Source organism: Methylobacterium sp. WL6 (assembly GCF_008040095.1).
Taxonomy (GTDB): domain Bacteria; phylum Pseudomonadota; class Alphaproteobacteria; order Rhizobiales; family Beijerinckiaceae; genus Methylobacterium.
The window spans coordinates 1-57,408 of record NZ_VRVH01000001.1 but is presented as its reverse complement, the minus strand read 5'-3'; the positions used below and the strand labels follow the sequence as shown (position 1 = coordinate 57,408).

At 65.4% G+C, this 57,408-nt stretch carries 48 protein-coding genes and 5 pseudogenes (1 of these 53 only partly in view); 30 read left to right on the top strand and 23 right to left on the bottom strand.

Going from position 1 to position 57,408, the window contains the following annotated elements; all coding sequences use genetic code 11:
* A protein-coding gene (locus tag FV230_RS00275; RefSeq protein ID WP_147840740.1) for an MgtC/SapB family protein crosses the window boundary here: on the bottom strand, window positions 1-394 show its 5' portion. 290 nt of this gene lie to the left of the window's left edge; the window shows 394 of its 684 coding nt (coding positions 1-394); it begins with the start codon at window positions 392-394; its stop codon lies beyond the left edge, outside the window.
* A gap of 821 nt (window positions 395-1,215) precedes the next feature.
* On the opposite strand from FV230_RS00275, the gene FV230_RS29280 reads away from it, so the two are divergent.
* On the top strand, window positions 1,216-1,359 hold the full coding sequence (locus FV230_RS29280) for a hypothetical protein (protein WP_187275316.1): 144 nt from the start codon (window positions 1,216-1,218) through the stop codon (window positions 1,357-1,359).
* Window positions 1,360-1,704: 345 nt separating this feature from the next.
* Here the strand turns inward: FV230_RS29280 and FV230_RS00265 are convergent, their stop codons facing one another.
* Window positions 1,705-2,109 carry a MucR family transcriptional regulator gene (locus FV230_RS00265; protein ID WP_147840760.1) on the bottom strand — a complete coding sequence of 135 codons (405 nt, stop codon included), beginning with the start codon at window positions 2,107-2,109 and terminating at the stop codon, window positions 1,705-1,707.
* A gap of 551 nt (window positions 2,110-2,660) precedes the next feature.
* Here FV230_RS00265 and FV230_RS00260 point away from each other — a divergent pair.
* Both FV230_RS00260 and FV230_RS00250 read left to right on the top strand, forming a co-directional pair.
* Window positions 2,661-3,236, top strand: a complete 576-nt coding sequence (locus FV230_RS00260; protein WP_147840738.1) for a MucR family transcriptional regulator — start codon at window positions 2,661-2,663, stop codon at window positions 3,234-3,236.
* 1,636 nt (window positions 3,237-4,872) lie between these two features.
* Entirely contained in the window at window positions 4,873-5,838 is a 966-nt protein-coding gene (locus FV230_RS00250) for an IS481 family transposase (protein ID WP_147840737.1), read from the top strand.
* Window positions 5,839-5,928: 90 nt separating this feature from the next.
* On the opposite strand, the gene FV230_RS00245 is transcribed toward FV230_RS00250, so the two are convergent.
* From FV230_RS00245 to FV230_RS00235, 3 genes are all read right to left on the bottom strand, one after another.
* Entirely contained in the window at window positions 5,929-8,082 is a 2,154-nt protein-coding gene (locus FV230_RS00245) for a M48 family metallopeptidase (RefSeq protein ID WP_147840736.1), read from the bottom strand.
* 56 nt (window positions 8,083-8,138) lie between these two features.
* Window positions 8,139-9,257, bottom strand: coding sequence for a DUF3829 domain-containing protein (locus tag FV230_RS00240; protein ID WP_246694671.1), 1,119 nt, complete (start codon window positions 9,255-9,257; stop codon window positions 8,139-8,141).
* Window positions 9,258-9,469: 212 nt separating this feature from the next.
* The gene (locus FV230_RS00235) at window positions 9,470-9,811 is read right to left on the bottom strand and encodes a hypothetical protein (RefSeq protein ID WP_147840734.1); all 342 of its coding nucleotides are present in this window, start codon (window positions 9,809-9,811) and stop codon (window positions 9,470-9,472) included.
* Window positions 9,812-10,730: 919 nt separating this feature from the next.
* Here FV230_RS00235 and FV230_RS30440 point away from each other — a divergent pair.
* The 3 genes from FV230_RS30440 (at window position 10,731) to FV230_RS00215 (ending at window position 12,569) form a co-directional block, all read left to right on the top strand.
* Complete coding sequence (locus FV230_RS30440) at window positions 10,731-11,489, top strand: hypothetical protein (protein WP_246694670.1); 759 nt, start codon at window positions 10,731-10,733, stop codon at window positions 11,487-11,489.
* Window positions 11,490-11,602: 113 nt separating this feature from the next.
* Window positions 11,603-11,893 carry a DUF3768 domain-containing protein gene (locus tag FV230_RS00220; protein WP_147840733.1) on the top strand — a complete coding sequence of 97 codons (291 nt, stop codon included), beginning with the start codon at window positions 11,603-11,605 and terminating at the stop codon, window positions 11,891-11,893.
* 118 nt (window positions 11,894-12,011) lie between these two features.
* Complete coding sequence (locus FV230_RS00215; protein ID WP_246694669.1) at window positions 12,012-12,569, top strand: hypothetical protein; 558 nt, start codon at window positions 12,012-12,014, stop codon at window positions 12,567-12,569.
* Window positions 12,570-12,577: 8 nt separating this feature from the next.
* Here the strand turns inward: FV230_RS00215 and FV230_RS00210 are convergent, their stop codons facing one another.
* Window positions 12,578-12,841, bottom strand: coding sequence for a helix-turn-helix transcriptional regulator (locus FV230_RS00210; protein ID WP_147840732.1), 264 nt, complete (start codon window positions 12,839-12,841; stop codon window positions 12,578-12,580).
* A gap of 140 nt (window positions 12,842-12,981) precedes the next feature.
* Here FV230_RS00210 and FV230_RS00205 point away from each other — a divergent pair, with 140 nt between their 5' ends.
* Window positions 12,982-14,442, top strand: coding sequence for a hypothetical protein (locus FV230_RS00205; protein WP_147840731.1), 1,461 nt, complete (start codon window positions 12,982-12,984; stop codon window positions 14,440-14,442).
* Between the two features lie 23 nt (window positions 14,443-14,465).
* Entirely contained in the window at window positions 14,466-14,906 is a 441-nt protein-coding gene (locus tag FV230_RS00200; RefSeq protein WP_147840730.1) for a DUF6508 domain-containing protein, read from the top strand.
* A gap of 121 nt (window positions 14,907-15,027) precedes the next feature.
* Here the strand turns inward: FV230_RS00200 and FV230_RS00195 are convergent, their stop codons facing one another.
* From FV230_RS00195 to FV230_RS00175, 5 genes are all read right to left on the bottom strand, one after another.
* A complete protein-coding gene (locus FV230_RS00195) occupies window positions 15,028-16,743 on the bottom strand; it encodes a DUF927 domain-containing protein (RefSeq protein ID WP_147840729.1) in 1,716 nt (571 codons plus the stop codon).
* Between the two features lie 430 nt (window positions 16,744-17,173).
* Window positions 17,174-18,076 carry a hypothetical protein gene (locus FV230_RS00190; protein ID WP_147840728.1) on the bottom strand — a complete coding sequence of 301 codons (903 nt, stop codon included), beginning with the start codon at window positions 18,074-18,076 and terminating at the stop codon, window positions 17,174-17,176.
* Between the two features lie 25 nt (window positions 18,077-18,101).
* Window positions 18,102-18,980 (bottom strand): hypothetical protein, encoded by an 879-nt coding sequence (locus tag FV230_RS00185; protein ID WP_147840727.1) that lies wholly within the window; start codon window positions 18,978-18,980, stop codon window positions 18,102-18,104.
* 28 nt (window positions 18,981-19,008) lie between these two features.
* Window positions 19,009-19,917, bottom strand: coding sequence for a hypothetical protein (locus tag FV230_RS00180; RefSeq protein WP_147840726.1), 909 nt, complete (start codon window positions 19,915-19,917; stop codon window positions 19,009-19,011).
* Between the two features lie 506 nt (window positions 19,918-20,423).
* Complete coding sequence (locus FV230_RS00175) at window positions 20,424-21,461, bottom strand: HEPN domain-containing protein (RefSeq protein ID WP_187275315.1); 1,038 nt, start codon at window positions 21,459-21,461, stop codon at window positions 20,424-20,426.
* A gap of 260 nt (window positions 21,462-21,721) precedes the next feature.
* Between FV230_RS00175 and FV230_RS00165 the strand changes: the two genes are divergently transcribed.
* Window positions 21,722-22,578 (top strand): IS5 family transposase gene (locus FV230_RS00165; protein ID WP_147840723.1). Its coding sequence is split into 2 segments (ribosomal slippage): window positions 21,722-22,106 and window positions 22,106-22,578, totalling 858 coding nucleotides; the frame shifts between segments, so codons are not numbered across the junction.
* 276 nt (window positions 22,579-22,854) lie between these two features.
* On the opposite strand, the pseudogene FV230_RS31320 reads toward FV230_RS00165, so the two are convergent.
* The 4 genes and pseudogenes from FV230_RS31320 to FV230_RS29275 all read right to left on the bottom strand — a co-directional run.
* Window positions 22,855-23,259, bottom strand: a pseudogene (locus FV230_RS31320) (DUF262 domain-containing protein); the annotation flags it as partial.
* A gap of 263 nt (window positions 23,260-23,522) precedes the next feature.
* Window positions 23,523-23,674: pseudogene (locus FV230_RS00155) on the bottom strand (IS5/IS1182 family transposase); the annotation flags it as partial.
* A 679-nt stretch (window positions 23,675-24,353) separates the two neighbouring features.
* Window positions 24,354-25,289 (bottom strand): LysR substrate-binding domain-containing protein, encoded by a 936-nt coding sequence (locus tag FV230_RS00150; RefSeq protein ID WP_147840721.1) that lies wholly within the window; start codon window positions 25,287-25,289, stop codon window positions 24,354-24,356.
* A 196-nt stretch (window positions 25,290-25,485) separates the two neighbouring features.
* Window positions 25,486-25,767: a hypothetical protein gene (locus tag FV230_RS29275; protein ID WP_187275314.1), complete on the bottom strand. Its 282-nt coding sequence runs from the start codon at window positions 25,765-25,767 to the stop codon at window positions 25,486-25,488.
* A 29-nt stretch (window positions 25,768-25,796) separates the two neighbouring features.
* Between FV230_RS29275 and FV230_RS00145 the strand changes: the two genes are divergently transcribed.
* The 3 genes from FV230_RS00145 to FV230_RS00135 are packed head-to-tail and all read left to right on the top strand — an operon-like array spanning window position 25,797 to window position 28,959.
* A complete protein-coding gene (locus FV230_RS00145) occupies window positions 25,797-26,960 on the top strand; it encodes an acyl-CoA dehydrogenase family protein (protein WP_147840720.1) in 1,164 nt (387 codons plus the stop codon).
* A 14-nt stretch (window positions 26,961-26,974) separates the two neighbouring features.
* Window positions 26,975-28,090: a CaiB/BaiF CoA-transferase family protein gene (locus FV230_RS00140; RefSeq protein ID WP_147840719.1), complete on the top strand. Its 1,116-nt coding sequence runs from the start codon at window positions 26,975-26,977 to the stop codon at window positions 28,088-28,090.
* Window positions 28,087-28,959 carry a MaoC family dehydratase N-terminal domain-containing protein gene (locus tag FV230_RS00135; protein WP_147840718.1) on the top strand — a complete coding sequence of 291 codons (873 nt, stop codon included), beginning with the start codon at window positions 28,087-28,089 and terminating at the stop codon, window positions 28,957-28,959. Before FV230_RS00140 ends, FV230_RS00135 begins: the two co-directional genes overlap by 4 nt.
* 7 nt (window positions 28,960-28,966) lie before the next feature.
* On the opposite strand, the gene FV230_RS00130 is transcribed toward FV230_RS00135, so the two are convergent.
* Window positions 28,967-29,872, bottom strand: coding sequence for an NAD(P)-dependent oxidoreductase (locus tag FV230_RS00130; RefSeq protein WP_147840717.1), 906 nt, complete (start codon window positions 29,870-29,872; stop codon window positions 28,967-28,969).
* A gap of 193 nt (window positions 29,873-30,065) precedes the next feature.
* On the opposite strand from FV230_RS00130, the gene FV230_RS00125 reads away from it, so the two are divergent.
* From FV230_RS00125 to FV230_RS00090, 8 genes are all read left to right on the top strand, one after another.
* Complete coding sequence (locus FV230_RS00125) at window positions 30,066-30,476, top strand: carboxymuconolactone decarboxylase family protein (RefSeq protein ID WP_147840716.1); 411 nt, start codon at window positions 30,066-30,068, stop codon at window positions 30,474-30,476.
* A gap of 5 nt (window positions 30,477-30,481) precedes the next feature.
* Window positions 30,482-31,201, top strand: coding sequence for a GntR family transcriptional regulator (locus tag FV230_RS00120; protein ID WP_147840715.1), 720 nt, complete (start codon window positions 30,482-30,484; stop codon window positions 31,199-31,201).
* 130 nt (window positions 31,202-31,331) lie between these two features.
* Window positions 31,332-32,342, top strand: a complete 1,011-nt coding sequence (locus tag FV230_RS00115) for a TRAP transporter substrate-binding protein (protein WP_147840714.1) — start codon at window positions 31,332-31,334, stop codon at window positions 32,340-32,342.
* 37 nt (window positions 32,343-32,379) lie between these two features.
* Window positions 32,380-32,967 carry a TRAP transporter small permease gene (locus tag FV230_RS00110; protein WP_147724752.1) on the top strand — a complete coding sequence of 196 codons (588 nt, stop codon included), beginning with the start codon at window positions 32,380-32,382 and terminating at the stop codon, window positions 32,965-32,967.
* Window positions 32,964-34,247, top strand: coding sequence for a TRAP transporter large permease subunit (locus FV230_RS00105; protein ID WP_147724754.1), 1,284 nt, complete (start codon window positions 32,964-32,966; stop codon window positions 34,245-34,247). Before FV230_RS00110 ends, FV230_RS00105 begins: the two co-directional genes overlap by 4 nt.
* An 8-nt stretch (window positions 34,248-34,255) precedes the next feature.
* Window positions 34,256-35,137, top strand: coding sequence for an aldolase/citrate lyase family protein (locus FV230_RS00100; RefSeq protein ID WP_147840713.1), 882 nt, complete (start codon window positions 34,256-34,258; stop codon window positions 35,135-35,137).
* Window positions 35,134-36,669, top strand: a complete 1,536-nt coding sequence (gene citF / locus FV230_RS00095; protein ID WP_147840712.1) for a citrate lyase subunit alpha — start codon at window positions 35,134-35,136, stop codon at window positions 36,667-36,669. Before FV230_RS00100 ends, citF begins: the two co-directional genes overlap by 4 nt.
* 513 nt (window positions 36,670-37,182) lie before the next feature.
* On the top strand, window positions 37,183-38,979 hold the full coding sequence (locus FV230_RS00090; RefSeq protein ID WP_187275313.1) for a DUF6538 domain-containing protein: 1,797 nt from the start codon (window positions 37,183-37,185) through the stop codon (window positions 38,977-38,979).
* Between the two features lie 254 nt (window positions 38,980-39,233).
* Here FV230_RS00090 and FV230_RS00085 read toward each other — a convergent pair whose 3' ends face one another.
* Entirely contained in the window at window positions 39,234-39,713 is a 480-nt protein-coding gene (locus FV230_RS00085) for a PAS domain-containing protein (RefSeq protein WP_246694668.1), read from the bottom strand.
* Between the two features lie 1,288 nt (window positions 39,714-41,001).
* Here FV230_RS00085 and FV230_RS00080 point away from each other — a divergent pair.
* Both FV230_RS00080 and FV230_RS00075 read left to right on the top strand, forming a co-directional pair.
* Window positions 41,002-42,060, top strand: a complete 1,059-nt coding sequence (locus FV230_RS00080; protein ID WP_147840710.1) for a molybdopterin-dependent oxidoreductase — start codon at window positions 41,002-41,004, stop codon at window positions 42,058-42,060.
* Window positions 42,061-42,075: 15 nt separating this feature from the next.
* A complete protein-coding gene (locus FV230_RS00075) occupies window positions 42,076-42,423 on the top strand; it encodes a cytochrome c (RefSeq protein ID WP_147840709.1) in 348 nt (115 codons plus the stop codon).
* On the opposite strand, the gene FV230_RS00070 is transcribed toward FV230_RS00075, so the two are convergent.
* The 3 genes from FV230_RS00070 to FV230_RS00060 form a co-directional block, all read right to left on the bottom strand.
* The gene (locus tag FV230_RS00070; protein ID WP_147840708.1) at window positions 42,407-43,789 is read right to left on the bottom strand and encodes an ATP-binding protein; all 1,383 of its coding nucleotides are present in this window, start codon (window positions 43,787-43,789) and stop codon (window positions 42,407-42,409) included. The genes FV230_RS00075 and FV230_RS00070 overlap by 17 nt on opposite strands.
* Window positions 43,786-44,451: a winged helix-turn-helix domain-containing protein gene (locus FV230_RS00065; RefSeq protein WP_147840707.1), complete on the bottom strand. Its 666-nt coding sequence runs from the start codon at window positions 44,449-44,451 to the stop codon at window positions 43,786-43,788. The genes FV230_RS00070 and FV230_RS00065 overlap by 4 nt, the downstream gene beginning before the upstream one ends.
* Before the next feature lie 472 nt (window positions 44,452-44,923).
* Window positions 44,924-46,195, bottom strand: coding sequence for a D-serine ammonia-lyase (locus FV230_RS00060; RefSeq protein ID WP_147840706.1), 1,272 nt, complete (start codon window positions 46,193-46,195; stop codon window positions 44,924-44,926).
* A 342-nt stretch (window positions 46,196-46,537) separates the two neighbouring features.
* On the opposite strand from FV230_RS00060, the gene FV230_RS00055 reads away from it, so the two are divergent.
* Window positions 46,538-47,548, top strand: a complete 1,011-nt coding sequence (locus tag FV230_RS00055) for a 1-aminocyclopropane-1-carboxylate deaminase (protein WP_147840705.1) — start codon at window positions 46,538-46,540, stop codon at window positions 47,546-47,548.
* 30 nt (window positions 47,549-47,578) lie between these two features.
* Here FV230_RS00055 and FV230_RS00050 read toward each other — a convergent pair whose 3' ends face one another.
* Window positions 47,579-48,487 (bottom strand): LysR family transcriptional regulator, encoded by a 909-nt coding sequence (locus FV230_RS00050; RefSeq protein WP_147840704.1) that lies wholly within the window; start codon window positions 48,485-48,487, stop codon window positions 47,579-47,581.
* A 156-nt stretch (window positions 48,488-48,643) separates the two neighbouring features.
* Between FV230_RS00050 and FV230_RS00045 the strand changes: the two genes are divergently transcribed.
* The 6 genes from FV230_RS00045 to FV230_RS00020 all read left to right on the top strand — a co-directional run bounded on the left by FV230_RS00045 (window position 48,644) and on the right by FV230_RS00020 (window position 56,122).
* Window positions 48,644-50,185 carry an ABC transporter substrate-binding protein gene (locus FV230_RS00045; RefSeq protein WP_147840703.1) on the top strand — a complete coding sequence of 514 codons (1,542 nt, stop codon included), beginning with the start codon at window positions 48,644-48,646 and terminating at the stop codon, window positions 50,183-50,185.
* Between the two features lie 51 nt (window positions 50,186-50,236).
* Entirely contained in the window at window positions 50,237-51,151 is a 915-nt protein-coding gene (locus FV230_RS00040) for an ABC transporter permease (RefSeq protein ID WP_147840702.1), read from the top strand.
* Window positions 51,148-52,101 carry an ABC transporter permease gene (locus FV230_RS00035; RefSeq protein WP_147840701.1) on the top strand — a complete coding sequence of 318 codons (954 nt, stop codon included), beginning with the start codon at window positions 51,148-51,150 and terminating at the stop codon, window positions 52,099-52,101. Before FV230_RS00040 ends, FV230_RS00035 begins: the two co-directional genes overlap by 4 nt.
* A 50-nt stretch (window positions 52,102-52,151) precedes the next feature.
* Complete coding sequence (locus FV230_RS00030) at window positions 52,152-53,573, top strand: M20 family metallopeptidase (RefSeq protein ID WP_147840700.1); 1,422 nt, start codon at window positions 52,152-52,154, stop codon at window positions 53,571-53,573.
* A 2-nt stretch (window positions 53,574-53,575) separates the two neighbouring features.
* Window positions 53,576-55,186 carry an ABC transporter ATP-binding protein gene (locus FV230_RS00025; protein ID WP_147840699.1) on the top strand — a complete coding sequence of 537 codons (1,611 nt, stop codon included), beginning with the start codon at window positions 53,576-53,578 and terminating at the stop codon, window positions 55,184-55,186.
* A 249-nt stretch (window positions 55,187-55,435) separates the two neighbouring features.
* Entirely contained in the window at window positions 55,436-56,122 is a 687-nt protein-coding gene (locus tag FV230_RS00020) for a zinc metallopeptidase (RefSeq protein ID WP_147840698.1), read from the top strand.
* Between the two features lie 149 nt (window positions 56,123-56,271).
* Here the strand turns inward: FV230_RS00020 and FV230_RS00015 are convergent.
* A pseudogene (locus FV230_RS00015) lies at window positions 56,272-56,891 on the bottom strand (tyrosine-type recombinase/integrase).
* 160 nt (window positions 56,892-57,051) lie between these two features.
* Here FV230_RS00015 and FV230_RS00010 point away from each other — a divergent pair.
* Window positions 57,052-57,273 (top strand): annotated as a pseudogene (locus tag FV230_RS00010) (DUF938 domain-containing protein); the annotation flags it as partial.
* Between the two features lie 3 nt (window positions 57,274-57,276).
* On the opposite strand, the pseudogene FV230_RS00005 reads toward FV230_RS00010, so the two are convergent.
* A pseudogene (locus FV230_RS00005) lies at window positions 57,277-57,408 on the bottom strand (IS481 family transposase); the annotation flags it as partial.

Genomic DNA, 57,408 nt, shown 5'->3' with positions numbered 1-57,408 from the left:
GGATCGCCAGGAGGATGACGGTCGTCGCGATGCCGGCGACGTACAGGCCGCTGCCGACCGCGAGGCCGATGGCCGCGACCGCCCAGAGGCTCGCTGCCGTTGTGAGCCCTTTGACCACCTCGCCGCGAAGCAGGATCGTCCCAGCTCCAAGAAACCCCACGCCTGAGACGACCTGCGCTGCGATACGTGAAGGATCGAGGACGACATTGTGCGTGCTGAGCGCATCGCTGAAACCGAAGGCCGAAACGATGACGATGAGGCAGGCGCCGACCCCGACGAGCATGTGCGTTCGCAGGCCTGCGGCCCAGAGCAATCGCTCGCGCTCAATCCCTATCAGGCCGCTGAGGATGGCGGCGAGCATCAAGCGGCTCAGAATTTCCAGATGGCCGATCATGTTTCCCGCCGCACACGCCGAATGTCCTTGGGACGATCCTGTGCCGGGATCACACGGTCAAGCATGCGACGGCCACGGTTTCAGATAAGCGCGGCAGCTATTCGGAAAGCACCCGTCAAAGCTGACAACCGAAAATCTAACCCGGCGCGGACTTGGGTCATACTCTGCCAGCATGTCGTGAAGCGGACCTTCCCAAGGTCCGCGATGGGTCGCAACCGGGCACTGCGACGATGTCCTCTTCCCTGCATCGCTGCCCAAAGCGGATCAGCTGAATTCCACCCTTAGCCGCCCTTCACTGTCGAGCGGAGTGCCGGAAACTGCGGCGAGGGCGTCAGGCTCGATCCGTTCGCTGCGCTTGACATCCTGACGCACGGTGCGGGGAGCGCCCGGTGGCCTGCGCCGTGGCGTAGGCAAAAGAGGAGTGGCAAACTTCGCCACTCCTAAGTGTGCTGTTTTTTTCCGTGCGCCGTCTCTAGGCGCATTCGGTGCGGTGCAATGCTTAACGCCGGCCTTGCACTTTAATAGATTGTTAAGCACCGCCTGTGTGTAGCCCTATAAAACTTCTAACGATGTATGAACAGGGCTATCTTCGATGATCGATGTAGGAGATCGTTAAGCATCAGAGACGGAGACGAGTGATGCGTTAAGCAGCTGAAGACATTGGCTTTATCCTCAAGCTTGCTCTCATGGTCTTCATAGGCCAGGGCCTGATGATGCTGGTCCACTGACCGGCCCACAACTTCGCCACCTTCGGGGCGCTGCCTTAACGGCAGAACCGGCGCCGCTTCATTGCAGGCGCTGCATGCACCGGAGCCCTACCCATGCTGAAGATCGTCGGCGCCATCCTCACCGTCGCAGCCGTTGTCGCGATCGGAGGTCTGGTGCAGCTGCCGGTGCGGGCCGTTAGAGTCGTTCGTGGCCTTGTTGGGCGCACCCCCGCGGTCGCACAGATCACGGCCCGCTGACAGAGCGGGCGCCCCGTAGGGGGGACCTCCGTCGATGAGATGCCTTCGCCTGATAGAGCATTGGCGAGGACCCCAGGAGCGACGACGAAGCAACGATGACAGAAGCAGCCGGTACCCAACCGCCAGGCCATCCGCTCGATCCTGCGAAGGCGCCTGTGCCTCCGGCCGAGAGCGCCGGACCGACTTCCCCCGGTCTTCCCGATCCGCAGCCGGACCATCCTTCTGAAAGCGGCGGCTACGACGAGAAGCCGCCGTCGACCGGCTCTGGGAACGCCAAGGGCAGGTATGGAGCTGGTTGAGGCCCCCAAGCCCGCCGCTGGATCGCGGCGGGCTTCTGTAGGTCGCTCAGGCGGCTATACGGCCTGGCCGGCCGAGGCCGATGTTCTTCGCGAGGGCGGAGCGGGCCTCGGAGTAAGCGGCAGCCGTCATGGGATAGTCGACCGGCAGGCCGAACTTCGCTCGATAGCTGTTTGGGTCTAGGCCGTGCTTCGTCAGATGGCGCTTGAGCGTCTTATAGGCCTTGCCGTCGATGAAGCTGACCAAGCCGTCAGGCCGGACCGACTTCTTAATCTGCGCTGCGGTCGGCTGCTCGACCTCTTCGGCCGGGGCGTTAGCACGATCGGCGGCTGTCCCGTTCGCGATGTCGTTGAGCGCCGCATGAACGGTGCGGATCAGAGCGGGAAGCTCGGTTGCTGGTACGCGGTTGTTCGAAACGTAAGCAGCTACCAGTTCGGCTGCCATTGTGAGCATATCGGGGTTCAACCCCAGGTTTTCTTCCGTCACTTCAATTGTCCTGTGTGTACGCTACCGGCGTGAAATTTACCGATCTCTCATCCGGATCAAGGCATGACTCGCACAAGATCGCGCGAGCCTGCTGTGATCTGTACGCATGGTCGAGGGACATGGTTTCGCGGAAGAGTGGGCCGGTGCGTCCCCATGGGCGGCCCCGGCTACTTGTGGATAACGACGGCGCCTATTTCCACGACAGGCTATCGAGGCCCACGGTGGCTCGAACGACTCCGAAGCTCAGCGCCAAGCCGGCTTGGAGGCTCAACACCAAGCGGTCCTCGTATTGAGCGCCGTCGGCTGCGGCAGGAACAGTCAACAGGTCTTCTACAGCAGCCTGCAGCGGGGATAGAAGCCTTGGACGCTCGAGCGGTCCGGGGTTTCTATTCCCCGCTAAACCTCATGTTGAAGCATAGCAACAAACTTTTTCATCCGCTTTTTTCATCCAGTAGTGTGTTTTTCCCTGGATATGCCTTGACGATCAACCTTGTTCGGCAGAGCAATAGATCCACTCAATGAAAGGGATCGCCGTGGCCGACCAAGCCGAAGCCCAACCGAACAATTTCATCGAACTCGCTGCCGACCTCGTCGCGGCTTATGTCTCGAACAACAACGTGCCGGTGTCGGAGCTACCCAAGGTTATCGTCGGCGTGCACGCGGCCTTGGCGGGTCTTGCCAACGGGGCGCCCGCCGAGCCCGCGGGCCCCGAGAAGCCGACGCCGGCACAGATCCGCAAGTCGGTCACGCCCGACGCGCTGATCTCCTTCCTCGACGGCAAGCCCTACAAAACGCTGAAGCGCCACCTGACCGTGGCCGGCCTAACGTTGGGGGAGTACCGCGCACGCTACGGCTTGCCTTCGGACTACCCGTCGACCGCCGCAAGCTACTCCGCTCAGCGGTCCGAGCTTGCTCGATCCCTCGGCCTCGGTCAGCAACGGAAAAAGGCGGCTCCCAAGGCTGCCGCAGCCGACGAAACAGTCTCCGAGGCGCCCAAGACCCGCGGTAGGAAGCCCCAGGCCGCTAAGGCCCCTGAGGCGGCTCCGAAGGCCCGCGGGCGGAAAAAGGTTGAGAAGGTCGCCGAGACGGCCTGAGGCCACTTAGCGCCCCGTTCCAGCACACTACGGCATCCGGTGCGGTGACACGTTCCTAATGCTGCCTCGCCATCCTGCACCCGGGCCAAGTTGCGTATCGGCCTACCGCCGGTGAGATAGTCGACCTCCCCCGCCAGCCCGTGATCGGATCGGGCGGCGGGGTCGAGCCGGTCAATGCGTGGTCAGGCAGCCCTACTCCGCTGCTGTCGAGATAAGCCTCGTCCGCCGCGGATGCCTTCCCTCTGCATTTAAGCGGGCCAGGGTCCGCCGCGTGGCGGAGATGGCCTCGGCGAAATCCTCTGAAAGCTCACCTCGGTGTGCCAACGCTTCAAGGCGACGAATAGCGGCCATGTCGGACGCGTTGACCCTGCCGGGCTGAGCCTGGATCGATCGCATCAGCGTACGCGCCAGCTCTTGGGTCAGCTCAAGCGCTCTACCAAAATCGGTCGTATTGTCGTTCATAGCTGACCTGCGATCATCAAGGCTCTTTTCTTCATATATATTGCTGCAATCTGAAACGAATAGATAGGTTTACGAGGCTTTTGGTATAGTGATTTCACGAAGTTTTGTTATTAACATTTACGTCAACATGGAGTTGCACGAATGCCCTAAATTTCACGGATGGTGAGTGCGCGAATGCTAACCCTTGCTGGAAGATATTGAATATCTGGGCAGAAATAAGTATTGTTCCGCCTATCATTCCGTGTCATAAGGCCGTTAGTTCGAGAGCGGGCGTACCTTTGCCGCTCAGGATTGATGCCATGCAGACCCTGGGATTGTCCGACTCGCACGAGCGCGGACCGGTGACTGATCGTCGTGCCGTAGCTCTCGCCAATGCCCTGTGGTTTCGCGCTTTGGCCTAGCGCGCGCTCCGCGATGGCGCCCCAAGGCTGAACTGCGCGCGGCCAATGCCCGAGCGACGGCCCGCATCGTGCTGCGTCACGCAAGGCGGGAGGCTTTAGTTCGTCAGCTCGTGCTCGACGCCGGAGCGGTCGAAGCATAGGCGTCCGACCTGTGGTTCAGTGCTGACACCCGAGCTTCTCACCGGATCGAGCGCCAAAGCCGCTCAGGACGTTTGAAGCTTTTTGCCTGTCTGATCATCGCCAGATACACCACGCGGCGTGAACGCAACCACGTTCCCACCGGACTGCCTCGCGGAAGGCGCGCTCGAAGTTGCGGGCATCTCAGCAGCCTTTTTCCGCCGTTCGATCGATTGGCCGATCGCGCTTTTTACCGACGACGCGTATCCCCGCCGAGACAGCCATTTTAGGTGAGCGACACCGTTCATCATTCAAAGCCTGATCTGTTCATTAGCGGCGTGAGTAACGCACCAACGTCAGGAACAGACCAGAACCTTATTGTCTGAGCGTCCTAATCTTTTGTCTCTACGTCTCATTTTTAAGAACATCCGTGAACGGCTTCGATATCACGTGCCGCCCGGATGCGTTGTAGACCTCAACCGTCCAAGTCGACCAATTGCGCCGAGGGCTGCCAAGCATCAGGTCCAGCGCCACCCGCTCAGCACGCACCCGCATCATCTCCCCGTCGCCAGCCAGTGACGGCTCTCCGCTAGCTGTGCAGTCCCGAGGTGTGGTGGCATCAGTTTCGCTGAGGTCGCTGCATTCCGGGAGGCGTTATGGGACAGGTTCTTCACGGCTGCGCCACGACCACGCACGCGGTCAGAGCAGCGCTACAGCGATCGAAAGCTCCGCTCAAAGATCTTGCCGCCCAGCACGGACTGAACCCCAAGACAGTCGCGAAGTGGCATAAGCGAGCCTTCGTTCATGACGCGGCGATGGGACCGAAGACGCCGCACTCTACCGTGCTCACGACCGAGGAAGAGGCGGTGATCGTCGCCTTCCGCCGGCACACCCTCTTGCCGCTCGACGACTGCCTCTACACGCTGCAGGCCACCATCCCGCACCTGACCCGCTCGTCGCTGCATCGCTGCCTGCAACGCCATGGAATCAGCCGGTTACCCGAGGTCGGCGGCGATAAGCCCGGCAAGCAAGCGTTCAAGGGCTACCCGATCGGCTTCTTCCACATCGACATCGCGGAGGTTCGCACCGGCGAAGGCAAGCTGTACCTCTGGGTGGCCATCGACAGGACGTCCAAATACGCCTTTGCCCAGCGGCACGAACGCGCTGATCGACCCGTGGCCTGCGCTTTCCTGGAGGCACTCATCGAGGCCTGTCCTTACCGCCTGCACATCATCCTGACCGACAACGGCGTCCAGTTCGCCGAGCTGCCCAAGAACCGTCGCGGCCCGACCGCCCTGTACCGCGTCAACCGCTTCGACCAGATCTGCCGGGCACACGACATCGAGCATCGGCTCACCAAGCCAAACCACCCATGGACCAATGGTCAGGTCGAGCGCATGAACCGGACCCTCAAGGAGGCGACGGTCAAGCGCTACCATTACGACACCCACGATCAGATGCGGGAACACCTCGCCGCCTTCCTGGATGCCTACAACTTCGCTCGGCGGCTCAAGACCCTACGCGGCCTTACTCCGTATGAAACGATCTGCCGGGCCTGGGCAGACAATCCAGACCGCTTCAGAGACGATCCAATCCATCTCACCTCGGGACTGCACAGCTAGCCCGATCAGGAATGCCGCGAAGAATAGGGCGACGGGCCACAAGCGGCGTTGAACCAGCGCTTGGAAAGACGTTTGCCGGTGGCCAAGCGATCAGAGCCCTGTATGTGCCGCTGACAGGTGCACGCGGGCGCGAGAGGCCGCGAGATAGCGTCCGACCAGCACGGCGAAGGCGTCGGGCTTCAGGCCGCGCGCGCCCAGAGACTGCACGCTGACGTGACGTCGCCGTCGGCTAACACGGGCCTGCGAAAACAGGCGCTTGGCCCTCGGCAGCGCGGCGTCCGGCGCGAGTGCCAGCGTCAAGGTGAGCCGCTTGCCGTGCGTGACCTGGAAGTCCGCCACATCCTGCCACGCGACCGCGCCGTCGAGCAGCGGCGACCGCAGCACGTCCGGCGTCAGCACCAGCAGCGGCGTCCGGCCGCGTCGATGCACGTGTGCGGCGACGATGCCTGCCAAAGCGACACCCGCCGCGGCGACGGCGGCGAGGATCTGCTGGGCCAACGCATCGTGCGCGATGCCGAGTGCGCGGGGGTACAGCAGCAGGCCGGCGCCGGCCCCGGCGGAGAGGAGCGCTAGGATGCCCATCGTCCAGACCATCGGCGCACCATTCTCGTGCACCAGCGTCTCCTCGACTGGCACTGCCGCCGCGGTCTCCTCCAGGTATAGCCGCTCGGCAGCCCGGTGCTCCCGTGCCCCGGTGAGGAAGTCCGCGCTGAGCCAGCGGCACAGGCCAGCCCAGTCCGCGACCAGGGCGGCCGGCCAGTCACGGTCCCCTACGGTCAGCGGCCGGGCGGCGCGAGCGAACAGCTCGGCGTCGAGCGGAACGCCGAGCGCCGCGATCCGCTGCCGATCGGGCGGGTGGGTGTCGGTGGGATGCGCCTGACGGTCGTCGAGGTGCGCCCCCGGGTCGGGGAAGCCGGCAGCGGGGATTGCGTCGAGTACGCCCGCGACAAGATCGTCGGGCGCCGCGTCTGGCTCGCCGTAGGCGGATGCGAGCATCTCGCCCACCACCGGGCCGAGGACGCCAACGCGCAGCAGAGCGGAGGCTGCGGTTGGTGCCCCAGAGACCTGGGCACCGCGCCGGTCGGCCTCGGACTCACGCGCCCGGCTCCAACGCGCCACCGCCGCGTCGAAGGTGCCGAGGCTGCGATGGCCGACATAGGCGGCTGGGCGAGCGAGTAGGTTTCCGGGGCCGACATTGCCCAGCGCGGTCAGCGCGCGATGTAGGCCGGCATAGATCGGGGTGAAGCGCCGGCTATAGGCGGTGTCTTCGCCCGCGAAGTGTGCGAGTTCGTGCCCGATCACCGCGGAAAGCTCGCGCCCGTCAAGCACGCCGAGATAGGGGACCGGTAGGTACAGCGTGCGCCCAGTCAGCGTTCGCGCGTCTGGACCCAGGCGCACGGCGGACTCTGTGACGAAGAAGCCACCGGTCAAGCCGACGACCACCGCGTCGGGGACCAGCGCGTCCCCGCGCCCGGCGAGCTCGCGCACAAGGCGCCACAGGCCCGGTGCATCGGCCTCATCGAGGACGCGGCCGCGTACGTCGATGGGCTCGGGGGTGAACAGCGCGAACACCCCGCGCAGGCCGCGGACCGCCGCGACCGCGGCCCAGGCCGCCAAGGCGGCGATGACCAGCGCGCCGAGCAGCAGCTTGGCTTCGCCGGCCGAGAACCGCTGCGTGAACCACAGCCCGGTGGCCTCGAACAGAGCGGCCGCGAGCACCGCGAGGCTCAAGCCCACGATCTGCAGTCCAAGCAGCACCGGCAGCACGCGGCGCACGAGGTCAAAACTGGCGAGCAAGGCGTCGCGCGAGCGCCGCGCCCACAGGCCCGCGGCTCCGCCGCCGGCCAGCGCGACGAGACCGGTCAGCAGTGCGAGCAGCGCGCCGCCGAGCGTCGCGTACGGCACCCACGCGCGAGCCCGGGCCAGCGGCAGGTCGCGTGTGGCCGCGGCCAGCGCCTCCTGAGCTTTGTCGGCGGCCAGTGCCGCCCCGTAGGCGGTGCGCCCGCCTTCGAAACGGACTGAGGCGTAGGGATCTGTCGCCGCCAGCAGCCGCAGTTGGACGACGGAGACCGGCAGCTCAACCAGTCGCCGCGTATAGCTCTCGGCGCTCGCCAGCCCGCGCTCGACCTCCCAAGCCCCGAGCCCGCCGAGCAATGCCGGAACGCCGACGACCCAGGCGACGAGCCAGACGACGGGAGGAAGCCGGCGATTGCCGCGGCGGTCCTGATGAAGCGGCATGATCATCTGCCCCTCGGCGTTCGATTGTCGGTGGCCGCCAGCCTGCGTTGTGCCAGCGTCGGTCAGCTCGGCCGCACCCTATTCTCGTATCGCTGGCAGGATTCGAGATCGCGCACCGAGCGGTTGTAAGCCTCGTTGAACAGCCGCGCCGGCTGGCTCGGGTCACCTTTCGCCTTGATGTCTCGCGCGACGTCGCGGCCGTGGCCGATCACGCTCGCCACCGTGTCCGCGTATCCGGTGCACGACGAATTCGCTTTGGGGTTCATGCCGTCGAACGCTGCCCCGAGCTGTCGATTCGCGGTCGACACGTCGCTGAGAGCGGCCAGGAACGGGGCGGTATCGGACCTTGGCGCCAGGGCCTCGAAGCGCTGCACTGCCCGGCGTAGCGCCAAGCTGGTGGCGAGCAGTCGGCGTGCTGGGGCGTCCTCCGCCAGCGACGCCATCCGCCGCTCGTCCCGGGTGAGCTCGCGCTCGAACAGGGCGGTGCCGTAGACGTCCATCGCCTTGGCGGCGGCTTCGACCTTGGGCACGAGGATCGGATGCTGTTCGCGGGCGAACTTGTAGCCGTCCTCCTTGAACTCTCGCGTGGTCTGATAGCGGGTCAGCGCCTTCAGTACCGGGTTGAGCTCGCGCAAGGCTGCGAGCAGCCGGGTGGCCTGGGAGTCGACCTCGGGAATGGTCCCCGGCAGGGCGGTCGCTTTGTCCAGTTCGTCGATTACCCCGTCAAAGTCGACGATGCCGAAATGGTACCAGGCGTTGGCACCCAGCTTCGTGCCGAGCTTGAGCACGCGCTCGTTGTCGCGTCGGTAGTCGGCGAGCTGTCGTTCCAGGGGATGGGAACGCACGAGGTGGTTCTGCACCTCGGTGTAGGCGTTCACCTTCGCCACCTCCTGCATCTCGGGGCTTGGCGGGGGTAGGGTGGCGCGCACGGCCCCCCGGGCCGGCGCTTGTGCCGAGGCCGCGGGTGGCGCGGCCTGCAGCAGAGCCTGGGAGGCCGGCGGCGGAGCGGGGAAGTCGCACCTGAAGGCGTCGACCATGCTCTTACGCACGGCCTCATGGGCCTGCGCGCACTGGTAGGCGACCGTCGGGCGGGCGGCCGTGTTGCGGCTGATGGCGTCGCGGAAGCTCTCGCGCAGCGTGCCGATGCCTTGCCGAATGTTGGGGCGGGCGGCCTCCGGCACGCCAGGGCTTGCTGCGCACTGAGCGTAGGCATCTAGAAAGGCGTCGCAGCTCTCAACATCCACAGGCGTCACCGGTGTCACGGCCGTGGCGGGCGTAGCCATCACTACGGTGAGACAGGCCACGAGGAACCGACTGGGTCTCTCCGCACGCTCACAGCTGCCACGCGGCATGCTCATCTCCTCAACTGTATGGCTGGTTGGGGGCGTCAGATTCAGAGATTGCGCAGAGCAAGCAATGGGACGAGCGCGGCAAGCGCGACTGGCACGGACCAGTACTGCACCGGTACCCAGAACAGCGCGTGTCGACGGCGGAGAAGAACGCGTTCGCTCGTGGCCGGATCAATGAGTTCGCGCGGCGCCCTGCCGTTCAGGCGCCGACCGACGATCCAATTGGCGGCTGCGGCCGCGAACAACCCGAGGCTAATGGCGAGAAAGGTGAGTTCGGGGTGACCGAGGGCCCGAAGCGCCAACCCGCCCACCGCCCCGACCGCGACCGCCGTGCCGACCATGACGGGGATGACCACGATCCCCCAACCTGACCAGATGAACAGCATCAACACCGCCTAAGTTCTACCCGAAGCCTCCAGCCGAGGGGGCGAAGAGACATGCATCGCACGGGACGGCGATTCGGCAGCGCCTTGTGGGGGCGCTCGGCTTCCTCTTGGGCGTGGGAATGAGGCGCCGCTGTGTTCACGGCGTCGTGAACTGATCAGAATAAGCGTTGAGCGTGATTTCTGGTCTGCAGGATTAGGCTGTGCTGTTTTTCCATCACGGCGTGCGGGTACGGTGGCCACGGCGGCGTGGCTCATCTGCGTCGGCTTCGCGCCGCTCATCGCCATGCTGGTGGCGAGCACCTTAGGGTTGATTGCAGTGGGTGCTTCCCTCCTCCCCCGGTGCAGTCTGCACGCTTGTAGCGCAGGCGCTTAACCGTTGGGGCTGTGCATCGTAGTGGCTCGAAGCTCCTGCTACGTGACAGTACCATCTTGGCGTGGCAGCACGTGATGCACAGGCCATCTACTCTGTCTGCTTCACACCACCGACCGCCAGAAACCAGACGGACAGCTTTCGGCCAACTCCAGCCGCACGAAGCTGGCCCGCTCAATGTCCGCTTCCGGACATCCCCTCGGGGACCCGAAATGACTGGGTTGGGTCGAGAGCAGCATGTCTGCTTCCGTGGCGACGGCCAACTCTTGTTCATGGCGCAGAACAGTCGGTGTTTCAATGACCACCATAAATTTATAGGATTTAAATCTTGACAACGCTGTAGTTTGTACTACGCTGATGCTGTCGACTGGCGAACCGTTGCATCGCTTCGGTGCCAGCCGATACGCATCGAGGAAGCGCGCCTTGCATCGGCGATCACGAGCACCGCGGTACCGACCGCCATCGTGCGCCAGCCGGCGCCCGCCCCTCACCAGCACCTCCACGGAAGGCCCCCATCACGGGGGCCTTCGTCGTTTCAGGAGCCCAAAAATGGCGATCCATTTCATTCCAGCCCCAGCCCCCGACTCCATGCCTGTCGCCGAGAGCCCACTGACCCCTCAACCACCGGTCCTGGTGCTGTTTGGTCGCAATCGCAGCGGCAAGCCCTGTGCCGCTTGGTTCGATGGCAATCAGGCCGAGGCAGCCACCGCTCTAGCGGTCACAATGAAGCTGCGCGTGTTGCCGGTCGCTGACGACGATCAGCGTGCCCTCGCGCTGCAGCTTGCCCACGGCCGCATCCTGCCGAGTGGCAAGGCTCACGTGCCGGGCGCTCGCCGGGATCTCTACGGTCGCCTCGTCGCGCTGGCCGGCGACCAGGCAGGCCTCAGCATCACCGAGCGCCCCGAAGAGAGGCGTGAACCGGTCGGCGAGCTGGATGCCTCCTTCGCCGAGCCACTTCCGCCAGCCAAAGGTGGTGAAGCCGAACAGCCGGCTGTTCCCACCGAAGCAGCACCGCCCATAGCGGACGTGGCAAGCATGGTGCCGACGGTCGCAACGGCAGACGCTCCTCCGAAGCCTCGGCCCGGGGATGGTCTTTTCATCGGGGAGGTCCGGCCAACCGAGCGCGAGCAGATCGGGCTCGGCAGCATCGTGCTGGCCCAGGAGGGACCTGACGAGGGCTGGTGGGAGGCCGAGGTCATCGGCTGCAACGGCCGGGTCTTCTCGATGCGCTGGCGGGACTACCCGCTCGAACCTTCGATTTCGCGGCCGGTCAGCCAGCTCGCATTGCTCCCGCCCGGCGAGGGCTGACTGCGGCGGCCGTCGCGCCCGGGTCAGGCATCGCCCGCCCGGGCGCCCAAGCGCGACGCTTACGCGTCCACCGCGACAGACCAACCCTCCCTTCTCATTCCCTGAGGCTTTCCATGACCGACATCCTCGATGTGGGGCGCGTTGCTGCGCTCAATGACATCCTGCGCCGCTCGCTCGCCGGCGGTACCCTCGTCCTCACCGCCGGCGTCGTCGCGCTCGGCCGCGAGCGGCAGCAGGTCATCCTCGACGCGATCGCCGCCTTCGACCGCTTCGAGCCCGACAACGACCCGTATGGCGAGCACGACTTCGGCGCGGTGGAAGCCGCTGGCGAACGCATCTTCTGGAAGATCGACCGCTTCGACGGCGATCGGGTCCTCACCATCCTGCTCGCGCAGGAGTACTGAGGTGGACTGGCCCGAAGATGCCTTGCCCAACGCGGCTCAGCCACTGGCCCGGGGATCACCGGCCCGCCGGCGCTTACTCGCCCTTCTCAGCGGCCTGCCGGCACTGGTGAGAGAGGGGATGGGTGCCGAGCAGCCCTCATCGAAGGCAGCTTCCCTCGACCCCGTCGCCGATCCGATACCGCGGCTTTTCGCGGAGTTTCACGCGCTACTAGACCGGCACGAGGCCGCGCTGGCGCGCTGCGACCGGATCGAGGCGACACTCCTCGACCAGATGGACTACCCGCGGGTGCCGTTGCCCCCTGATTGGGAAGGAACGCGTCGTCATGCTGCCGACGCGCTGACCATCGCTCAAGCCGTTCTTCCAGGCCGCCATCAGCGTCGCCTGCAGCGGGTTCTGGAGCGCCGGCAGAGGCGCTGGGACGGGGCGGCCCAAAGAACCGGTCTGATCGCCGCCCAGGGGCAGCAGGCGGCCCTCGATGCAGCCGTCCTCGACCGGGCTGACGGGCTGCTCGCGACCCCCGCCAGAACCCTCGACGCGGTGGCGCTGAAGCTCGGCGTCCTGCTCTGCACGCAGGAGCCCAGCCCGTCCGCGTGCGGCCTCTCGCCATGGCGCGAACTGCGACTGATCCTCGTGGATCTCCGGGGCCTAGCGGCCCATGCGGCGGCCGACCGGTGACAGGGCAGCTACGGCTTTCGCTTACGCCCGGCCCGCAGCGGCAGCGGCTTCGGTGCGTCGGCGGCAGGCTCCGTCAGCAACGTCGCAACCGGGACGGACAAGGCGGCCGCCATCGCTTCCAGCGTGGTGATGGTCACGTTCTCCGAGCCGCGCTCGACGCGGCCGACATAGGCTCGGTCGATGCCGGCAGCCAACGCCAACCGCTCCTGCGACAGCCCGCATTCCACCCGCAGCCGCCGCAGGTTCCAGCCAATGATCGTCCGCGCGTCCATCGCGCGAGACAGCCCGATCCACGGCTTGACAATCGACGGACCATTAGTCCCTCATTTTGTCAACGTAAGGATGTCGCGAGCGACCTCGCCGGACGCATCCCCACCACGCGACAAGCAAAATATCGAACCGGGAGAACAGCGTGATCCACACAGCCAAGGTAGTGATTTTGCCGATGCTCGGCGCCGCGGTGGTCGCAACCATCGGCAGCTACAGCTCGGTTAAGGCCCAGTCGGGTTCGGTCAGTATGACGCTACCCACCTGCGAAGCGTATCAGCGGGAGCGCCCGCGCGGCGGACCATGGGAGCAGCTGTCAGGCTTGTTCGGCCTGTCGATCTATCGCTGGACAGAAACGGATTACGGCCGCTACCGCACTTTCCTCCTCGACTGCAAACGGAGCCTGCCGGGCTTCCGCGAGGACACAACGGCGCGGGATTGGGAAGGGACGACGGAGAAGAGCGTCGCCGGTCTGAAGAGCTACACCGGCTTCCTGAACCAGCTGCGCGAGCCGATGGCGAACCGGTACGGGCCGGGGCCGCGAACGGATGAGCCCGACCACACGCTCGTGCTTCAAACGCTGTCCTGCGACCGGTTCAACCGGCAGACTGTCAATGCCTGGCCGCGTGGCGGAGCACCGGACTACGGACCGGACGCCCCCTTCTCGGTGCCGCTCGCCGGCTGGACGTACGAGGTCTGGCGCGCCTTCGAGAACCGGGTCAAGAACTGCGTGCAGTTGCCCGCCCCGGAGGCAGAGACAGAGCGGGACTGGCTGCACACGCTGGTGTTCGGGCAGGAGGTCCAAAACGAGGCTGGCATCCGGCAGGCGCAGCAGGACGCCATCGGCGCCAAAGCCAAGCTGGCGGGAATTCTCGCACGCGCGACGGAAGCGGATGGCTTGACCGCGGCCGACGACATCACGCTCAAACTGAAGGCGGTCGAGGCCTTGGAAGCGAGCGGGCCGAAGCTCGGGCGAGCCGAAGCCGAACAGGTCACGGCCGCGAAGGACCGCATCCTGGCCAAGCTGCGGGCGGCACGGGCAGGGGAAGCCGAAGCCTGGGAGCGTGATCGGCCGGCACGAGAAGCTCGGGCGCGCACGCAGGAACAGGATGCCGCCGATCTTCAACGCCGGAACCGGAACCGTGAAGTCGAAGCTGCCGGCGAGCGCGAGCGGACGGCACGGATCGAAGCGGATCGGCAGGCGGAGGTCCGGGCACAGGCCGAACGGCAGGCCGCCGAGGCGGACAAGCAGCGGCAACGCGATGACGCCAAGCGCGTCGCGGAGCAGCAGGTAAAGGAAAAGGCAGACGCCGAATTCTTGGCTCGGAACCAGCGCGAGGAGGAAGCGGCATTGGCAGTCGACCCCTGCAACAAGGTCGCCGTGCGTCGCCAGATGATGGATGCCGCCAACGCGATAGACCTTTCGCAGTTCAGGGGCCAGAAACTGCTCGATCTGACGCGCGGGCGCACGCTCCCGGCCGAGCCGAACGTGACGCGATCGTGTCTGTTCATCGCGGATTGGTCGTCGGGCCAGCGCGGGCTCGTGACGATCACGGTGCGTAAGAACTCGTTCGGGGACAATTTGATCGAGGTTCGGCCGTTTTAAGCGCATCGGTTGAGGAGAGGGTCATGAAGGAGACCCTGGAGCGCCGGAGAGCACGGCTCGTGGCGCTCGCCCAGCACATCCCTGCGTTCGCAGATCCCGCCGCCCCGGCGGGCGAATGGTACCATCCGGACGCCGAGCCCGGCACCTTCTCGGCGCCATCGTTTTTGCCAAATGCCGAAGCCGAACGGTTCGTGGCGGACTGCTACGCCTATGACTGGGTGTTGAGCGGCTTCGACTGGGCGGCCTGGGCGCAGACCGCCGAGGCGCAGCGCCTACGCAACGACCCATCCCAACTCGCCGGCGCCAACGAACACCAGCTCGCCCAGCTGCTTACGGTGTTCATCCGCCAAGATCGCTTCGTCGAGGGTGCACTCGCGACGGCCTTCGAGAGCGGACTGATCTTGGGTATTCTTCAACGTACGAAACAGCTCACCAAGCGGAAAGATAAGCCCGCTGCACGCTAGAGCTTGAGCAGTTCGCAGAGGGACGTTGTAAGTCAGCGTAACGTTGAGCGAATTAGATCCGCTAAGCCTAACCCCGGTGGCCGGAAGGACTTTCCCGGCCACCGAAATCTTATCCCGCAACCTACGCGACGTGCTCACGCTTTTTGCGATTGATATTGAGATCGTCGACGATCGTGATGCAGTAGACCCGCGGTGCCGTGCGGCAGATCCGACCGGGCAGCTTGATCGTGTTCTTGGGCTGCTTGCCGCCTTCCGTCTGCGCCCGTCCCTCGTCCCGCAGCTGCTTCAACATGTCGATGTGGTCGGGAAACTCCCGACGAAACCGTTGCGCCGGGATCAGCAGCTGAAGTTGCTTACCTTTCAGGCGCAAGACACCGGGCTTCTCTAGGAACTCGGCGTCATTGTAGGGCCATCTGCCGTCCCGCGCCCGGCCAAACTTGCCGCGGTTGCGAGCTCGGAAAGCTCGGACCCGCTCGATGGCCGGCGGGGTGTAGGGCGCATCGCCGGCCGTCGCATGGGAATGATAGACAGCCAGGGTCGCCGGCAGCAGCGCACCCCACGACTCGGGTAGCACCCCCCATTCGCGGGCGAAGATCCCAACCGCGTGGGTGAGAGCGACGGTTTTCTCGCCGCGGGCCTTACCTTTCACCACGGCTTCCTCTCGGGCGGCGATCTTGAACTCAGCCATGAGGCGCTCGATCTTGGCGCGCAGCGCGCTCTCGTCCCGGACAACGGCGGCCACCAAGTGCCGCACGAACGCGCGGCCGGCGATGCCGTAGTTCTCATCGACGGCGATACGCAGGTGTTCGGCTGCGGCGCGAGCGTTGACGAACCCTGCCGGCACAGTGCGGAAGACGCCGAGCTCGTGCTCCTTCGGGATCGCGACCGTGAGGATCCGCGACGCGACCGCGTCCACGATGGCCGAGGGAGCCTTCAGGAGGTCGCGCTGTGGCACGTTGCTCGTGCTGAGCGTCGCCACCCGCACGTTCGGTGCCGCGGCCACGTCGGTAAGGCGCTTCCGGCCGCCGGTCGTTGCTCCTTTGAACGCGACCTTCTGCACCACTTCACGCTGACCCTTGCTGTCCAATCCGGCGAGATTGACCTCATCGAGGGCGAACAGGTTGTCGGCGTGCGCGCGCTTGAGCGGGTCGTGGGCGTTGGCGGTCATGTCCCAGGTCTCGGCGCCCCCGACATCGCTCGTCGGATCGCCCGCCCAGACCGAAGCTGCGCCGGTCAACATCGTGGTCTTCGCGCTCTCCCCTTCGCCGACGAGCTCGACCTGCGGGTTCTGGACGTGAGCGGGCGCGTAACGCAGGATCGCCCCGACGAGCGCGTACATCATGACGAAGAGCGGGATCGGCTGGTTCGCCACGACCGGTCCGACCGAAGCCTGCCAGGCCTTCAGGGTGCCGACGGAGGCGAATTTCGGGTTCGGTTCGAACGCGATGATCACCTCGCGGGTGTCACCGTCGGGACGCTCGACGTCGCCGTTACCGTAGACGTAGTGCGCCTTCTCCAGCCAACCTGGCCGCGCGGCGACCAGGGCGGGACGGTAGCCGCTGTACTGCTCCACCGCCGTCATGAAGGCGGTCTTCGTCTTGCTCGTCAGAAGGTCCGTGCCCGCCTGCGTCAGGCGAACGAACACCGTCTTGTCGTCACGCACCAGCTCGCTCGGGCTGAACCAGCACGAGAGGTCGGTCGTCCCATAGCACAACCAACGGGTCCCATCCTGATCGATGACGCCGTCCCGAATGCGGGGGACCCCGTCGTCGTTGGGCAACTCAAAGGTGTCGTGGGGCCGGTCTGGCCCGGTGGTGCGTGTCTTGTCGGTCGTCATGGAAAGCGTCCTCTTGCTGGGTGAAATGGAGGTGGGACAGGTGGTTTCAGGGCTGATTTTTCCCTGGATCCCACCTATCCCACGTGTTTTGGGGCATGGTGCCGTGGTGAGCCGCCATATGCAGTTCACAGCATTTACGTAACGGGGAGGCGTTCATGCCTCCCACCTCTAGGTTGTGTAAAAGCCCGCTGGGCAGGTCAATTTTCTCGGTCAGGGGCGACGTCGGCCGTGTTGCCTCACAGAGGCAGGGAGGTGGCAAGCGCCGGGAGCCGCCCCAACTCCCTTTTCTTGGCTACCGGCATGGTCCCTCGAAGAGAGGGCGTGCCGGTCATGAGCAGGGGCCACGAAAGTCACGGCGGTCCCTGCCAGACCAAGGCGGAGGCTCATCGCAGGCGGGCTTCGAGCTCGCCGATGCCGCGGGGTGCGTTCTTCAAAGCGTGGGGACAAGACGGAGCCGCCCCAGTTCGACGGCCTTGAAACGCAAGCCGAGCAGGACGATCCGGCCCGTTTGCCCGGCTCGGGTGAGCGCCCGGACGGCCTGGATCTGCTGATCGACAGTGAGGTCGCGGTCACGCGTGTCACGCACCGGCTTATCCCGCCGCGGATCATCCTCGAGGATGGTCTGCCGTCGCTGGAATTCCTGTTTCAGAGCATAGCCGATCGCCGCCAAGCCGCCGTCCCAGGCCTTCACGTGCACCGGGCGTGGGACCGCATCGGTAGGGGGAACCAGCTTTTTCAGCCGGGTTTCAGCCGCCTCAAGCTGTGCCGCCGGAGCGAAACCGAACAGGTGCACGCAGGTGTAGGCGGCAAAACGTTCGGTCTCGGGCAAGCTCTGGCGGTGGTCCTCATTCGAGCTCCAATCGAGGCCAAACACACCGATGGTGATGCCGACCTCGCGCAGCATCGCCGCGTACCGCAGCCCTTCAGCCCGGAAGTCGGTTTCCCCGATAGGATCGAGCGGCGGCAGGATGATCGAGATGATCTTCCAGACCTCCGCGGGACGGCTAGCCGTGAAGCGGCTCACCGTCCGCACCAGCAGGCGCTGCACGGCGTGGGCGCAGCGCGGGCAAACCGGGTGCAGACAGCGATCGCGCAGCCGCCCCCGGCCGCACGCCGCGATCTCGGCGGCCATCACCGTGAGATCGGGATGCCGCTGCCCGTGCTTGCGCAGCCAGCGAAACCGGCGCTTTTTCAGGGCCCGGATCGTCGCCCGGTTCGGGCTGCGCTTACGGCGGTGACCGCGCCCGACCGGCCAGGTCACCGCCCCGGTGTCGAAGCCCGCCCCCGCCGCCATGGCCGTGGCGACGACGCGGTCGGTGAGAGAGAGGGCCACCGGCCCTCCCCCCTTGATCGCTCGCTCAGTCATCCGCGACCTCCATGATCACGGGGCGGGCGTCGTGCTCGGATCCGATCTCCTCGCGGACGGCGTGGCTGTTCACGAAACCCTGCAGCGTTGCGGCCACTCGCTCATGGCGCTCAGCTTCGGTGCCGGGAGCGGTCAGCTCCTCGAGCACCGCTGTCTGGATCTTCGTCAGCACGTCGCTGAGTTCGGCGGCCGACCCGAGGGCACCGCCCGCTCGCGCCGCGTCGAACTGCGTCTGGTTACGTTTGCGAGGCAGCTGGCCGGCCTCGGTGCGGGCGGCCGCCTTCTCCCGGGCGATGGTAGCCTTGCACTTCCGCACCGTGGTCGTCCCGACCCAGGCGATGAACTCGTCGGGCAAGATGTTCTGAGCGAGTGCGCAGCTCAGGAGCGTGGACCAGTCCGAGCAGAGCTTGTGATGATCGGTCTCCTTTTCCTTCGGGCGCGCAGCGAGCTTGACGCAGAGAAGGGGCACGTTCTTCTCGGTGGCCTTCGTGAAGGGGATCTCGGCCATGCGGGCGAGGCGGGCGAGCTCGGGCGGCTTATTGTGCGTGAGCCAGAGCAGGTCGTAGGCCGGCTGGACGACCTCAATCAGTCGGTCCATCCAGGCGTTGCCGAACACGCCGTCACCGCCGCCCACAGCCCGGCAGGCGGCGAAGGCCGCGTCGATGGCCGACACCGCCGTCGGCGCGTCCTCGGCATTGGCGGACTGGGTCGGCCCGGCGTGGTCGGGCGACTTTTCGGTCGGAACGAAGGTACCGAGCGGGGGATCTTCCGCTCCCTGGTCGAGCGGCGGCGTAGCATTGGGGCTGAGCATAAGCGCGTCTCCAGTCCTCGGAATGAGGAAAGGCGAATTTACCGCACCGATACGAGCCATTTGGTCCGCCCACACAGCGGACCAGTTCTCAAGCCTTTGTTTTAATTGTTAGAATGGCGTCTAGTAGCTCCTCAGTAAGCGGTGCAATCGCCACCGGCTCGGGGGTCACCAACGCCCCAAGGTCGAGTGCCAGAAGCGCATAATTGCGCTCCTCCAGGCACGCTTTGACGAATTCGTACCGCCCGAAAATTCGGCCTAAGCGAGTTACGTCCTTTGCGTCGCTTAAGAGTTTCCGTGCGAAACTGGCCTTCTCAATTTGCCTCGGGCGAAAATGATCATCGCCGTACTGGCTTAGCCAGACGAATGCCGCTAGGAAATCATCTTCATCAGCGATTTCGTAAGTGCGCGTTTTGCCGCCCAGGTAGGGGTAGTACTGACGAATAGTGACGTGGGCGTCAGTGCCCTCCTTTTGCTTGAACAACTTGGCGGCGGTTGACCATCCACCTTTGAGCGTTGACTTTGGATCAATCTTCCAGCGAAGCGAAATGTCATACAGCCCAGCGTATCGACGTTGCCGGCGTCGGCGGTTTCGCAATTTGATGTCCAAGGCGCGAGGCCGCAGGGCAATGGCAAGTTTGCGCAACCCTACCGGCTCTTCCAGCACGCGGCCGAGCACTTCGCGCGCGGCAGGATCGTCCAAGAGGGAAGGCAACGCAGTCTCGTCGAGGCGCCGCGCCTTGCGTATATGCTGCAACAAGCGGATCGCACTACAGACCCGAGCGGCGGCGAGCAGATCGCTTGAGACGGCGAGCCACCGGTCTGGAAACTCCTTTCGCTTGCGTTGGCGAACATTTAACTTCTCGCCAAAAAACACCGCGATTTGCATTTCGTACAGTTTAATAGCGCGCAGATACACCGATTGTTGCTGATCAAGCAAATAATGAGCTGCAGCGGAAACATTGTAGAGGCGACGTTTCAATACCTTTTTGCTAGCCATGCCCGTTCCTCCCGTAGTTCGGTCGAGCCAACGGAATGCCCCATCTCTTGGGCGGTCGCTCCCTTGCCTCGCGATGCTAACCGCTGCGTCGTGCGTTGGCAGGACGGGCGAGTGCGTCACCAATTCGGCGCAGCAAATGACCTCACAGGAAAAACACTGCGCTTCCAGCGTCGCTGCCTAACAACCTGCTGCGCGACGCCGCCCGCGACGAGCAGCATGACGCGAAGTAGGTCCAACGGGCACGCCGTTGGCGTGTGGCGCAGAGGTTGCCGTCCGGAAGGAATGCTTAATCCAGATAGAAATCGAACTTCTGGCGTTTATCCCGAATTATACTCCACAAATCACTGTAAGTGGTAACTTTGCGTCGGAGCAAAGCGCAATATACTCGCTAGGAGACAAAATATTCGAGAAATTTAACCATTCTGTCAATTAATTTATTGCGTTATCAGTTGATACCTAATATATAAACCACGTATACCGAAAATATGTGTAGAGATGTGGGTAGTCTAGATTATATAAATTGGCTTTGAAAATTTATCAATTGCAACTGTATGGTAGTGGCCGGATTTGCGGCCTAGACATCCCGCTCGCGAAAGTTCAAAACTCGGATAAGTTTTGATGACCCTTTTGCCACCTACGCTCCATTCAGACCAAGTGCTATCTGGATTTTCACGCACGAACTTATAGACTGGCCGATTCGTGAGATTGGACGCAGTTGCTTGGGTAAAACTTTTAGAACTACAAATCCACGCAACAGAATTTGTTATGGAAATGTCGCAGGAAAGACCAAGAACCAGAGACGTTTCAAGGTGAGTTTCCAGATCGGTGGAGGCGACATTAGTCATGATATCGTGGGCCCCGGCATTTCTAGCTCGGCTAAAATTATTCAGGTCGTTCGATAAATTCATTCTAGATATACCGACTTCTTTACAGATTAATTGGAGTTCAGGCCAGCCTGCAGGCCCCCCAAACAAGGATGGTAGGTCTTTGATATCATCAGATTTTACGTTCGATCCTGTTGGACTGAACCCAAAATTTGTGTACTCAACTGGAGCGCCAAATATTTTAGCCAAAGACGAGATGTTTTGCTTGGCAAAATTAAGCTTGTCGCTCTTTTCTGCAAAGTTTAACTGCTTGGCGAATCCCTGGACTGCTTTGATAGAGAAGAATGATTGCAATTCGACTGAAAAATCATCAAACCTTATAGAAGTTTTTGCTAGCTCAGCAGTGACCTCACCAATTCGGTCCTTCAAATAATTTTCAAGGAGTGCAAAAGCTGAAACTGAAAGTCCGTTTCGAAGAATGCGCGCCTTCGAGTTGTGCGGCGAGGGCGAAAGACCTTGATCGATGAATGAGCCGTCAGTCTGCAGACTGCGCATCAATCCGATGGTCGAATAGAAGTGCTCTCGTGATTTACTCGCCGGCAATCGCCACAAGCATTTTGTGGACTTGTTCAACTCTATATCGAATTCTTTGAGGCGTATTCGTTCCAGTTCGCACCGACTCTTCGAATTTTGGATCCTCAAAAAGCTGGCGAGTTCCATCAACGATCTGAGGTGTTTTATTTGCCAGCACATGCAGGAGATTGTGTTCTAACCGGGAGACCGCCAGCATCTGCGCGTCGTACATTCCAGCCAAAAATTGAGATCGCCATTTGCCACCCTCTGGACGCTTAAAAGCCAAATCTCCCCAGAACTCTTCGCATCTCGCTATTGCGGTATAAAAACTTAGTGTCTGTTCGGTAACAAGGTGTGCAGTTTGAGCAGGTTGTGATTCAAGCGAGGGCTGAGAAAGGCCTTTGCTGATGTGGACGACCGAGAACCGTGTTCGCTACGACCGGAGCGCGCTGCGCTACGCGAGCGACCTGACGGACGCGGAATGGGGCGTGATTGCGCCTCTGATCCCGCCGGCCAAGCGGGGCGGGAACAAGCGCACGGTCGAGACCCGGGCCGTGGTGGACGCCCTGATGTACGTGTTGAGCACAGGCTGTCAGTGGCGGGCCCTGCCCACGGATATGCCGGCACGTAGCACGGTCTACGGCTACTTCGACCTGTGGGACTACGATGGCACGCTGATGCGCATCCATCACGCGCTGTTCGTGCAGTGTCGGGAGCAGGCGGGACGCGAGGCGAGCCCGACGGCAGCGATCATCGATAGTCAGAGCGTCAAGGGCGCGGAAAAAGGGGGGCGTCGATCGATCCGCCCGGCTTCGACGCGGGCAAGACGATCAAAGGGAAGAAGCGCCACATCCTCGTCGACACCCAGGGTCTGCTGATGCACGCCCTGGTGCATTCGGCCGGCGTGCAGGATCGCGACGGCGGGGTGTGGGTGATGACCACCCTGTTCGGGCTCTATCCGTTCTTGCTCAAGCTCTACGCCGACGGCGGCTACCAGGGCCCCCGCTTCCAGGCCGGCCTCCGCCGCGCTTGCCGACAGGTCGATGTCGAGATCGTCAAGCGATCCGATCAGGCCAATGCCGTTACGGCGAAGGGCTTCACCGTCCTACCCGAACGCTGGATCGTCGAGCGAACCTTCGCTTGGCTGAACCGCTGCCGCCGCCTCGCCAAGGATTGGGAATGCCACAGCCGAAAGGCCCTGGCCTTCCTCAACTGGGCCTCCGTCCGCCTCATGATCCGTAAGCTCTGCCAAACCGCAAAATGATCCCGGACAGACTCTTAGTGAATAAACATCGATAACGTCTTTGTCAGCCCTCGAGTGCGATTTCATAAATTCATCCATCGCTTTAGCTAGGCGACCGGAGAACCCATCGAGGTTATTCAGAAGAGTCATAAATCTTAAAACATACTCGGCGTCCTCCATGTTGCGGAAGGACGCCGAATCTTTGTTCTCAATCTTCAATTGCTTGCGAAGAAATTCTTTTCCAGCAAGGTCATAAATTTTATCATTAAATTTACCCCGAAAAGCGACGTTTCTAATCTCCTGGTCATTTAGTGTCTCGCCGCCGCGATTGAGTCGCAAAAACACTTCATATTTTAGATCCAAATGTGTTTGCCTCAGAAGCGTTATAACCCTCATTGAGGGCCTAAGCTTAAGAGAGTTTTTGATTGGAATAGGCATAGACAAAAAGGTAAAACCGTCGGCCTCGGGGAATCTTTCCAGGCCTTTCAGCTTTAATCTATCATGCATAAATTCTGTAATTGCGAGCAAGCGTTGCTTGCCGTCAATGGCAGTGTATGTGCCGCTTTCTTCCTCCGAAAGATAGATTGGCGGAACGGGAACGTTTAGCAGAAAAGATTCTATTAGATTGATCTGCTTCTCAGTTGTCCATCGCTCTCTACGCTGGAAAGAGGGGCCGAGATCAATCGCCTGAGCTTCGACCATATCGGCTAAAGTGCCAAGTGGAAGGTCGGCGGTTTGCGTTACAAGCTGCGTCTGCGCCGTATTAAAGCGCGAAAGAAGGGTATCCACTAACCACCTCGCCCCCGCTTTTACGTCAAAACTCGTTCTTGGTCGGATGGCAGTAGCGGGCCAAGCTAGAATGCCCGGGCCTGCTAAGCTTGACAAGGGCGTTGTTTTTGAAATTACACGCGGCAAAGTTTTGCGCATTTGCCAACTTCAGGGTTTGGCGCGTTTGCTAGCGTCAAGGTGTAGGTGTCGAGGATGGCCGGGAGGTCGAGCGCCTCCTGCACCGTGTCGCGAACCAAGTGCGCCATATACCCGGGCGGCATAAACGCGTGCAGCGAGGGCTGCAGCAACCAGCCCTGATCGACATCCAGGAGCGAAACACCTTGGCCATGAGCCGAGTGAATAAACCCCAGGCCCCGCCGTCGTGAGCATAACTCGGACGAGCTCCAAGCTGTTTAGCTGCGGATCGTCATCGGGATTTGGCGCCTGGGCGATCGAATCAAATGCGAGGAGGTTTGAGGGTGGATATTGCCGTGCCGCTAGGAGGGCCCACTGATGCTCGCCATCCAACCCAAGTTCGCACCACCTTAGCGGGGGGAGGGGACCGCACCCTTGCTATAGTCCACATCGGGGACGGCCGGTGGCAGCGCGACCGCAACACGCCCCGGGGAGGAACGAGCCGGCTTTGAAGGCTCCCTCACGCACTTTCAGGCCGCGGCAGCGCAGGGCGATCCGGCCGCCGAATCTGTGGATCATCCGACCTGCTAGAGGTGAAAGGAGCCCCGAGTTCAGGATCGCTAGGGAGAGGGCACGGAAAACCATGCCTTGGGACCAGCTGGTTGACGGGACGATGGGCTCGGCGAGCACGGCGATGAGGAAGAATGAGCCGCCCTACAGGATGATCTGCGTCGCGCCGAGGGCAGCGTTCCCAAGGAGTGTCGAACCTGGGGGCTGCGCTGGGGACGTGCCGCAGGCATCTTACACAAAGGAGTTGCTCCGCGGTGATGCATCGTGTCTCGAGCTTATGAGGATCGCGGCCTGCCCGAGATACCTCGCCCGCCGTCGGTCGGTTAGTTCGGGTGGCCGATCATGTGCCCGACCCAGATGTTACGCGCGACGAGGTCCGCTGCGATTTCCCGGATCGTGTCGCCGACGAAACGGGCCGCGAGGCCGACAGGCCGGTCGGCCGGGTAAGCGATCACCAGCTTCCGCGACGGGATCGGATCGACCAGCGGCGAGACGCTGAGCTCGCCCCGCTCGACCCAGGGATAGAGCGGTGCAAGGGGCAGGATCGTCGATCCGAGGCCGGCCCGCACTAGTTTGATCATCGATTGGAACGAATCTGTTTCGACAGCGGAGGACAGGTCGAGGCCGGCTTGGCGTGCGCACTCGTCGACGATGTCTCGCAACCGATGGCCGGCGCTCGGAAGGATGAGTCGTTCTTGGGCGAGTTCGGAGAACGGGATCGCTCGATCGAGGCGCAAGCCCCTCTTGGCCGAGCCAACGAGGAGAAGGTTCTCGACAAGTACCGGATCGATCTTCAGCGAACGGATCGCGGGCAGGTTGTAGATGACTGCGATGTCGACCTCCCCCCGCTGCAGGAAGTTCAGCATGTGACCGCTGAAGGCCGCCGACAACCGCACGTTCAGATGCGGATGCGCATCCCGGATCATCTGGACCAGGGGCACTGTTACGATCTCTGCCACGGTCGGCGTTGTCCCCACCGAGACGGTGCCGCGGTACGAACTGCGCCGATCTAAGGCGAGATTCCGGATAGCGTCGATCTCGGCGAGGACGCGCGTGGCATGGTCCAGGACCTCGTGGCCGATCTCGGTGATCGCCATGCCGCGGCCATGGCGCTCGAACAGGTAGGTGCCGAGTTCCTGCTCGAGGAGACGGATCTGCCGGCTGAGCGCGGGTTGTGCGATGCCCAGGCGTTCCGAAGCCTTGCTGACGCTCCCGAGTTCGGCGACGTGAATCAACGTCTTGAGCTGGGTGATGTCCATGAACGCCGCCTCGATGACATCCCTCCGGCATACCGATCAGGCCTGGGTTCGATCAAGACGATGCCGCCATGTGATCGCTTGACCGTACTAATCGACCTCATCCCTCAACGAGGAGTTGACACACGTATATCCGGTGCAAGTGCTTGCAGTAAAATGTTATTCGGCGACCGCTGGTGCGCCCGTCCCGGAGGGGTCGTCAAGCCATATCAATTCGGCATTCCAGGTAGAGGATCGCCCGATCTTCCGGGGCGGAAACATCAGGCCTACCGTAGGTACTTGGCCGCGTGCGGAGGTCGGAGATCCGCGCGGCGGCGGAGGTCGACGCCTCGTGCAAGCGTAGCGGCATCGGCCGAGAGAACGGATAGTCCGCAATCGACGAGTACCTCCAGGCCAAGAGTATCTGGATCAACCGCGCGCAGGACGTGCCGAACCCGTTCGTAGTGCTCTGGCGCCCGTCGGGGCGCACGATGTCGATCATCGACAATCCCGTCAGGGTGAGGAAACGCGATGCAGACCATTAACCACGGCAGCTATCCTGACATCCGCGACGCGGTCCGCGCGCTCTGCTCCGAGTTCCCTGCGGAATATCATCGAAAGATCGATGAAGCCCGAGGCTATCCCGAGGCCTTCGTCGACGCCCTGACGAAAGCGGGCTGGATGGCCGCCCTGATCCCGGAGGAATACGGCGGCTCGGGCCTCGGCCTGACAGAAGCCTCCGTCATCATGGAGGAGGTCAACCGCTCAGGCGGCAATTCCGGCGCCTGCCACGGGCAGATGTACAACATGGGCACGCTTATCCGGCACGGGTCCGAGGAGCAGCGCCGCAAGTACCTGCCCCGGATCGCCGCCGGCGAGTTGCGCCTGCAATCCATGGGCGTGACCGAGCCGACTACCGGCACAGACACCACACGGATCAAGACGACCGCCGTGCGCAAGGGCGACCGCTACGTCATCAACGGCCAGAAGGTCTGGATCTCGCGCATCCAACATTCCGACCTGATGATCCTGCTCGCCCGCACGACGCCGCTCGATCAGGTCAAGAAGAAGTCCGAGGGCATGTCGATCTTCATCGTCGACCTGCACGAGGCGCAGAGGAAGGGCATGGCGGTCCGGCCGATCCTCAACATGGTCAACCACGAGACCAACGAGCTGTTCTTCGACGACCTTGAGATCCCAGCCGAGAACCTGATCGGTGAGGAGGGCCAGGGGTTCAAGTACATCCTCACCGGCCTGAACGCCGAGCGCGTCCTCATCGCCGCCGAATGCATCGGCGACGGCTACTGGTTTATCGACAAGGTCACCGCCTACACCAAGGAGCGTACGGTGTTCGGCCGGCCCATCGGGCAGAACCAGGGCGTGCAGTTTCCGATCGCCGAGAGCTTCATCGAGGTCGAGGCGGCCAACCTTATGCGCTACGAGGCCTGCCGCCTCTACGATGAGAATCTCCCCTGCGGGGCCCAGGCCAACATGGCGAAGTACCTCGCCGCCAAGGCGTCTTGGGAGGCGGCCAACGCCTGCATCCAGTTCCACGGCGGCTTCGGCTTCGCCTGCGAGTACGACGTCGAGCGCAAGTTCCGCGAGACGCGCCTCTACCAGGTGGCGCCGATCTCCACGAACCTGATCCTGTCCTACGTCGCCGAGCACGTCCTCGGCCTACCCAGATCCTTCTGAGGAGAACCGTTCCGATGCGTGCCGGTCTTCCCCTCGACGGCCTTGTGGTCGTCGCCATCGAGCAGGCGGTGGCCGCGCCGTTCTGCTCCTCCCGGCTCGCTGACGCGGGTGCGCGCGTCATCAAGGTCGAGCGGCCGGAGGGCGATTTCGCGCGCGGCTACGACGACGTCGTGACCGGCGGGCAGAGCAGCTACTTCGTCTGGCTCAACCGCGGCAAGGAAACCGTGGTGATCGATCTCGCCACCAAGGCCGGCAAGGAAAGCCTGCGAACCCTCGTCGCAGGCGCTGACGTGCTGATCCAGAACCTGAAGCCCGGCGCCCTCGACCGCCTCGGCTTCGGCATCGAGACCCTCTGCCGCCTGCATCCTCGCTTGATCGCCTGCTCGATCAGCGGCTACGGCGAGACCGGGCCGCTCGCTAGCCGCAAGGCCTACGACCTGTTGATCCAGGCAGAATCCGGCCTCTCGTCGATCACCGGAGGTCCGAACGAACCGGCCCGTGTCGGCATCTCCGTGGTCGACATCGCTACCGGCGCCACCGCCCACGCGGCGATCCTGGAGGCGCTGATCGGGCGCGGCATCACCGGACGGGGCGCCGACATCCGCATCTCGATGTTCGACGTCATGGCGGACTGGCTCACCGTGCCGCTACTCCATCAGGAAGGCGGCCGGCCGCCCAAGCGCCTTGGCCTCGCCCACCCCTCGATCGCCCCCTACGGCGTGTTCTCGACAAGCGACGGCAAGCGGCTGCTGATCTCGATCCAAAGCGACCGCGAATGGATCAAGTTCTGCGAGCTGTTCGTCGGCGATGCGACGGTCGGCAAGGACCCGCTCTTCGCCACGAACGTGGCACGAACCCGCAACCGCGTCGAGACCGACGCCTTGGTGGCCCGCGCCTTCGCCGGTCTCGACGCGGACGCTGCGGTCGCCCGCCTGACACAGGCCGACGTGGCGTTCGCCTCCGTCAACGACATGGCGGCGCTCGCGACCCATCCGCACCTGCGGCGGATCACCGTCGAGACGCCGTCCGGCCCCGTCGCCTTCCCGGCCCCGGCTGCGCGCGTCGAGGGTGCGGAGCGCGCATACGGCGCGGTGCCGGGTCTTGGCGCGACCAAGGGCACCGAGTCGTGAACGCGCAGGCGGTCGGCCCGGGGGATGTCGCGCATCTCAAAGCCTGGATCGGGCGAACGCGCGAGGGCGAGGACGTTGTCACCCGTCGCATCCTGGCCGAATACGAGGCGACGCTGGCGCCCCACCTCGCGCCGACGGCAGATGGCGCGGCGCCGCCCGCCCTGCATTGGTGCCTCGCGCCGGAAACGCCGCGGGCCGATACCCTCGGACCCGATGGCCACGCGGCCAAGGGCGGATTCCTGCCGCCGGTGCCGTTGCCGCGGCGCATGTGGGCCGGCGGCGAGATTGAGACACTGGACACGCTGCGCCTGGGCGACACCGTCCGTCGGCGCGAAACCGTCCGCGACGTAGTGATGAAGGAGGGTCGAAGCGGCCGCCTCTGCTTCGTCACAGTCGACCACGCGGTCACGACAGAGCGCGGTCTCGCGATCCGCGAGCGCCAGGATATCGTCTACCGCGAGGAGGCTGGGCGCACAGGCGGACCCGAAGCAGCGCGGAGCGCACCGGAGGAAGGGTTCACAATCTGGTCTGTCCCCGCGACCCCGACGCTGCTGTTCCGCTACTCCGCGATGACGTTCAATGGGCACCGCTTCCACTACGACCGGCCCTACGCTACCGATGTGGAAGGCTATGCTGACCTCGTCGTGCACGGACCGATGCAGGCGAGCCTGCTGATGAACCTCGCTGCCACGCTGATCGGCCGCACGCCGCAGCGTTTCGCCTATCGCGGGTTGGCTCCAATGACCGCAAACCAAGTGGTTCGCGTCTGCGGCCGCCTTGATGCGGCCGGCGGCTTCTCCGGGTTCACGCTCGATGCCGAGGACCGGATCTGCATGCAGGCGAGCACGACGCAGGCGGGCGCGGCCTGAGTAGGGCTTAGGTCTTCAACCGCCCGAGATAGCGGTCGACCTCGGTGTGATCCGCGGTCGGCCCGAGGTCATCGAGCGCCCGGCGTGCGAATTCCGCGACCGTGCGCGAGAACGGCGCCGGACGGTCGAGCGCCGTGGCGAGGTCGGCGGCGATGCCGATGTCCTTCGTCATCAGGGCGAGGCCGAAGCCGGAATCGTAGGCCTCGTTGAGGATGAACGCCTTGAGCTTGTTCTCGGTGGTGTTGTTGCGCCCGGTCGAGACGTTGAGGATGTCGGTCATCACCGCCGGGTCGAGGCCGAAATCCGCGCCGATCCGTACGGCCTCGCAGGCGGCGATCAGGCCGGCCGCCGACACGTAGTTGTTGAGCGCCTTCATCGCGTGGGCCGAGCCGAGGCCGCCGGTCTCGAACACGGCAGCGCCCATCGCCGCGAGGATCGCCGGCACTCGGGCGATGGCGTCGGCCGCGCCCCCGACCATGATCGACAGGGTGCCGGCCACCGCCTTCTTCACCCCGCCGGAAACCGGGGCGTCGACGATGCCCAAGCCCACGGCTGCGAGGTCTGCACCGAGGGACCGCGTTGCGAGCGGGGCGGACGAACTCATCTCGATCAGGATCCCGCCCGGCTCCATGGCCGCGACGATGGGCGTTGCTCCGCCGAGCATCACCGAACGGACGATGTCCCCGTCCGGCAGCATCGTGATCACGGCCGCAGCGCCAGCGGCGGCCTCGGAGGCCGTGGCGCACGCCACGCCGCCGGAGGCGGCCAATGCCGCGCGAGCGTCAGCGACGGGGTCGAAGCCGTGCACCGCGAAGCCGGCCGCCACCAGCCGCTGCGCCATCGGCAGGCCCATCTTGCCGAGACCGACGAAGCCGATCACGGCGGGAGGGACGATAGCGTCGGCCTTCGGCATAGGCATCTCCTGGCACGCTGGCATCGTCTCATGAGGAAACGTGGCCGATTCGACTCAGAATGCAGATTGTCAGACAATCCGTCAATAACGCGTAAAATTGTGCTGCATTGCACTATAAGTACGGTTCAATCGGCTGATTGACAGACAATCTAAGCACCGTCACGATCGGCGAAGTTGAAGTGGTGAGGGCGCGATGGCCGAGAGCGAGCAGTTCCAGAAGGGCCTGGAGGTCCGGCGTGCGGTGCTCGGCACCGAGTACGTCGACGGCGGGCTCGCCAAGGCCGACGACTTCATGATGGCGTTCCAGCGCATCACCACCGAATGGTGCTGGGGCTACGCCTGGACACGCGACGGACTGGACCGCCGCACGCGCAGCCTCCTCAACCTCGCGATGCTGACCGCGCTCGGCAAGCCGGCGGAACTGCGCCTCCACGTGAAGGGCGCGCTCGCAAACGGCGTCATTGTCGAGGAGATCAGGGAGACCCTGCTCCACGCAACGGTCTATTGCGGCATCCCGGCCGGCCTCGACGCCTTCAAGGCGGCGCACGAGGTGCTGAAGGCCGAGGGCGCGATCACCGGCGAGCCGGTCGGTCCGGACCTCTGACCTTCGTGCCGGATCTCGACCTGCACGTCGAACGCCATCCCGCGACCCTGCGGCTGCTCGTGGAGGACAAGCTGCGCGCGGCGATCGTCGAAGGGCGCTTCCCGCCCGGGCGAAGGCTGATCGAGCGCGAGCTCTGCGAACTCACCGGCGTCGGGCGCACCTCGATCCGCGAGGCGATCCGGCAGCTGGAGGCAGAGGGGCTGGTCACCGTGGTGCCGCATCGCGGTCCGACGGTGACCGTGATTACGCCGGGGGAGGCCCGCGACCTCTACGCGGTGCGCGGATTGCTGGAGGGCTATGCTGGTCGCGAATTCGCGAGGCTTCGGCCCGAGGCCGAGATCGCGGCGCTAGGGCGCGACGTTGAGGGCTTCGCGCGAGCGGCGGCAAGCGCGGATCGCCGCACGCTGATTGCGGCTAAGACCGCCCTCTATGCCACACTGATGCGCGGTTGCGGCAACGCCGTTGTCCGGCAGATGCTCACTACCCTGCACAACCGCATCACCCTGCTTCGCCTAACCTCCATGAGTCAGCCGGGGCGGCTCAAGGACAGCGTCTCCGAGATCCGTACGATCGCTGCGGCGATCGTCACCGGGGATGGGGACGCCGCCGAAGCGTCATGCCGGCTCCACATCGCGCGGGCGGCGGTGGTGGCGATCGCGGTGCTGGAGCAGCAGTCCAACGTGCCGACCCAGGTGAGCCGCGGACGGCACTCGAAAACGGAATGACACCGCAAGGCCGCTCGACAGGTGCGGGCAGTCCCGTGCCTTGACCGCGGCGGGACCGACTTGCGAGGGTATCCAAAATACCGGCGCGGCCCCGCCGGGACGACGCCAGGGAATTGAGTGGGAGGGCGCTATGAAGTCTCGGATCCTGGGAACTCTCCTGGGCGCCGCGTGCCTGTTCGGCACCGGTCTCGTGCAGGCGCAGACGCCGATCGTCATCAAGTTCAGCCACGTCACCACGACCGATACACCGAAGGGCCTCGGCGCCGAGCGATTCAAGAAGCTCGCCGAGGAGCGCACCAACGGCGCGGTGAAGGTCGAGCTCTATCCCAACAGCCAACTCTACAAGGACAAGGAAGAGGTCGAGATGCTCCAACTCGGGGCGGTGCAGATGCTCGCCCCCTCGACGAGCAAGTTCGGGCCGCTTGGCGTCAAGGAGTTCGAGGCCTTCGACCTGCCATACATCTTCCCGAACGACACCGTGCTGCGGAAGGTTCAGGACGGACCGATCGGGCAGGGCTTGTTCAAGAAGCTGCAATCCAAGGGCATCCAGGGGCTGGCCTACTGGGACAATGGCTTCAAGATAATGACCTCGAACAAGCCGATGCACCTGCCTGAGGATCTCAAGGGCCTCAAGTTCCGGATCCAATCCTCGAAGGTGCTGGAGGCGCAGTTCAAGGCGGTCGGCGCGCTGCCTCAGGTGATGGCGTTCTCTGAACTCTACCAGGCCCTGCAGACCGGCGTGGTCGACGGCCAGGAGAACCCGCCCTCGAATGTCACCACGCAGAAGCTCAACGAGGTTCAGAAGCACGCGACCCTGTCGAACCACGGCTATGTCGGTTACGCGGTGATCGTGAACAAGCCGTTCTGGGACGGGCTGCCGGCCGACATCCGCAAGACCCTGGAGGGCGCGATGGCCGACGCGACCACCTACGAGCACGAGATCGCGCAGAAGGACAACGACAAGGCGCTTGCCGACATCCGAGCCACCGGCAAGACCACCGTCTACGAGCTCAGCGACGCCGAGAAGTCCGCGTGGCGCAAGGCGCTTCTCCCCGTTCAGAAGGAGATGGCCTCGCGCGTCGGCAAGGACCTCGTGGCGGAGCTAAACAAGGAAGCCGAGTCCGGCGGCGCCAACAACTGACCGCGTTCGCAGCACGAACATCGGGACGCGTCACGTCATGATGCTCAAGATCCTCGATCGGCTCGAAGAGGTGCTGATCGGCAGCCTGATGGCGGCGGCGACGCTGATCACCTTCGCCGCCGTCGTCCACCGGTTCCTCTCCGGGGTGCCGGCGTTGCAGCCCTACACCGAGCGCCTCGACTTCGGCTGGGCGCAGGAACTGTGCATCTACATGTTCATTTGGGTGGCGAAGTTCGGCGCCGCCTACGGCGTCCGGACCGGCATCCATGTCGGCGTCGACGTACTAGTGAACAAGCTGCCGCCGCGGGCGCGCAAGGGCATGGTGCTGACGAGCCTGCTCTGCGGGGCCCTGTTCACGGCGATCGTCGGAACGCTGGGCACCAACTTCGTCTGGCGCATCGCGCACACCGACCAGACCACGCCAGACATGGAAATCCCGGTCTGGCTGGTCTACCTCGCGATCCCGCTCGGCTCCTATCTCATGTGCTTCCGCTTCCTCCAGGTGGCCTGGCACTATTTGCGGACCGGCCACCTGCCGGCCCGCGACCACGCCCACGTCGACGGCGTCGAGACGGTCGAGGGCGTCGACCCCGTCCAGATGGGTAAGCTTGGAGGCCCGGCATGAGCGCGCTGATCATCTTCGGCCTGCTGCTCGGGCTGATGCTGACGGGCATGCCGATATCGATCGCGCTCGGTCTGACGGTGCTCACCTTCCTGTTCACGCTGACGCAGGTGCCGATCGAGAGCGTGGCGCTGAAGCTCTTTACCGGAATCGAGAACTTCTCGATCATGGCGATTCCGTTCTTCATCCTGGCCGGCAACTTCTTGTCGCATGGCGGGGTGGCCAAGCGGATGATCGCCTTCACCACCTCCCTGGTCGGGCACTGGCCCGGGGGCCTCGGCCTTGCCGGGGTGGTGGCCTGCGCGCTGTTCGCTGCCGTGTCAGGATCGAGCGTCGCGACGGTGGTGGCGATCGGCTCGATCATCCTGCCGGCGATGGTGGCGGAGGGCTATCCGCGCCGCTTCGGCGCCGGGATCATCACGACTTCGGGCGCGCTCGGCATCCTCGTGCCGCCTTCGATCATCCTCGTGCTCTACGGCGTGTCCACGAACTCGTCGATCGGCAACCTGTTCCTGGCCGGCGTCATGCCCGGCCTTGTGCTTTCCGGCCTGCTTGCCGCCGTCACCCTGGTGATCGCGTGGCGGCGGGGATACCCGCGGATGCCGCGCGCCACCTGGATGGAGCGGTTTCGCGCCTTCCGCGACAGCCTTTGGGGCCTGCTCCTTGTCGTGATTGTGATCGGCGGCATCTATGCCGGCGTCTTCACGCCGACCGAGGCAGCGGCGACGGCCGCCGTCTACGCCTTCGTCATCGCGGTGTTCGTCTACAAGGACCTGAAGCTGTCCGACGTGCCGCGCGTACTCCTGGCCTCCGCCAACATGAGCGCGATGCTTCTGTACATCATCACAAACGCGGTACTGTTCTCGTTTTTGATGACCTCGGAGAACATCCCGCAGACGATGGCCGCTTGGCTAATCGCCAAGAACTTCAGCCCGCTGGTGTTCCTGCTCGTAGTCAACGTCATCCTGCTGATCGCCGGCAACGTGATGGAGCCGTCCTCGATCCTGCTGATCATGGCCCCGATCCTGTTCCCGATCGCGGTGAAGCTCGGGATCGACCCGATCCATTTCGGGATCATCATGGCGGTCAACATGGAGGTCGGCCTGTGCCACCCGCCGGTCGGGCTCAACCTCTACGTGGCTAGCGGCATCGCCCATATGGGCATCAGCGAGCTTACCGTGGCGGTGCTGCCCTGGCTGCTCACGATGCTCGGCTTCCTCGTGCTCGTCACGTACTGGCCGGCGCTTTCCCTGTGGCTGCCGCGCGCGCTCGGCGCGATGTGAGGACGGGAATGACCAGGCCGCCGCCCCGCTGGCGCTCCCTCCTGTTCCTGCCGGCCCACGTGCCGCGCTTCGTCGAGGGCGCGCACAAGCGCGGTGCCGACGCGTTGATCCTCGATCTCGAGGATGCGGTGCCGCAGGGCGAGAAGGCGGCGGCGCGTGCGGCGCTGCCGGCCTCGATCGCCGCGGTCGGGCGCGACGGCGCGGCGGCGATGGTACGGGTGAATCACGGGCTGCGGATGCTCGCCCGCGACCTCGAGGCGGCGGTGGTTCCGGGCCTCGCGGCCCTGGTGCTACCGAAGGTCGAGGAAGCCGGGTTCGTCCGCGAGGTCGCAGAAGCTGTATCTGAGATCGAGGCTGAGCGCGCAATGGCGCCGGGATCGGTGCGTCTCGTCCTGCAGGTCGAGACACCGGCGGCCTTCCCCCGCCTCGATGCGATCGCCAAAGCCGATCCCCGGGTCGCCGCGATCACCCTCGGTCCCGAGGATTACGCCGCGGCGATGGGCGGTGTGCCCAATCCCGACACCTTGCTTGCGCCGAGCTATGCTGTCCTCCGCGCCGCCCGCGCTGCCGGCATTGTGCCCCTCGGCTTCATCGACAGCATCGGCGCCTACGCCGACCTCGACGCCTTCGCCGCGACGGTGGCGCGGGCGCGCCGCTTCGGATTTCGCGGGGCGATGGCGGTGCATCCCGTGCAGGTGCCGCTCCTCAACGCGGGCTTCAGTCCGACCGCAGATGAGGTCGCCTGGGCGCGTCGGGTTTTGGCGGCTGATGCCGCGGCCCGCGCCGAGGGCCGCGGCGCGTTCGAGCTCGACGGGCGGATGGTCGACGCTCCCGTCGTCCGGCGCGCCGTCGACATCCTGGGATCGGTGGGCGGGGACGCGGCACCATGAGCGTCCGCATGGGGCATTGGCCCGCGGACATCCCCGGCTACGGTCCGGTCCGGCCCTTCGCCGGCGCCTTTGCCGATCGCGGACGGGTCACGCGGGCGGGGGTGACGGTGCACCCGGCGCGGCCGGAGGGCCAGAAGCTGCTACCTGATCTCGACGTCGCGATCCGTGCCTGCGGCCTGCGCGACGGCGCTACGATCTCGTTCCACCATCACCTGCGCAACGGCGACGCCGTGCTCAACCAGGTCCTGGATGCGGTGGCGCGCGCGGGTCTGCACGGCATCACCGTCGCCGCGAGCGCGCTGTTCGCCGTCCATGCGCCGCTGATCGAACACATCCGCGCAGGCGTCGTCACGGGGCTCGCCGCCAGCACCATCTACGGACCGCTGGCGCTGGCGGTCTCGCAGGGCATCCTGACAAAGCCGGTGCTGATGTACACCCATGGCGGCCGGGCACGCGCGGTCGAATCTGGCGACCTGCGCATCGACGTCGCGTTCGTGGCGGCACCGGTCGCCGACAGCTACGGCAACCTCAACGGCACGCATGGACGCGCCCCCTGCGGACCCCTTGGCTACGCCGTCACCGACGCGCAGGGCGCCGAGCGTGTGGTCGCCGTTACCGACACACTCGTGCCCTATCCGGCGGTACCCATCGAGATTGGGCAGGACTGGGTCGATTTCGTCGTTCCGGTCGCCTCGATCGGCGATCCGTCGCTCATCGTATCGGGCACCACGCGCGCGACCACCGACCCGGTGGCGCTCGGTATCGCCGAGACCGCGGCCAGCGTGATCGCCGCCTCTGGGCTGCTGACGGACGGCTTCTCGTTCCAGACCGGCGCCGGGGGCGCCTCGCTCGCGGCCGCGGCTTACCTCGGGACCATCATGTCCGAGCGGGGCGTGGTCGGCAGCTTCGCCGCCGGCGGCATCACGGCCGGGATCGTCCGGATGTTCGATGCCGGGCTGTTCCGCGCGCTGATGGACGTGCAAGCCTTCGACATCGATGCAGTCGACAGTTTCCGCCGAAGCCCGGCGCATCAGTCCATGTCGGCGTCGATGTACGCCAACCCGCACAACCGCGGCTGCGTGGTGAACCGCATCGACGCCTCGATCCTCGGCGCCGCCGAGATCGACCGGACCTTCAACGTTAACGTCACCACCGGCACCGACGGGATCATCCTCGGCGGCTCCGGAGGTCATGCCGACACCGCCGCCGGTGCATCGCTGATTTTGATCACAACGCAGCTCGTCGCCCGGTCTCACGCCAAGGTGGTCGACCACGTCACCACGGTTACAACACCGGGCGAGACCGTGGACGTGGTGGTCACCGACGGCGGCGTCGCCGTGAACCCGCGCCGCCTGGAACTTGCGGACCGGCTCCGCGCAGCCGGGATCCCCCTCGTCGGGATCGACGATCTGGCCGCGGAAGCCAGGCGTCGGGCCGGTGCTCCTGCACGCCCCCGTGCAGCTGACGGACGCATCGTCGCTGTCGTCGAGTATCGGGACGGCGCCGTTATCGACATGGTTCCAGCAGTCTAGCGCAGATATCTGCGCAAGTACTCAAAACCTAGTTGCGGCTTCTTGTGGGCCCTCCCTCACCATTCGGCCAAAACGAAAGGTAGCTCTGACCATTCGTGGACCTGCACTGTTTTTCTGGACGGCCAAAGGCTCGTCGGCTCGATGAGCGCATCACATGCTCAGTTAGCAATCAAGTATCCAATCCTGCCAAGCTGCAATCTCTGACCCGACTTCGGACATTGCTTCCGACGCGCACTCCTCGATCACCTCGACCATGGGAGGCGGAGGCGAGCACCGTTACCTATCTGCGGCAACCGCTTGTCATCAAATTTGACGTCGACGCTGGTACTGTTAGCTGGTACAGAATGGGTCGTGGCGCCAAACGAAACGCCCCTGATTTAATTGAGTTTTTAAGGCCGGCCGGACAGTCCCCCCCTCTCCGCCAAATCATTCCTAAGCCATTGTGATGACGGTATCTTCTTGATGCCGTGGGCCTTTCAGCGCGCTCCTGCTACGAAGGAGTGCTACGAAGCCATGAGGCAGATGGTGGGTCTCGTCCAGCGTCGGGGCATCTTCTATTTCCGTCGCACCATCCCGGATGCGCTGCGCGCCGACATGCCGGCCGTGCTCGGAACGGCGGGGCCTGGCATCTTCGACGAAAGCGCGCCCGTCTCGCTGAAAGGAAGGCGGGCCGGCCGGGAGTTCTGGGTCAGCCTCGGCACCCAAGACGAGGACGTGGCACGCGATCGGGCCCGCCGGCTGGATGGCGAGGCGGACGCGCTCGTTCGTTTGGCGAAGCGCCGTCTGGCTCTCAGCGCTCAGCCGAAACTCTCGGACCTCGACGACACGGTTCTTCAAAGTTTGGTCGCGACGTTCCGCCATCGCAAGCTCGCCGCGGATGAAGCGCGGCGGCGCGGCGCCGACCCCCTCAGTCGCGAAGGGTTCGACGCACTCGGACGGGAGATCGCGTCGCGGGAGGCCGAGTTGCGCGATGCCAACGCGCGCGGGGACTGCACCGCCACGCATTTCGACCACGACGCCATGATGACCGTGCTCGATGCCGGACTGAACATCGCGTTCGGATCGTCCGCGGATCGTCGGCTCCATCTGGCGTTCGTCGAAGCCGAACTCGATGTCATGACCATCATCAAGGACCGGCACTCCGGAAATACCCGACCCACACCCTCGCCCCCGCCGAAGGAAGACCTTCGAATGGACGCCGTGTCTCGGCCGAAGCAGGAGAGGATCGAGGCACCGAGCCCGGAGCAGATTCTGGAAGGCTGGAAGACGGATCAGGCGCCGACCGAGAAAACCTTCTATACGTTCTCCAGCAAGGTGCGCCGGTGGACTGCCTTCCTTGCGGAGCGCGGTGTCACGTTCGAAAGCGCCTGTCTGTCGGACGCATCGGACTGGAAGATCGCTTCGCTCGTCGACCGGTCAGCGAAGAGCGTTTCGAACGATCTTTACGCCGTCAAAGCGATCTACGGCTGGGCCGTGGCGAATGGAAAATGCCCGGTCAATCCGTTCACGGGTTTGAAGCAGCCCAAAGCTGCCGTGAAAGGCCAACGGCGATCGACAAAGCGGGATTTCACCGACGCGGAAGCCGTCTGCATCCTGAAGGCAGCACGCGATCGTACGGGCTATCGGCGCTGGGTTCCCTGGATCGCTTGCTTCACCGGGGCCCGGATCTCTGAGATCTGCCAACTCGAGCGAGCCGATATCATCACATCCAAGGGCATGCACTATTTTCGGATGACCACCGAGTATAACCACGAAGGGGAGGGGACGGAAACCTCCGACATGAAGAAAACCAAAAAGAATCTCAAAAATCATAGTTCGAAGCGAATCATTCCGGTCCACTCGAGGCTCATTCGAGAAGGGTTCTTGGACTTCGTCTCGCGCTCGAACAGCCGGGATCTATTTTCGGACGCAACGCCGGACCGCTTTGGCAATCGAGGAGGCAATGCGACGAAAGTGATCAGTCGCTGGGTCAGAGAGAAATTGGAAATCAAAGACTCCCGTATCAGCCCCAGCCATTCCTTCAGGCATCGCTTTTCCACGCTATGCAAGAACTTCGGCGTGCCTTCAGAAATCAGGGATAGACTGATGGGGCATAGTAGTTGTGACGCCAGCGAGCTCTACGGCGAAGACTACTTAATTCAACGTTATGTCCGGAGATGGAGAAGATTCCCGCACCGACTGGACTCGCATAAGTCTTTAGTCTGGGAATGGGTGGGGCGCCAGGATTCACACCCAGCGCAAGGTCGACCCAGACCGCTATCTAAGCCATTGTTTTTGCATGCGCTTCACTTTGTACGTACATGCAGTTGATACGATCCCGCGTACGCTTTCAATGGCTACTTCCGCCGTTCCACAGGGGGGCGGAGCGCGGTGAAGCAGCCTACCTCGTTTGATCTCAGCGTGCGGATGACGGGCGTTGGTATAGAGGCACGAGAGCGCGTTGACCGACCGGCCAGAAGCGGACGTTCTGTATTCGACCCAACCCGGCCGCCTGGATCGCCAAGGTGGCGTCCCGTAAGCAGCCATTCGTCGGCCATCCGGCAACTTCGGCTAGACCCCAACCCTCAGTTCATACGTCTACGATTACCCTTGAGTTCTTTCTGGGCAAGCTGCCGTCCGATGGCCATGAGCAGCGCGTCCGCTGGCTCTTTCAACGCTGGATCCTGCAACTGGGTGATCACCTTGTGAGCGGCCAAGACAAGATCCGCCACCTGCTCCAAGGGTGAAACAGAGGATGCAGGATCATCGGCCGTGGGGCTAAGCTTTCCCGTTCGCGACCACGTTATATCGACGATGATGCCGCGTCCGTGCGTGGGCCGCCCTGCCGCATCCCGCATAATGTGGCCGCGATCCAGCATCCACCGCGTCACGCCATCGGCCGACATGACACGGTACTCTGCGACGAACGGAGCGTCTTCGTCGATGCAGCGACGGATCAAGGTGTGGACGTGTTCCCGATCCTCCGGATGGATGCCCTCGATGTAGGCTGACAGGGGAAGCCCTTTGGCGGCCTCCTCCGGATCGACGTTGAAAAGCAGTGCCACGAATGTGTCGGCACGTACCAAGTCGGAGGGGATATCCCAATCCCAAGCCCCGGCTACCTCAACGGTATCGAGCGCCTGTTGGAACGCCGCTGGGCAGGTCCTGCCGTCTCGGGGCATAAGTTTGCGCACCGCAACTCCTGATACTGTCTCGAAAATTCGGCGGAGTGGTCAGGCACATCTTTGCATCCCAAAAATTGTGCCCGAGGCAGTCGCAGCAACCAAAAAAAATGTACCCACTATGAAATAGAATGCAACCTCTGCTAGAAGCAAACGCGCGAGCCGTTCCGTGACACCACATGGAAGAAGCAATGTCTCAGAGGAGGCAACCCCCATTCAGCTCCGATAGCGAGCACGGGCGGGAACACGGCGAGGACTGCGGATCGTTGCGGTCGCACCCTCCTGAAGCAAAGCAGCTCGTGATGCTCATCGCCGAAGCGCTACAAATACCCCCAGCCGAGCTCTACAAGCCGCCTACCGCCGTTAGGTCAACGTGCAGAGCTGATAGCGGTGGTGTTTTGGATCAGGACTGCGAGGCGTTGCTACACGCCTACAAATGCATTCGTGATCCCAGGAAGCGTCAGGAACTGCTGGCCCTCGTGGTAGATGCGGCCGAGCAGTCCTAAACTGCAACGGAAGGTCAGAAATCCGCAGCGAACCAAACGATGGGACGTAAGCATTTCTAGCAGCGATGTCCGCTTTGAGGCATCTGCCGCTCATAAGTGGTCGGGCCGGAAACCACCCGTTGCCGAAGCTGGGAACGTCTGTTTCCGGGTTGCACGTTGGGGTAACGATCTGCGACCAGCATGGGTGGATTGGCGACCGTTCGCTTTTGAGCGAGAGTTCGAAGAAGCAGACGCTGTCGCGCCCATTCGCGATCCTCTTCGCACTCCTTGCGCATGCGCTCTGGGATTGGGCCACCAAGTCGACCGAGGCTGACGTCTGCGATTTACAATTGGAAACGCGGCTCGGCTGTTGGTGCGACTAGCCTCACGCCTCGCTTCACCCATCCACGTTCCAAGACGAGCCGCAGCGCATTTAAGGTGCCCTTAAGCTGAGGGGCGCGGAGACCCTGCGCCGGCCTCTTGGGCTCCGGCTCAGCGGAACTTTGGATTCGATGCCTCAACACACCACGTTATCGTCTCCGAGCCGTCGCGGCCTCCTGTCGGCCGCCGCCCTCGGCGGGATGGGCCTGCTCGCCGGCCGAGCTCGCGCCGACACCTTTGATTTTCATATCCCGGGCGGCCCGAGCACCCGGCCCATGACTACGTTATATCCCGAGAAGGGGCGTATGATCGTCCAGCGCACCCGGCCGCCTTGGCTGGAGACGCCGTTCGAGGTCTTCGACACCGGCGTGTTCACCCCGAACGACCAGCACTTCGTCAGCTGGCATTGGGCCACCTTCCCGACTCGCATCGACACCGACAGCTTCGCCCTGAAGGTCCACGGCCTCGTCGAGCGGTCGCAGGCGCTGTCGCTGCGTGAGTTGATCCACGATCTGCCGCGCTTCGAGATCGCGGCGGTCAGCCAGTGCGCTGGCAATTCGCGTCTCTACGCGCAGCCCCGGGTCGCCGGTGCCCAATGGGCGAACGGCTCCATGAGCAACGCTCTCTATGCCGGTGTGCGCCTCAAGGATGTCCTTGATCGCGCCGGCGTGAAGGCCGGGGCCACCCATGTGCAGTTCGGCGGCCTCGATGAGCCGCAGCTGCCTGACGCACCGAAATTCGTGAAGGCTCTGGACATCGATCACGCCCGCGACGGCGAGGTCATGCTGGCCTTTGCGATGAACGGCCAACAACTGCCGATGCTCAACGGCTTCCCGCTCAAGCTCATCGTCCCCGGCTGGTCAGCCGTCTACTGGATCAAGATGCTCGACGACATCGAAGTGACAGACCACCCCGACCCGAGCGTCTGGACGACCCGGAGCTACCGGGTGCCGGATACGCCCCACTACACGGTCGAGCTCGGGCAGAAGGGCTTCGGCATGATCCCGATCACCCGGAACCTGCCCCGCGCATTCGTGACCAACCTCAAGCCGGGCGACATCGTCCCGGTCGGGGTGCCGCAACCGGTGCGCGGCATCGCCTTCGGGGGCGACCGCGGGGTCGCCGCGGTGGACCTGTCGCTCGATGGCGGCCGGACCTGGCAGCCCACGACCCTTGGCAAGGATGAGGGCACCTACAGCTTCCGGCAATGGCAGGCCACGATCAGCCTCCCCGCTCGCGGGGCGCACACCGTGATGGCCCGCTGCATCAACACCGACCGGGTGATGCAGCCGATGCGGCGCGTCTGGAACCCGGGGGGGTACATGTCCAACCAAGTCGAGACCCTCGACCTCGTGGCGGCCTGAGGGGTGAGCGCGACCATGTCCCGATCCCTCCGCACCACCCTGCTGGCCGCGCTCATTGCCGGCTTTCTTGCCGGCCCGGTGCCGGCCTTCGCCGCCGCGCCGCTGGAGCTTCGCCCGACGCCCGAAATCGACTTGCCCTTCGGCGACGATGTTGGTTTCCCCGCCGGGCCGGGCTCCGACGTCATCGCGTCGAACTGCACGGCTTGTCACTCCGCCGACCACACCCTGAACCAGCCCGCCCTCTCGCGGGAGGAGTGGCATGCGGTCGTCGACAAGATGATCACCGCCTACAAGGCTCCGATCACGCCGGAGGATGCGCGGGTGATCGTCGACTACCTCGCCCGGGTCAAAGGCGAGCCGTAGCGGGCGGGGCACGCCTGGCGAGCCCGGGGCCGAAGATCGCGCTCGCCTTCAGGCCGGGGCCGCCGTCCCGTCCGTCGAGGTGCAGGCGGGCGCCGGATTGCATCAGCGCCATGGTGACAATCGAGAGGCCGAGGCCGCTGCCGAGCTTCGCCCGCCGGCTGCCGCGCACGAAGCGCTGGATCACCAGGGCGCGCTCCGACTCGGCAATGCCGGGTCCCTCGTCGGTGATCGACAGGGTGGCGCTTCCATCCGCGCCGAGCGCGGCATCCCAGGTGATCGCCCCCTCCGGCGGGGTCATCGACAGGGCGTTCTCCATCAGGTTGCGCATGGCGAGGTCGAACAGGTCCTCGTCCATTTGGATCTCGAGCTCGATGAGGGCGGGCGCGAAGGCGACGCGCTCCGACGTCGGCACGCCGCCCATCCCTGCAAGCAGATCGCGCAGGCGCTCCTCCACGGGGATCCAGGCGATGGTGGCTGGGCGCCCGCCGCTGTCGAGGCGTGAAACCGTCAGAAGTTGCTCGACGAGGCGTGCCGATTGATCGACCGCGCGCAGGGTCTGGGCGAGGGCGGCATCCCGCATGGCGGCGCCGGGCGCCTGCATGGCCACTTGAACCTGCGTCTTCAGGCCGGCCAGCGGCGTCCGCAACTCGTGCGCCGCATAGGCCAGGAAGGCGCGCTCGTGTTCGCGCGCAGCCGCGACCTTACCGAACAGCCGGTTCAGCGCATCGACCAGCGGCCGGATCTCCGACGGCATTCGGCCGGTCTCGACCCGCTCCAGGTTGTCGGCATCCCGGGCGGCGAGGTCGCGGGTCGCGCGGTTCAACGGCCGCAGGCCCCGGCCGACGCTGAGCCAGATGAGCGGCGCCAGGATCGGCAGAACGCAACCGGCGGTGAGCAGCAGGCTTTCGACCAAGCCGTGCTCCAGTTGCCGCCGCTGCCCGAGATTGTCGCCCACGAGGATGCGGAAGCCCTTGGCCGGGTCGGACAGGGCGTAGACACGCCAAGCTTGACCCTCGACCACGCGGTTCGAGAACCCTTCGTGCTGGTCCGACAAGACCGGATCTGGCGACCCGTCCGAGGCGTCGATCAGGCGCCCGTCCAGGGACCAGATCTGGCAGCTGAGATGACGGTCGTAACGCACCACCCGCGCAAGGGCGTCGCCGTTTCCGGCCACCTGCCGTGCGGCCCCCGCCCGCGCCGGCGTGAACAAGCTGTCGACCATGCGGGCCGCCTCCATGAGGCGGCGGTCGAGGATGCTCTCGAACTGGGCGCGGCTGTCGACATAGGTCCAGGCGATGGCGGCGAGCCAGACCAGCCCGGTTGCCGTGACCAAGGTAACGAACAGGCGCATGCGCAGGGAGTTCACGCACGCTCCTCCCGGATGCGGTAGCCGAGGCCGCGCACGGTCTCGACCGCGTCCCGTCCGATCTTGGCGCGCAGATTGTGGACATGAACTTCAAGCGCGTTGCTGCCGATCTCCTCGTTCCAGCCGTAGAGGCGGGCTTCCAGCTGGCTTCGGGACAACACACGGCCGGGCCGCTCGATCAGCGCCTCCAGCAAGGCGAACTCCCGGCGCGAAAGGTTAAGCGCGACGCCCGCCCGCGCGACCAACCGGCTGCTCAAGTCGATCGTGAGGTCGCACCACGCGAAGGTTGCAGAGGCGCGTCCTGCCGCCCGCCGGATCATGACACGAAGCCGGGCTGCGAGCTCGCCCAGGTCGAACGGCTTGCCCATGTAGTCGTCCGCGCCGCGGTCGAGCCCGGCGATCCGGTCGGCGACGGCGTCGATCGCGGTGAGGACCATGACCGGTGTGGCGTCGTCCCGCGCGCGGATGTGGCTTAGCACGTCCAGTCCGGAGCCGTCGGGCAGCATCAAATCCAAGATCGCCGCGCTGTAATGCGTCGCATCGAAGATCGACATCGCGTCCCCGCATGTGGCAACGCAGTCCGCGGTCATGCCATGCAACGACAACCCTGAGACCAGGCCGTCCGAAAGCACGGGGTCGTCTTCGAGAACGAGGATGCGCACCGAACGTTCGCTTCAGGGTTGCGCATGTGCCGCGATCGCGCCGAGGTACCACGCTAGCGGCGGCTTGGGGCAACTTTGTGGGTTCAGTCCGCGGAATCCGGCTGTAGGCTGCGGTCATGCCTCCGCGGCGCGCTCAAGACCACGCTACGCCTTCGGCTCTCCCGCGATGAAAGAGCTGCTTCTGAATAGGTACATCTTGGACCGACGTTTCGTCGGACGGGCAACGAGGCGGCTGTCCGCTTCCGCGGTGTCGCCATGACCGGCTTTTACGACCGGGATGGGTCGGAACCCGTCTGTCCGCTTTACGACCGCGTCGGGTGGAAAGCGGTCGGACAGCTGTCGGCGAATTCCCAAAAAACCGGACGAACGGCGGCCCCGGCACGTTATGACGTCTGCCGTATGGCGCCGGCGCCGCGGCCTATTGAACGACAGGCCTTCATTGGATTGAGCACTCAGCCTCCGCTGCTTGATTTCAAGCCGCTTGCGCGAGGGCGGCCTGGAACTCCGCCTCCGGCAGCAGCGCCCCGCCGGTGGTCCAGACGACGTGCGTCGCGTGGGCGACGTCCGGCAGGACGCCGCAGGCCGGCCCCACCGCCGCGAAGGCCGCCGCCGCCGACGGCTCGAGGCGCAAGCCCGCCCGGTCCCAGAGATCGCGCAGCCAGGCGAACAGGTCGGCGTCGCTCACCGTCACCACGGCCTCGACGAGGGCGCCGACGGTGCCGGCCACCAGCATCGAGGCGGCGGCCACGGCCAGGCCGTCCGCCGCGGTCCGGTTGTCGAGGCCGATCTCGTAGACGCTCACCGACCGCGCCGAGCCTGCGGCGAGTTGCACGAGCATGCAGGGCGCGGCGACGGGCTCGACGAAGACGCAGCGCACGGCGTCGCCGTAGAGCAGCTTCAGGCCGAGGGTGACGCCGCCCGGGGCGCCGCCGACGCCGCAGGGGAGGTAGACGCACAGGGGATGGGCCGCGTCCACGCTCACGCCCGCCGCCTCGAGCTGGCGTTGCAGGTCGAAGGCCGCCGCTGCGTAGCCGAGGAACAGGTCCACCGAGCTCTCGTCGTCGACGAAGTGCGCGTCGGCGCGGCCCTCGAAGGCGACCCGCGCGGTGGCGACGGCGCTGCCGTAATCGCCGGCATGCTCCACCACCCGGGCGCCGAGGTCGCGCAGGCGGCGCTTCTTCCACGCCTTGGCGTCGTGGGACATGTGCACCTCGACCTGGAAGCCGAGGGCGCGGGCGATCACCCCGACGCTGAACCCGAGGTTGCCGGTGCTTCCCACCGCGATCGTGTGGGCGCCGAAGGCCGCCCGGACATCCGGGTCGGCGAGGCGGGCATAGGAGGGCGCGCCCGACAGCCAGCCCGCCGCGAGGCCGAGCCGCTCGGCCTCGACCAGCACCTCGTAGACGCCGCCCCGCGCCTTGATGCAGCCGGTGATCGGGAGGTCGTGGTCGGCCTTCACCCAAGCCGAGGCCCCCGGGCGTCCCGACACCAGGGCGGCCAAGTCGGCGGAGAGCGGCAGGAGAGCCGAATCGATCCGGCCGGTCGCCAGTTCGGGAAACAGCCTGGCGAGGAGCGGATCGAAGCGGCCCCAGCGCGCCTCGGCGGCCGCGACCTCCGCGAGGCCGAAGGTCAGGCCCGGCAGGATCTCGGCGGCTCGGCCCAGGCGCGGGTTGCGCCAGACCGTGGGTTTGGCATCCCGCACGGCGTCGGGGAGGTCGAGCGGGGGCGTGCAGGCGGCGCTCATACGGGCGGTGTCCTGTGACGGAAATCGGCTCGGATCGCCGGGGCGTCGCGCCGAGCCGGCCGGGGACGAATCGGCGGCCGTGCGGCTGGCCTCGTCCACCGGGCCCGGACGGCATCGCACATGCGGCCGCCCATCATAAAGCCGTCGGCGAAGCTCCCGGCTCGTTCGCCCTCGCCGAGCGCTTATGAACGATCCTTCCATTCCAATGGGTGATGGCGCAACGATCTTTCGGCTAAGACCGCCGGTCGTCTCATCGCAGCAGGAAACGACGGCGCATTTCGAGAGCACCTTCCGCACCGACTTTGCTAGCTTTCTCGGGCTGACCAACAAAGGACGTCGCCCATGCTGTCGAAGTTCGAGCGTTATCCCCTGACCTTCGGCCCGAGCCCGATCGAGCACCTGCCGCGGCTGACGGCCCATCTCGGCGGCGACGTGCTGATCTACGCCAAGCGCGAGGATTGCAATTCGGGCCTCGCCTACGGCGGCAACAAGCTGCGCAAGCTCGAGTACATCGTGCCCGACGCCATCGCGAGCGGGGCCGACACCCTGGTCTCGATCGGCGGTGTGCAGTCGAACCACACCCGCATGGTCGCGGCGGTCGCCGCCAAGATCGGCATGAAGTGCCGGCTGATCCAGGAGGCCTGGGTCCCGCACGAGGATGCCGTCTACGACCGGGTCGGCAACATCATGCTGTCCCGCATCATGGGCGCCGAGACGCAGCTCGTCGACGACGGCTTCGACATCGGCATCCGCGAGAGCTGGACCAGGGCCCTGGAGGACGTGAAGGCCAAGGGCGGCAAGCCCTACGCGATCCCCGCCGGCGCCTCGGTGCACAAGTTCGGCGGGCTCGGCTACGTCGGCTTCGCCGAGGAGGTCCGCGCCCAGGAGGCCGAGATGGGCCTGCGTTTCGACTACATCGTGGTCTGCACCGTCACCGGCTCGACCCATGCCGGCATGGTGGTGGGCTTTGCCGCCGACGGGCGCGCCCGCAACGTCATCGGCATCGACGCCTCCTGCACGCCCGCCCAGACCAAGGCTCAAGTGCTGGAGATCGCAAAAAACACCGCCGCCCTCGTCGGCGCGCGGGCGATCGCCGAGGACGACATCGTGCTCAACGAGGACTACGCCTACCCGGTCTACGGCGTGCCCTCGAAGGAGACGGTGGACGCGATCCGCCTCTCGGCCCGGCTGGAGGGCATGATCACCGACCCCGTCTACGAGGGGAAGTCGATGCAGGGGATGATCGACCTCGTGCGGAAGGGCTTCTTCCCCAAGGGCGCGAAGGTGCTCTACGCCCATCTGGGCGGCGCCCCGGCGCTCAACGGCTACAGCTACACCTTCCGAAACGGCTGAGCCGACTTGCGCCGGACCGGCCGACCGATGTCAGACGCCGCCGGGCTCCGTCGGCGGCAGCGCGGCGACGAGCCGGCGCAGGAAGGCCTGGACGGCGTGCGGCAGCTTGCGGTCGCGCATCACCTGGACCTGGATGCCCCGCATCAGGCTCATCCGCGCATGCACCGGGATGCAGACGAGCTCGCCGAGGCGCACCGGCGTCTGCACCGTGAGGGCCGACATCAGCGCGAGCCCCTTCGTCCGCCGGACGAAGGGCAGCAGGGCGGAAAGGATGTTGGCCGTGAGCGTCGGCTCGATGGTGATGCCCTCCGCGAGGCAGGCCGCGTCGAAGACCCGGCGAGCGGTGGTGTCGAGGGTCGGCACCGCGATCGGGTAGGCCTTCAGGTCCGCGAGCCGGATCGCGGGTCGGCGCGCCAGGGGATGATCGGGGGCACTGAGCGCCACCATCTCGACGGCGTTGTCGTAGGCGACCGCGATCAGGCTCGAGGGGGCGAGCGCGAAGGTGATGCCGATGTCGGCGTCGCCCGCCGCCACGACGTGCGTGACCTGGGCGGGGGGCAACATCTGCACCTCGAAGCGGATGCCCGGATGGGCGGCGTGGAACTCCGCGATCGCGTTGGGCAGCAGATCGAGGGCGAAGCCCTCCGAGGTGGCGACGCGGATGAAGCCGCGCGCGAGGCCCTGCAATTCCTGGATGTCAGCCGCGACCTGCTCGGCGCGCAGGAGGGTCTGGCGCGCGTGTTCCGCCAGCAGCTCCCCGGCCGGGCTCAGCACCATGCCGCGCGGGCGCCGCTCGAAGAGGACGCAGCCGAGTTCGCTCTCGAGGTTGGAGATCTGCCGGCTGATCGCCGACGCCGCGATGTTCAAGTGCGTCGACGCCGCGGCGATCGACCCGGTTCTGGCGACGGCCAAGACGTAGCGGAGGCCCGAAACGTTCATGGAAACCTGTCGATTGCCGAAACGGCACCGCAGCAATCGCGAAATTCTACTTGTTGCGATGCCAATTGCACAACACCATGGCACGACGAAAAAAGCGGCAGGCCGAGGCGGCCGGCACGAGGCCGACCGCGCGGACGGGCGAAAAGGACCGACATCATGGCGAGCGGGATCATGGCGAGACACGGCTCCACGGCACGCGCCGCGCTCACCCTGCTGATGCTGGCCGCCAGTGTCCCGGCCCTCGCCGGCAAGGCGAACGACACCCTGGTCTACGCCTCCGACACCGAGCCGGAAAACGTCAGCCCCTACCACAACAGCGCCCGCGAGGGCGTCATCCTGGCCCGCAACGTCTGGGACACTCTGATCTACCGCGACCCGAAGACCGGCACCTACCAGCCGATGCTGGCCACCTCTTGGCGGTGGGTCGATCCCGTCACCCTGGAACTGACCCTGCGTGAGGGCGTGACCTTCCACAACGGCGACGCCTTCGGCCCGGAAGACGTGGCCTTCACCTTCAACTACGTGCTGACGCCGGAAGCCCGCACGGTGACGAAGCAGAACGTCGACTGGATGAAGTCGACGGAGGTCGTCGACGCCCACACGGTCCGCATCCATTTGAAGGCGGCCTTCCCGGCGGCGCTCGAATACCTCGCCGGCCCGACCCCGATCTTCCCGGCGGCCTATTTCAGACGCGTAGGCCTCGACGGCTTCGCCAAGGCGCCGGTCGGCACCGGCCCCTACCGCATCACCGCGGTCGAGAACGGGCGCGGCGTCAAGATGGAGCGCTTCGCCAAGTATTGGCCCGGCAGCCCGATCGGCGCGGCCAAGATCGGCAAGCTCGAGTTCCGCGTCATCCCCGACGCCGACAGCCGCATGGCCGAGCTCGTCACCGGCGGCATCGACTGGATCTGGCGCGTGCCGAGCGATCAGGCCGACCAGCTGAAGGGCGCCCCCAACGTCTCGGTCCTCAGCGCCGAAACCATGCGGGTCGGCTTTCTGCAGTTCGACACCCTCGGCCGGGCCAAGGAGAACTCGCCCCTGAAGGATCCCCGCGTCCGGCAGGCGATCTCGTACGCCGTCGACCGCAAGGCCATGGTGGACAACCTCGTGCGCGGCGGGAGCCGGGTGATGAACGCGGCCTGCTTCATCGACCAGTTCGGCTGCACCGACGAGGGCGTGCCGCGTTACAGCTACGATCCGGCCAAGGCCAAGGCGCTCCTCAAGGAGGCGGGCTACCCGAACGGCTTCGAGATCGATCTCGGCGCCTACCGCGAGCGCGACTACGCCGAGGCCGTGATCGGCTACCTGCGCGCCGTCGGCATCACCGCCCGGCTGAACTACCTGCGCTACGCGGCGCTCCGCGACCTCATCCGCGGCGGCAAGGTCTCGATCGCCTTCCAGACCTGGGGGTCGTTCTCGGTCCTCGACGTCTCGGCCTTCACGGGCGTCTACTTCCGCGGCGGCGACGAGGATCTGACCAAGGACCCCGAGACTATCGCGGCTCTCCAAGCCGGGGACGGGGCGACCGACCCTGCGGTGCGGAAGGTCAAGTACGCCGAAGCGCTCAAGCGCATCGCCGGCCAGGCCTACGCCCTGCCGCTGTTCTCGTACTCGACGAACTACGCCTTCACGTCGGACCTGACCTTCACGGCGCAGCCCGACGAGCTGCCGCGCTTCTACGCGGCGCAATGGAAGTGACGGCCGGCGCCTGAAGCCGACCGACCGCCGACCGACCGAGGGAGCCGGACCATGCTGCGATTCATGATCCAACGAAGTCTGGTGGCCCTGGCGGTCGCCGTGACGGTGTCGGTGGCGAGCTTCATGCTGCTGCACCTGTCCGGGGACCTGGCCACCGCGATCGCGGGGCCGGAGGCGACCTCCGTCCAGGTCGAGGCGATCCGGGTCCAGTACGGGCTCGACCAGCCCCTTCTGGCTCAGTTCGCCGCCTGGGCGGGCCGGGCGATCCGGCTCGATTTCGGCAACTCGTTCTACTTCCGCGAGAGCGTGATCGACCTGCTCGCTGCCCGCCTGCCGATCACCCTGTTCCTCGGCGTGGTGGCCCTGGCCGTGGCGCTCTTCGTGGCCATCCCCCTCGGGGTGCTCGCCGCGGTCCGGCGCGACACCTGGATCGACCGGGCCGCCCTCTCGGTCTCGGTGCTGGGCCAGGCCATGCCGAGCTTCTGGTTCGGCCTGAACCTGATCATGATCTTTTCGGTGAACCTGCGCTGGCTGCCGGTCTCCGGCAACACGACCTGGAAGCACTTCGTGCTGCCGGCGATCGCGCTCGGTTACTACGCCATGCCGGCGGTGATGCGGCTGACCCGCAACGGCATGCTCGAAGTGCTGGCCTCGGACTATGTCAGGACCGCCCGCGCCAAAGGTTTGCCGCCGCGAAAGATCCTGATCCGGCATGCGTTGCGCAACGCCGTGATTCCGGTGATCGCGCTCGCCGCCGTCCAGTTCGGCTTCATGCTCGGCGGCTCGATCGTGATCGAGGCGGTGTTCTCGCTCCAGGGGCTCGGCCAGCTCGCCTGGGAATCCATCACCCGCAACGACTTCCCGGTGGTGCAGGCGATCGTGCTGGTTTTAGCGATGATCTACATCGCTCTGACGCTGGCCGCCGACCTCCTGAACGCCTTCCTCGATCCCCGGCTGCGCCAATGACCCTCCAGCCATCCGCTTCCCCGCTCAGCGCCGGCTTGCCCGAGACGCCGGCGGCCCTCCCGGCCGATAGGCCGGCGGCGCTGCCCGCCGCCCGCTCGCCCACCGCCCTGGCGCTTCGGCGCGGTCTCCGCCACGGCGGCTTTGTGATCGGTGCCGGCATCCTCGGGACCATCCTGCTCTGCGCGCTCGCCGCCCCGCTGATCGCGCCCCACGATCCCTACGCCCAGGACGTCTCGCGGCGCCTGATCCCGCCGATCTGGCAGACGAAGGGCACGTGGGACCACGTGCTCGGCACCGACAAGCTCGGGCGCGACTACCTCAGCCGCCTGATCTACGGCAGCCAGATCTCCCTGCTGATCGGGATCGCGGCGGCCGCCATCTCGGGCGTGATCGGCACGACGCTCGGCATCTGCGCCGGCTATTTCGGCGGCCGGGTCGACGCGGTGGTGAGCTACGTCGTGACCACGCGGCTGGCCATGCCGGTGGTGCTGGTCGCGCTCGCCATGGCCTCCCTCGTCGGCGGCTCGCTGAAGGTGGTGGTGGTGGTGCTCGGCTTCCTGCTCTGGGACCGTTTCGCCGTGGTCACCCGCGCGGCGACCCGGCAGATCCGCGACCAGGATTTCATCGCCGCGGCCCGCGCAACGGGCTTCTCCCCGGCCCGCATCCTGTTCCAGGAGGTGCTGCCGAACATCCTCAACGCGCTCATCGTGGTGGCGACCCTGGAGATGGCGCACGCCATCCTGCTCGAGGCCGCCCTGTCCTTCCTCGGCCTCGGCGTGCAGCCGCCGCTGCCGTCCTGGGGCCTGATGATCGCCGAGGGCAAGCCGTACATGTTCTTCCAGCCCTGGGTGATCACCATCCCGGGCGTCGCGCTCCTGATCCTCGTCCTGGCGATCAACCTGCTCGGCGACGGCATCCGCGACGTCACCGCCCCCGAGGGGCGGCGCTGAGCCCCCCTTGCCCCGCAAAAAACCCCACCGCACCGAGATCGAGTGAGCCCATGTCCCGACACGACGCGATCGCGCGCGCCGCGCGCCACTACGACGAGGGCGGCTTCCTCAGCGTGCTGCAGGACGCCGTCGCCCGCCCGACCGAGAGCCAGACCTCGGGGCAGCTGCCGAAGCTGAAGGCTTACCTCACCGACTTCCTGGTGCCGCGGATCGCGCCGCTCGGCTTCACCAGCCGCATCCTCGACAACCCGGACGGCGTCCACGGCCCGTTCCTCATCGCCGAGCGCCACGAGGGCGACGCGCTGCCCACGGTGCTGATCTACGGCCACGGCGACACCGTGCGGGGCTATCCCGAGCAGTGGCGCGACGGCCTCGACCCCTGGACCGTGACCATCGAGGGCGAGCGCTGGTACGGCCGCGGCACCGCCGACAACAAGGGCCAGCACCTCCTCAACCTCGGCGCGCTGGCGGCGGTGATGGCGGCGCGCGACGGGCGCCTCGGCTTCAACACCAAGCTGCTGATCGAGATGGGCGAGGAAGCCGGCTCGCCGGGCCTGCGCGACCTCTGCCGCGCCGAGGCCGCGGCGCTCAAGGCCGACGTGCTTATCGCCTCGGACGGGCCCCGCGTCAGCGCCGAGCGGCCGACGGTCTTCCTGGGCTCGCGCGGCGGTTACACCTTCGAGATGGTGCTGGACCTGCGTGAGGGCAGCCACCATTCCGGTAACTGGGGCGGCCTGCTGCGCAACCCCGGCACGGTGCTGGCCAACGCCATCGCGACCCTCGTCGACGGACGCGGCAAGATCCTTCTCGACGCCCTGCGGCCACCGGCGCTCCCCGACAACGTGCGGGCGGCGTTGGCCGACATCACTGTGGGCACCGATCCGACCGCGCCGAAGATCGACGCTGATTGGGGCGAGCCGGGACTGACCGCGGCCGAGCGCGTGTTCGGCTGGAACACCCTCGAGGTGCTGGCTTTTAAGACCGGCGACCCGGACGGACCGCTCAACGCCGTGCCGCCCACCGCCAAGGCGACGCTGCAGCTGCGCTTCGTCGTCGGCACCGACTGGGAAGGCATCCTGCCGGCCCTGCGCGCCCATCTCGACGCCCACGGCTACCCGATGGTCGAGGTCCGTGCCGCGCGCACGGAGGTGTTCCGCGCCACCCGGCTCCCCGTCGAGGACCCGTGGGTCGACTGGGCGCTGGCCTCGATCGCCGAGAGCACGGGCAAGCGGCCGGCCCTGCTGCCGAACCTCGGCGGCTCGCTGCCCAACGACGCCTTTTCAAAGATCCTCGGCCTGCCGACCCTGTGGGTGCCGCATTCCTACCCGGCCTGCCTCCAGCACGGCCCCGACGAGCACCTGCTCGGGCCGCCCTCGCGAGAGGCCCTGATGCTGATGGCGGGCCTTTACTGGGACCTCGCCGCGACCGGGCCGGCGGTGCTCGCCCGGCGCGAAGCCCTCAAGGGAGCCTGAGCATGAGCGAGCCCGTCGTCCGTATCCGGAATCTCACCCTGGCGCTGCCGAAGGGCTCGGACCGTCCCCACGCGGTCGAGGACCTCTCCCTCGACCTGATGCCGGGCAAGATCCTCTGCGTCGTCGGCGAGTCGGGCTCGGGCAAGTCGATGAGCGCCTACGCGCTCACCGGCCTCCTGCCCCGCGCGCTGAAGCCGGTCGGCGGGGAGATCCTGTTCGAGGGGCGAGACCTGCTCACCCTGGACGAGCGCGGCTGGCGCAGCCTTCGCGGTCGCCGCATCGCCATGGTGTTCCAGGAGCCGATGACGGCCCTCAACCCGGTCATGCGCATCGGCGACCAGATCGCCGAGATGTTCGAGGCGCACGGCCTCCTGACGCCGGCCGAGCGCAGGGTTCGGGCCGTCGCGCTCGCCACCGAGGTCGGCCTGCCCGATCCGGGGCAGATCGTGCGCGCCTACCCGCACCAGCTCTCCGGCGGCCAGCGCCAGCGCGCGATGATCGCCATGGCGCTGGCCCTCGAGCCCTCGATCCTCGTCGCCGACGAGCCGACCACGGCGCTCGACGTCACTACTCAGGCCCAGATCCTCACGCTGATCCGCGACCTGCAGCGGCGGCGCGGCATGAGCGTCCTGTTCATCACCCACGATTTCGGCGTGGTGGCGAACATCGCCGACCATGTCGCCGTACTCCAGCGCGGGCGACTGGTGGAGCAAGGCAGCGCCGAGACCGTCCTTCAGCATCCGCAGCACCCCTACACCCAGGCCCTGCTCGCGGCGGTGCCGAGTCTGGTGCCGCCGGCGCGCGTCTCTCGCGAGGCCGAGCCCCTCGCCCTCTCGGCCATTGGCCTGACCAAGACCTACGCCACGCGCGCCGGCCTGTTCGGCAAGCCGCGTGTGGTCGCGGCGGTCAAGGAGGTGGCCTTCGACGTCCGCCGCGGGGAGACCCTCGGCCTCGTCGGCGAATCCGGCTCCGGCAAGTCCACCACCGCGCGCCTCGCGATCCGGCTGATCGAGCCAGACCGGGGCACGGTGCGCCTCGGCAGCCTCGAATACACAGCGCTGGCGCCGCGCGCGCTGCGTGACGAGCGCCGGCGCATCCAGATGATCTTTCAGGACCCGTTCGCGTCCCTGAACCCGCGCCGCACCGTCGAGCAGATCATCACCGCCGGCCCGATCGCGCACGGTACGCCTCGGCGGGAGGCCCGCGCCCGGGCCCGCGAGCTCCTCGACCTCGTTGGCCTGTCGGCGAGCGCGGCCGAGCGCTACCCCAATGCCTTCTCCGGCGGCCAGCGCCAGCGCATCGGCATCGCCCGGGCGCTGGCAATGGAGCCAGACGTGCTCGTGGCCGACGAGGCGGTCTCGGCCCTCGACGTCTCGGTTCAGGCGCAGGTGCTCGACCTGCTGGAAGACCTCAAGCAGCGCCTGAACCTCGCGATGCTGTTCATCACCCACGACCTGCGCGTCGCGGCCAAGATCTGCGACCGCATCGCCGTGATGCATCGCGGCGCTATCGTGGAGATGCGGCCCACGGCCGACCTCTTCCGGCAGCCGGATCACGCCTACACTCGCTCGCTCCTCGCGGCGGTGCCGGGCCTGCAGCCTATTCAGCCCTAATAGCACGACGGCCTGCGAGACGGCCGAAGCTCCCAGACGACAGACTGACGGATGCTTTCGGTAAGCGCTAACGGCAATCCCGACGAATGGGTTGGGTCGGATGCGGAAGGTCTGCTTCTGGACAGACGGTCAAAGTCCGGTTGCCACCCAATCCGGTCTTTGACACGTGTCGCGCGATTGTTGGGCGGTGAACATCTCGTATAAGGCGTCGCGCTTCCACAGCTACGGCCGCATGCCTACATATCGCTCGTGCCCGTCCTCATAGCGCTTGGCGCCGCCCTCCTGTTCGGTTTCGTGTTCGGCCCCCATTGGTGGGTGCGCCGGGCGATGCAGCAACACGCCACGGAGCGGCCGGACTTGCCCGGGACTGGCGGCAAACTCGCCCGCCATCTGCTTAACCTGGCACAGCTGGAGCACGTCCCCGTCGAGATCGCGCCAGCCGACCACTACGATCCGGTCGCGAACATCGTGCGGCTATCGCCGGAAAACTATGATGGCCGCTCGATCACGGCAGTCGCGGTCGCGGCGCACGAGGTCGCCCACGCGCTCCAGCACGCGGCGGGGGACCGGCTCCTCGCAGCGCGGGTGAAGTTCGCACCGGTCGTGCGGGGCTTCGAGTTCGCCGCGGCCGTAGTGATGATGACTGCGCCAGTGGTGCTAGCCTTCGTCCATTCGTCTGTCCTGCTCGCCTTACAGGTGGGTATCGGCATCGCGCTCCTCGGCGTTCGCCTCCTATTCCACTTCCTGAGGCTACCCGTCGAACTCGATGCAAGCTTCCGCCGGGCCCTGCCCATTCTGGAAACAGGTCGCTTCCTCGACGCCAGCGACATGCCCGGTGCCCGCACTGTACTGCGCGCCGCCGCCCTCACATACCTGGCCTCGTCACTCGTTGCGCTCGTGAAAATTGCGCGCTATCGGCGACTCCTCCCGTTCTAAAACCTCCCAGGCGAGCGTCTTATTCTTCAGCCGCACTTACTTGGAAGCGCACGATCTATTTCCGGTCAGACCCAATCCGCTGCTTGGCTCACTTATGGGACGGCAGAGAACTGGGCGCAGCGGCCTGCAGTAGGCCGCTGCGATCTTCTTCAAATGTCAGTCTGCTCGGACATAACCAGCGCGTCGTCTGCCTCGATGCCGAATAGCGCACTGTGCTCTCCAGCTTGGTGTGCCCGAGAAGCAGCTGGCAGGTTCGCAGGTTGCCCGTTCGCCGGTAGATGAGCGCGACCTTTGTCCGGCGCAGGCTGTGCGTGCCGTAGCCCGCGGGGTCGAGCCCAATCAGCGCCACCCACTCATCGACGAGCCGGCCATACTGGCGCGTCGTGAGATGCTCGCCCGGCCGGCTTCGGCTCAGGAACAGCCAGTCCCCGGCACGTAGACCACGCAGCTTCAGCCAAGCCGCAAGCGCCTCGCGGGTCGTCTCGGTCAGTTCGAAGGGTACAGGCCGGGCAGTCTTCTGCTGCACGATGGTGGTACGCAGGCGGATGCCGTCGCCGAGGTGGACGTCGGCCACACGCAGGCGGACGAGGTCGCAGCCGCGGAGTTTGCTGTCGATGGCGGTGTTGAACAGGGCGAGATCGCGAATGCGGCCCTCGTGCTGCAGGCGGGTGCGGATCGCCCAGATGTGCTTGGGCTTAAACGGCGGCTTGGGGCCGACGAGGCGGCCGAGGTCCCAAGGTCGACGGATGGTGTCACTGGTCGAAGGTATGACGAAACTCCGTTTGAGGAGCCATCAGCATCTCACCCCGACCGCGATCCGCCCTCGCCGCAGCTGCGCGCCATGAATTGAAGCCGCGTCGTTGCCTCGGAGCAGGCCTGCCGCCACGAAAGGGCATGCGGTTGGCATCGGCTGCCCTTAGAAGAGCTCCATGCCCAACGCCCTGTTCTCGCCGGCCGTGGCCCGCAACGCTGCCCCTATCGCCGAAGTCCTCAAGCGCGTTCTCCCGCCCAGCGGCATCGTCGTCGAGATCGCGAGTGGGTCCGGCGAGCACGCCGTCCATTTTGCCCGTGCGCTGCCCGCGCTCGTCTGGCAGCCCAGCGATCCCGATGAAGCCGCCCGTCGCAGCATCGTCGCCCATGCCCGCGCCGCAGGGCTAGGTGTATGGTCCCGGGATGAGGTGTGACGGGTCGATCCTGAAGCGATTGGGCTCTTTCGTCCAGGCGTTCAGGATGAACTCGGTGGGTGTCAGGCCCCGCAGGGTCTTGAGCCGACGAGCGTGATTGTA

Excerpts from the sequence above, each read along its gene's own strand:
- FV230_RS29280 (WP_187275316.1), top strand. The coding sequence starts at position 1,216 with ATGCTGAAGATCGTCGGCGCCATCCTCACCGTCGCAGCCGTTGTCGCG.
- FV230_RS00265 (WP_147840760.1), bottom strand. The coding sequence starts at position 2,109 with ATGCTCACAATGGCAGCCGAACTGGTAGCTGCTTACGTTTCGAACAAC.
- FV230_RS00260 (WP_147840738.1), top strand. The coding sequence starts at position 2,661 with ATGAAAGGGATCGCCGTGGCCGACCAAGCCGAAGCCCAACCGAACAAT.
- FV230_RS00250 (WP_147840737.1), top strand. The coding sequence starts at position 4,873 with ATGGGACAGGTTCTTCACGGCTGCGCCACGACCACGCACGCGGTCAGA.
- FV230_RS00245 (WP_147840736.1), bottom strand. The coding sequence starts at position 8,082 with ATGATCATGCCGCTTCATCAGGACCGCCGCGGCAATCGCCGGCTTCCT.
- FV230_RS00235 (WP_147840734.1), bottom strand. The coding sequence starts at position 9,811 with ATGCTGTTCATCTGGTCAGGTTGGGGGATCGTGGTCATCCCCGTCATG.
- FV230_RS30440 (WP_246694670.1), top strand. The coding sequence starts at position 10,731 with ATGGCGATCCATTTCATTCCAGCCCCAGCCCCCGACTCCATGCCTGTC.
- FV230_RS00220 (WP_147840733.1), top strand. The coding sequence starts at position 11,603 with ATGACCGACATCCTCGATGTGGGGCGCGTTGCTGCGCTCAATGACATC.
- FV230_RS00215 (WP_246694669.1), top strand. The coding sequence starts at position 12,012 with ATGGGTGCCGAGCAGCCCTCATCGAAGGCAGCTTCCCTCGACCCCGTC.
- FV230_RS00210 (WP_147840732.1), bottom strand. The coding sequence starts at position 12,841 with ATGGACGCGCGGACGATCATTGGCTGGAACCTGCGGCGGCTGCGGGTG.
- FV230_RS00200 (WP_147840730.1), top strand. The coding sequence starts at position 14,466 with ATGAAGGAGACCCTGGAGCGCCGGAGAGCACGGCTCGTGGCGCTCGCC.
- FV230_RS00195 (WP_147840729.1), bottom strand. The coding sequence starts at position 16,743 with ATGACGACCGACAAGACACGCACCACCGGGCCAGACCGGCCCCACGAC.
- FV230_RS00185 (WP_147840727.1), bottom strand. The coding sequence starts at position 18,980 with ATGGCTCGTATCGGTGCGGTAAATTCGCCTTTCCTCATTCCGAGGACT.
- FV230_RS00180 (WP_147840726.1), bottom strand. The coding sequence starts at position 19,917 with ATGGCTAGCAAAAAGGTATTGAAACGTCGCCTCTACAATGTTTCCGCT.
- FV230_RS00175 (WP_187275315.1), bottom strand. The coding sequence starts at position 21,461 with ATGGAACTCGCCAGCTTTTTGAGGATCCAAAATTCGAAGAGTCGGTGC.
- FV230_RS00150 (WP_147840721.1), bottom strand. The coding sequence starts at position 25,289 with ATGGACATCACCCAGCTCAAGACGTTGATTCACGTCGCCGAACTCGGG.
- FV230_RS29275 (WP_187275314.1), bottom strand. The coding sequence starts at position 25,767 with ATGATCGACATCGTGCGCCCCGACGGGCGCCAGAGCACTACGAACGGG.
- FV230_RS00145 (WP_147840720.1), top strand. The coding sequence starts at position 25,797 with ATGCAGACCATTAACCACGGCAGCTATCCTGACATCCGCGACGCGGTC.
- FV230_RS00140 (WP_147840719.1), top strand. The coding sequence starts at position 26,975 with ATGCGTGCCGGTCTTCCCCTCGACGGCCTTGTGGTCGTCGCCATCGAG.
- FV230_RS00130 (WP_147840717.1), bottom strand. The coding sequence starts at position 29,872 with ATGCCGAAGGCCGACGCTATCGTCCCTCCCGCCGTGATCGGCTTCGTC.
- FV230_RS00125 (WP_147840716.1), top strand. The coding sequence starts at position 30,066 with ATGGCCGAGAGCGAGCAGTTCCAGAAGGGCCTGGAGGTCCGGCGTGCG.
- FV230_RS00115 (WP_147840714.1), top strand. The coding sequence starts at position 31,332 with ATGAAGTCTCGGATCCTGGGAACTCTCCTGGGCGCCGCGTGCCTGTTC.
- FV230_RS00110 (WP_147724752.1), top strand. The coding sequence starts at position 32,380 with ATGATGCTCAAGATCCTCGATCGGCTCGAAGAGGTGCTGATCGGCAGC.
- FV230_RS00105 (WP_147724754.1), top strand. The coding sequence starts at position 32,964 with ATGAGCGCGCTGATCATCTTCGGCCTGCTGCTCGGGCTGATGCTGACG.
- FV230_RS00100 (WP_147840713.1), top strand. The coding sequence starts at position 34,256 with ATGACCAGGCCGCCGCCCCGCTGGCGCTCCCTCCTGTTCCTGCCGGCC.
- citF (WP_147840712.1), top strand. The coding sequence starts at position 35,134 with ATGAGCGTCCGCATGGGGCATTGGCCCGCGGACATCCCCGGCTACGGT.
- FV230_RS00090 (WP_187275313.1), top strand. The coding sequence starts at position 37,183 with ATGAGGCAGATGGTGGGTCTCGTCCAGCGTCGGGGCATCTTCTATTTC.
- FV230_RS00080 (WP_147840710.1), top strand. The coding sequence starts at position 41,002 with ATGATCGTCCAGCGCACCCGGCCGCCTTGGCTGGAGACGCCGTTCGAG.
- FV230_RS00075 (WP_147840709.1), top strand. The coding sequence starts at position 42,076 with ATGTCCCGATCCCTCCGCACCACCCTGCTGGCCGCGCTCATTGCCGGC.
- FV230_RS00060 (WP_147840706.1), bottom strand. The coding sequence starts at position 46,195 with ATGAGCGCCGCCTGCACGCCCCCGCTCGACCTCCCCGACGCCGTGCGG.
- FV230_RS00055 (WP_147840705.1), top strand. The coding sequence starts at position 46,538 with ATGCTGTCGAAGTTCGAGCGTTATCCCCTGACCTTCGGCCCGAGCCCG.
- FV230_RS00050 (WP_147840704.1), bottom strand. The coding sequence starts at position 48,487 with ATGAACGTTTCGGGCCTCCGCTACGTCTTGGCCGTCGCCAGAACCGGG.
- FV230_RS00045 (WP_147840703.1), top strand. The coding sequence starts at position 48,644 with ATGGCGAGCGGGATCATGGCGAGACACGGCTCCACGGCACGCGCCGCG.
- FV230_RS00040 (WP_147840702.1), top strand. The coding sequence starts at position 50,237 with ATGCTGCGATTCATGATCCAACGAAGTCTGGTGGCCCTGGCGGTCGCC.
- FV230_RS00035 (WP_147840701.1), top strand. The coding sequence starts at position 51,148 with ATGACCCTCCAGCCATCCGCTTCCCCGCTCAGCGCCGGCTTGCCCGAG.
- FV230_RS00030 (WP_147840700.1), top strand. The coding sequence starts at position 52,152 with ATGTCCCGACACGACGCGATCGCGCGCGCCGCGCGCCACTACGACGAG.
- FV230_RS00025 (WP_147840699.1), top strand. The coding sequence starts at position 53,576 with ATGAGCGAGCCCGTCGTCCGTATCCGGAATCTCACCCTGGCGCTGCCG.